Origin of the sequence: Streptomyces lusitanus (assembly GCF_042647945.1) — a bacterium.
GTDB classification, from domain to species: domain Bacteria; phylum Actinomycetota; class Actinomycetes; order Streptomycetales; family Streptomycetaceae; genus Streptomyces; species Streptomyces pseudogriseolus.
Genome location: NZ_JBHRWL010000006.1, coordinates 44,970 through 102,640, shown reverse-complemented (window position 1 = coordinate 102,640; position 57,671 = coordinate 44,970). Strand labels below are relative to the sequence as shown.

The window sequence follows — 57,671 nt, the reverse complement described above, 5'->3', positions numbered from 1 at the left end:
CGCTGCCGTTCACGATGTTCTTCCTCTACTCGTTCTTCCGGTCGCTGCCGCACGACGTGTACGAGGCCGCGCTGATCGACGGTGCCGGGGACTGGCGGGCGTTCTTCCAGGTGATGCTGCCGATGGCCCGTCCGGGCATGGCGGCGGTGGCGATCTTCAACTTCCTGGGCCTGTGGAACCAGTTCCTGCTGCCGGTGGCGCTCAACACCGACCAGGACATGTGGGTCCTCACCCAGGGCATGGCCGCCTACGCGTCCTCGCAGGTCTACGACATCGACTACGGCGCGCTGTTCGCGGCGATCGTGATCACGGTGGTGCCCGTACTGATCGTGTACTGCGTCTTCCAGCGGCGGATCGCCGGCTCGGTGTCACAGGGAACCTTCCGCTGACGCCGGCCGCCGCTCCACCCGGCGTGCACAGGGGTCCGGCCCCGGAGAGACAGCTCTCCGGGGCCGGACCCCTGTGGCGCACCCCGGGTAGCCGGCCGGGCACGGGCTGGAACCGATTTCTGTCAAGGTCTTGACGGCACTGGGCGATTCAGCGGAGCTTGGACTTCATAACTTGTACAAGGCCCCGTCGCCCCACGGTGACGCGGGCCAGGGATGAGGGTGAGAGTCAATGGAGACTCCGGGGTCGCAGTCGTCGCTGCACCGAGCCAACCTGGAGCGGGTCGTCCGAGCAGTACGCCTGGCGGGTTCCCTGACCCAGGCCGAGATCGCGAGGACGACCGGCCTGTCCGCGGCCACGGTCTCCAACATCGTCCGGGAACTGAAGGAGGGCGGCACGGTCGAGGTGACCCCCACCTCGGCCGGGGGACGCCGGGCCCGCAGCGTCTCGCTCAGCGGGGACGCCGGCATAGTCGTCGGGGTCGACTTCGGGCACACCCACCTGCGGGTCGCCGTCGGGAACCTCGCCCATCAGGTCCTGGCCGAGGAGTCCGAACCGCTGGACGTGGACGCTTCCTCCGCACAGGGCCTCGACCGGGCGGAACAGCTGGTCAACCGGCTGATCGAGGCCACCGGGGTGGACCGGTCCAAGGTCGCGGGCGTCGGCCTCGGCGTGCCCGGGCCGATCGACGTGGAGTCCGGCACCCTCGGGTCCACCGCGATCCTGCCCGGCTGGTCCGGGACCCGCCCCGCGGAGGAGCTGCGCGGGCGGCTCGGCGTGCCGGTCCACGTGGACAACGACGCCAACCTCGGCGCCCTCGGCGAGATGGTCTGGGGCAGCGGCCGGGGCGTGCGCGACCTGGCGTACATCAAGGTCGCCAGCGGTGTCGGCGCCGGCCTGGTGATCAGCGGGAAGATCTACCGCGGCCCGGGCGGCACGGCCGGCGAGATCGGCCACATCACCCTCGACGAGGCCGGCCCGGTCTGCCGCTGCGGCAACCGCGGCTGCCTGGAGACCTTCACGGCCGCGCGCTACGTCCTGCCGCTGCTCCAGCCCAGCCACGGCACCGACCTGACCATGGAAGGCGTCGTACGGCTGGCCAGGGACGGCGACCCGGGATGCCGCCGCGTCGTCGCCGACGTGGGCCGCCACATCGGCAGCGGTGTAGCCAATCTGTGCAACCTCCTGAACCCGAGCCGGGTCGTGCTCGGCGGTGATCTCGCCGAGGCCGGCGAGCTGGTCCTTGGCCCCATAAGAGAGTCCGTGGGACGCTACGCCATCCCGAGTGCCGCGCGCCAACTGTCCGTACTTCCAGGGGCACTTGGGGGCCGCGCCGAGGTGCTCGGCGCCCTCGCGCTGGCGCTGAGCGAGATGGGCGATTCGACCCTTCTGGACGGTACGGCGACGGGGTCCCTCGCGGCCTCCACCCCTGCCTTCACTTAGAGAACGGATGGCACCGTTGCCATCTCGTTAAGGATTTACTTCTTGACGTCGCACGTGCGGCCGAGTTGACTTCCAGCCACCTCGGCCGCAACGACGCGGCCTCGTCAGGGAGGTTTGTAGAAGTGAACACGCGTATGCGTCGTGCCGCCTTCGCCATCGCCGCGGGTGCGATGGCCGTCTCGCTCGCCGCCTGTGGCAGCGCCGCCGAGTCCGGCGACAAGAGCGACTCCGGCGACTCCGCCGCCAAGGGCGACAACATCAAGGTCGGTCTGCTCCTGCCGGAGAACCAGACCGCGCGGTACGAGAAGCTCGACAAGCCCTTGATCGAGAAGAAGGTCAAGGAGCTCACGAACAACAAGGGCGAGGTCGTCTACGCCAACGCCAAGCAGGACGCCAGCCTGCAGAACCAGCAGGTCGACACGATGGTCACCAACAAGGTGGACGTGCTCATCGTGGACGCGGTGGACTCCAAGGCCATCGCCGGCTCCGTGAAGAAGGCCAAGGACGCCGGTATCCCGGTCGTGGCCTACGACCGCCTCGCCGAGGGCCCGATCGACGCCTACACGTCGTTCGACAACGTGACCGTCGGCAAGACGCAGGGCGAGGCCCTGCTCCAGGCGCTGGGCGCGAAGGCCAAGAGCGGCCAGATCGTCATGATGAACGGCTCCTCCACGGACCCGAACGCCGCCATGTTCAAGGAGGGCGCGCACTCCGTCCTCGACGGCAAGGTCAAGATCGGGCGCGAGTACGACACCAAGGAGTGGAAGCCCGAGAACGCCAACGCCAACATGGAGGGCGCCATCTCCGCCCTCGGCAAGGACAAGATCGTCGGCGTCTACTCCGCCAACGACGGCATGGCGGGCGGCATCATCACCGCCCTCAAGGCCGCCGGCCTGAACAACGTCCCGGTCACCGGCCAGGACGCCGAGCTCGCGGGCGTGCAGCGCATCGTCACCGGTGAGCAGTACATGAGCGTCTACAAGCCGTACCCGCAGGAGGCGAACGTCGCCGCGGAGATGGCCGTCGCGCTGGCCCAGGGCAAGCCGCTGGACTCCATCGCCAAGGACAAGGTCGACAGCCCCACCACCAAGGGGGTCCCGTCGGTGATCGTCCCGGTCGTGTCGCTGACCAAGGACAACATCAACGACACCGTGATCAAGGACGGCATCTACACCGTCCAGGAGATCTGCACGGGCAAGTACAAGGCCGCCTGCGACAAGATCGGCCTCAAGTAAGCAGTCCCGCATCCCGTCACGAAGGGGAGTCCGCAGACCCGGACTCCCCGACGGGACGACTGCCACGCGCTTCCGCCGGCGCCCCGCACACACCAGCCCCGCAAGCTACGCGGGGCGCCGGACGGAACATCCCCCCCAATCCCTTGCACAACCTCCCGCCGGGTCAGGCGGCGAAGGAGATGGTTCACGTGTCCGCTACGCCCGTGCTGGCGTTGCGCGGGGTCTCCAAGCGGTTCGGTGCCGTCCAGGCGCTCACCGACGTCGAGCTTGAGGTCCACGCCGGTGAAGTGGTCGCCCTGGTGGGCGACAACGGCGCCGGAAAGTCCACGCTGGTCAAGACGATCGCCGGCGTGCATCCCATCGATGAGGGCGTCATCGAGTGGGACGGCAGGCCCGTGCAGATCAGCAAGCCGCACGACGCCCAGAACCTGGGCATCGCGACGGTGTACCAGGACCTCGCGCTGTGCGACAACATCGACGTCGTCGGCAACCTCTACCTGGGCCGGGAGCTGCGCAGGCGCGGCGTCCTGGACGAGGTCGAGATGGAGCGCCGCTCCCGCGAGCTCCTCGACACCCTGTCGATCCGCATCCCCAGCGTCCGCATCCCGATCGCCTCGCTGTCCGGTGGTCAGCGCCAGGTGGTCGCCATCGCCCGGTCCATGCTCGGCGAGCCCAAGCTGGTCATCCTGGACGAGCCCACCGCGGCCCTCGGCGTCGAGCAGACCGCGCAGGTCCTCGACCTGGTCGAGCGGCTCCGCGAGCGCGGCCACGCGGTCATTCTCATCAGCCACAACATGGCCGACGTGAAGGCCGTGGCGGACAAGGTCGCCGTCCTGCGCCTCGGGCGCAACAACGGCGTCTTCGAGGTCAAGTCGACCTCGCAGGAAGAAATCATCTCCGCCATCACGGGCGCCACGGACAACGCCGTGACCCGTCGTGCGGCGCGCACCAATGGGGAGATCAAGAAGTGAGCACCGAGAAGACCTCCACCCCCACCGCCGAGGAACACTCCGTGGCGAACCCCGACGCGGCCGCCAAGGCGGTCACCGCGGTCGACCCCCGGCTGCTGGTGCGCGAACAGGGCCTGATGGGCTACTGGAACGAGTTCAAGCGGAAGATGAAGGCGGGTGACCTCGGCTCCATCCCCGTGGTGGTCGGCCTGCTGGTCATCTGGGCCATCTTCACCAGCCTGAACGGCAACTTCCTCACCGCCGGCAACTTCTCCGACATGTCCGTCGCCATGGTCGGCACCGGCATGATCGCCGTCGGCATCGTCTTCGTCCTGCTGCTCGGCGAGATCGACCTGTCGGTCGGTTCCGTCAGCGGTGTCGCGGGCGCCACGTTCGCCGTGCTGAACATCACGCACGGCATGAACGAGATACTCGCCCTCGTCCTGGCGATCCTCACCGGCACGGTCGCCGGCGCGATCCACGGCTTCATCTTCGCCCGGATCGGCGTGCCCGCCTTCGCCGTCACCCTGGCCGGCCTGCTGTTCTGGCAGGGCTTCATGCTCCAGATCCTCGGCGACAACGGCACGATCAACCTGGACTCCGAGGGCCTGGTCGTCAAGCTGACCAGCTACTACTTCAGCGACGTGGCCGCGGCCTACGGCCTGGCGCTGCTCGCGACCGTGGCGTACTTCCTCGCCGCGTTCTTCGACAACCGCCGCCGCGACGCCGCCGGGGTGCCCTCCCGCCCGCTGAACGAGATCATCGTCCGGACGGTGCTGCTCGCGATCCTGGCCTTCGCCGTCGCGATCGTGTTCAACCAGTACAAGGGCCTGCCCCTGGCCGTGGTGATCTTCCTGGCCTTCCTGGTCCTCACCGACTTCGTGCTGCGCCGCACCTCCTACGGCCGCAAGGTGTTCGCGCTCGGCGGCAGCGTCGAGGCGTCCCGCCGTGCCGGTATCAACGTCGAGCTGATCCGCATCTCGGTCTTCGCGATCGCCGGCACCTTCGCCGCGATGGGCGGTCTGTTCGTCGCGTCGAAGATCGCCTCCGCGAACCAGGGCGCCGGTACCGGTGAGTTCCTGATGAACGTCATCGCCGCGGCGGTGATCGGTGGTACGTCGCTCTTCGGTGGCCGTGGCCGCACGTGGGACGCGCTGCTCGGTGTGATGGTCATCGTGTCCATCCAGTACGGGCTGGCGCTGGAGGGCATCGCCTCTCCGGTGCAGTACATGATCACCGGTGGTGTTCTTCTTGCCACGGTCGTCATCGACGCGATCACTCGGAAGACGCAGAAGACTGCGGGGCGGGCTTAGTCGCCTGACTGCGGGTGCGCTGTGGTTGTTCGCGCAGTTCCCCGCGCCCCCTGAGGCGTGACTCTGTGCCCGGTGCCTTTCAGGTGCCGGGCACAGTCGTGCCGTAGCGGGGTACCTCTGAACGGGTGATGTACGACGCACCGCCCCGGGAACGATCGGGTGAGCGGAAGATTAGACTCGACCCGCCCGGCAACAGCTCGATCAGCTCTACTGCAAGGAGGCACGGGTGCCGCTGCTGACCCGCATCAGGGGACCGCGCGATCTGGACCGGCTCACCCTCGAGGAGCTCGACCAGCTGGCCGGGGAGATCCGGACCTTCCTCGTCGACGCGGTCTCCAAGACCGGCGGCCACCTCGGCCCCAACCTCGGTGTGGTGGAGCTCACCATCGCCCTGCACCGGGTCTTCGAGTCCCCGAAGGACAAGGTCCTCTTCGACACCGGCCACCAGTCCTACGTGCACAAGCTGCTGACCGGACGGCAGGACTTCTCCAAGCTGAAGATGAAGGGCGGCCTGTCCGGCTACCCCTCGCAGGCCGAGTCCGAGCACGACGTCATCGAGAACAGCCACGCCTCCACGGTGCTGGGCTGGGCCGACGGCATCGCCAAGGCCAACCAGCTCATGAAGCGGGACGACAGCCACGTCGTCGCGGTCATCGGCGACGGCGCCCTGACCGGCGGCATGGCCTGGGAGGCGCTCAACAACATCGCCGACGCCAAGGACCGCCCGCTGGTCATCGTCGTCAACGACAACGAGCGCTCCTACTCGCCCACCATCGGCGGCCTCGCCAACCACCTGGCGACCCTGCGCACCACCGACGGCTACGAGCGCTTCCTGACCCGCACCAAGGACCTCCTGGAGCGCACCCCGGTCGTCGGCCAGGCCCTCTACGACACCCTGCACGGCGCGAAGAAGGGCCTGAAGGACTTCATCGCCCCGCAGGGCATGTTCGAGGACCTCGGCCTGAAGTACGTCGGCCCCATCGACGGCCACGACATCGAGGCCCTGGAGTCCGCGCTGGCCCGCGCCAAGCGGTTCAACGGCCCGGTCATCGTGCACTGCATCACCGAGAAGGGCCGCGGCTACCAGCCCGCCCTCCAGGACGAGGCCGACCGCTTCCACGCCGTCGGCAAGATCCACCCCGACACGGGCCTGCCGATCGCCACCTCCGGCGCCGACTGGACGAGTGTCTTCGGCGAGGAGATGGTCAAGCTCGGCGAGGAGCGCGAGGACGTCGTCGCCATCACCGCCGCCATGCTCCAGCCGGTCGGCCTGGACAAGTTCGCCAAGCGCTTCCCCGACCGCGTCTACGACGTCGGCATCGCCGAGCAGCACGGCGCCGTCTCCGCCGCGGGACTCGCCCACGCCGGCGTGCACCCCGTCTTCGCCGTGTACGCCACCTTCCTCAACCGCGCCTTCGACCAGGTGCTCATGGACGTGGCCCTGCACAAGTGCGGCGTGACGTTCGTGCTCGACCGGGCCGGCGTCACCGGCACCGACGGCGCCTCCCACAACGGCATGTGGGACATGTCGATCCTCCAGGTCGTGCCCGGCCTCCGGCTCGCCGCCCCGCGCGACGCCGACCAGGTCCGCGCCCAGCTCCGCGAGGCCGTCGCGGTCGAGGACGCCCCCACCGTGGTCCGCTTCTCCAAGGGCGCCGTCGGCCCCGCGGTGCCCGCCGTGGGCCGCGTCGGCGGCATGGACGTGCTGCGCGAGCCCGGCACCGACACGCCCGACGTGCTGCTGGTCTCCGTGGGCGCGCTCGCCCCGATGTGCCTGGAGATCGCCTCGCTGCTGGACCGGCAGGGCATCTCCGCCACCGTCGTCGACCCGCGCTGGGTCAAGCCCGTCGACGAGGCGATGGCCCCGCTCGCCGCGAAGCACCGCGTCGTCGTCACCGTCGAGGACAACTCGCGCGTCGGCGGCGTCGGCTCCGCGATCGCCCAGGCGCTGCGCGACGCCGGGGTGGACATGCCGCTGCGCGACTTCGGCATCCCGCCGCGCTTCCTCGACCACGCCTCGCGCGCCGAGGTCATGGCGGAGATCGGGCTGACCGCCCCGGACGTCGCCCGTCAGGTCACCGGCCTGGTCGCCAAGCTCGACGGGCGGTACGAGCGCTCCTCCGCCGACGCCGTCGACTCGGTGGAGCCCGCCCGGGACTGACCCGCCGTCCGCGCGCGACACGCCGTCACGGGGCCGTCGCGCCCACGTAGCCCGTATGGGCCGCCCGTGCCACTGTGAAGAGTGGCGCGGGCGGCCCGTTCGCGTGAAGGAGCTCGCGCCGGGGCATACGCATCACGCCCCCTCTCGATCATGTCGAGGACGACAAGCGTGGGAGGAACCCGTGACAAGCCCCCTCTTCCGGACGAAGAAGGTCGAGCAGTCCATCCGCGACACCGAGGAGCCCGAGCACGCCCTCAAGAAATCCCTGTCCGCGCTGGATCTGACCGTCTTCGGTGTCGGTGTCATCATCGGCACCGGCATCTTCGTCCTCACCGGCACGGTCGCCAAGGACAACGCCGGGCCGGCCACCGCCCTGGCCTTCGTGGTGGCCGGCGTCGTCTGCGCGCTCGCCGCGCTCTGCTACGCCGAGTTCGCCTCCACCGTCCCCGTGGCCGGCTCCGCGTACACGTTCTCGTACGCCTCCCTGGGCGAGCTGCCGGCCTGGATCATCGGCTGGGACCTGGTCCTGGAGTTCGCGCTCGGCACGGCGGTGGTGGCCGTCGGCTGGTCGGGCTACATCCAGTCGCTGATGGACAACGCCGGATGGGAGATGCCCGCCGCGCTCGGCAGCCGCGAGGGCTCCGACGTCTTCGGCTTCGACATCCTCGCCGCCGTCCTGGTGCTGGTGCTCACCGGCATCCTGGTCCTCGGCATGAAGCTGTCCGCCCGGGTCACCACGCTCGTCGTCGCCATCAAGGTGACCGTCGTCCTGGTCGTGATCATCGCCGGCGCCTTCTTCATCACCGCCGACAACTACGACCCGTTCATCCCCGACGAGAAGCCCGTGCCGGCCGGCCAGAGCCTCGACTCACCGCTCATCCAGCTCATCTTCGGCTGGGCCCCGGCCAACTTCGGCGTGATGGGCATCTTCACCGCCGCGTCCGTGGTGTTCTTCGCGTTCATCGGCTTCGACATCGTCGCCACGGCCGCCGAGGAGACCAAGAACCCGCAGCGCGACATGCCCCGCGGCATCCTCGGCTCGCTGTTCATCTGCACCCTGCTGTACGTCCTGGTGTCGCTCGTCGTCACCGGCATGCAGCACTACTCCGAACTGTCCGTGGACGCCCCGCTCGCGGACGCGTTCAAGGCCACCGGGCATCCCTGGTTCGCCGGCTTCATCAGCTTCGGCGCCGCCGTCGGCCTGACGACCGTCTGCATGATCCTGCTGCTCGGCCAGACCCGGGTCTTCTTCGCGATGAGCCGCGACGGGCTGCTGCCCCGGTTCTTCTCCCGGGTCCACCCGCGCTTCAGGACCCCGCACCGGCCGACCATCCTGCTCGGCGTCGTCATCGCCGTGCTGGCCGGCTTCACCCCGCTCAACGAACTGGCCGCGCTGGTGAACATCGGCACGCTGTTCGCGTTCGTCATCGTCGCGATCAGCGTGATCATCCTCCGCCGCACCCGCCCCGACCTGCACCGCGCGTTCCGCACCCCGTGGGTGCCGGTGCTGCCGATCGTGTCGGTGGCCGCCTCGCTGTGGCTGATGCTCAACCTGCCCGCCGAGACGTGGGTCCGTTTCGGCATCTGGATGGCGATCGGCTTCGTCGTGTACTTCCTCTACAGCCGGACGCACAGCCGGATGGCCCGGGAGGAGGACACGGCGCCGACGCCGCCGGCGTCCTGACCCGCCGTACCGCCCCGCGGCCCCGCGCTTCCGGTCCGTTCCCGGGGGCGCGGGGCCGCGGCGCGTATACGGGCCCGCCTACGGCGTGACCGGGCCTCAGTCCCGGCGCGGGGCGGGCCGCACCGTACGCGGCCCGGCGACGTCGGCGCCCAGCTCCGTCACCCGGCGGCGCAGCTCACGGTCGGCCGTGACCACCAGCACCGGACGGTCGCCCGCCCCGGCCACCAGGGCCACCATGTGGTCGTCCCCGCTGCCGGGAGCCGCCGCGACCCGGACGCCCGGCACCGGCTCCACACCCCGGGCCGCGCCCTCCACCACCAGGACGATTTCCACGGGCCCCGGGCGACCGGGCACGCCCCGCTCCGCGAGATGGTCCCGCAGCCGCTCGGCGGCCCCCCGGCGGTCCCGCCACCACCCGTCGGGCACCGACCCCACGACGTTCGCGGCGTCGACGATCACGAGCAGGGAACCGGCCTCTTCCATACGGTCAGGGTCCCACGCAAGCCCGGGCAATCCCCCCGCGGGGGCGGCCGTACGGCGGGATCCCGACGCCCGCGACGCGGACCGCAGTGCGTAAGGTGAACAGGTGAACGGCGACTGGCTTCTCCGCGGCCGCGACGGCCGCCTCACCGTCTATCTGAAATCGGACGACGCCGTCCTGTGCCGCGCGGAACTCGCCCCCGGCGGCCCCTGGGAACCCTTCCGCCGGATCGGCGGCGACCTGGGGCTCCAGCAGGGACCCGCGGCCGTGGGACAGGGCGGCGACGGATACGCCCACCTGGTCTCCTGGCGGCAGGCCGGGCCGGGGGAGTCCCGCCTGGTGCACTCCACCCACTTCCGCCCGCTGCTCGCCCCGCTCGACTGGTCCCCGGTCGGCCACCCCAACGGCAGGGGCGACCGCACGGGCACGCCGGCCGTGGCCGTGGACGACCGCAGGCGCGCGTACGTCTTCGTGCGCAACGCGGGCGGCGGGGTCAGCCTGCTGGTGCAGAAGGAGCGGGGCGGCTGGTACCCGTGGCGCGACCTCAAGGGATCGAGCATCCAGGATCAACTCGCCGCCGTCTCCCGGGAGTCCGGCCTGGTCGAGGTCTACGCGGCCACGCCCGACCGGATTCTGCACTGGCGTCAGGAGGAACCCGGCAGGACGCCCACGCGGGACGAGACCGCGGACGTCGCCGCGCGCCCCGGCACGCTGCGCGCGCTGCGCACGTCCGCCGAGCGGACCACCCTGTTCTTCACCGACCAGGGCGGGGAGTTGTGCGCCTGGCGCCCCGGCGGCAAGCCGGTGCCGCTGCTCCAGGCGGCGGGGCCGGGCCCCGTCGCGGCCGTGCGCTGCGAGATAGACGGCCACGACTGCACGGTGCTCGCCCAGCGCTCGGAGAGCGGCCGGGTGGCGTTCGCGGCGTACCCCACGGAGCGGGAGCAGGCGGGCGCCTGGTGGACCGAGTCCGGCCCGCCCCTCCCGTCCGCCGCGGAGATCGCCCTGGCGGTCGACGCCCAAGGCACTCTGGTCGCCGCCACCCTCGACCCCACGGACGCGACCCTCCGCGTCACGCGCCGGAAGGCGGAGGCGGGGCTGGCGCTGGAGGGGTGGCGGGAGGTCTGAGACCTCACCGGGAGACGCCGGCTCCGGCGTCTCCCGACTCGGGCCGCCGGGTCAGGAACCGCCCCCGGTCGCCGGGGACTTCTTCGCCGACTCCGGGATCTCCTGGTCGCTGCGGATGGCCTTCCACAGCGTGGACGCCTGCGGTTCGGCGGCCACCACGCGGTTGGGGTCCTGCGTGTCGTACGCCACCGGCAGCATGATCGTCTCCATGGAGCCGGGGTCGACACCGTTCATGCTGCGCCCGAAGTCCGCGAGCGCGGTGAGCGAGGCGAGCTCGGAGTCGGTGGTGAGTGCCGCGGTCAGGGTGTCCGCGATCTTGTAGGTCTTGGTGGGGCTGCCCAGCAGGTCCTGCTTCTTGATCTCGCCGAGCAGGGCGATCATGAACTCCTGCTGGAGACCGATGCGGCCGAGGTCGCTGCCGTCGCCGATGCCGTGCCGGGTGCGGACGAACTGGAGCGACTCGGTGCCGTCCAGACGGTGGGTGCCGGCGGTCAGGTCGAGGCCGCTGGACGTGTCGTGGATGTCCTGGTCGACGGTGACCTCGACGCCGCCGATGGCGTCCACGAGGTCCTTGAAGCCGGCGAAGTCGATCTCGACGTAGTGGTCCATGCGGACGCCGGACATCTTCTCCACCGTCTTCACCACGCAGGCCGGACCGACCTGCGAGTAGATGGAGTTGAACATCACGCGCTCCGCCGACGCCACGGTGGAGCCGTCCCCGTCCTTGCACTCGGGCCGGGTCACCAGGGTGTCGCGCGGGATGCTGACCGCGACGGCCTGGGTGCGGCCCTCGGGTATGTGCATCACGAGCGCGGTGTCGGAGCGGGCGCCGGCGATCTTGCCGGTGTTCAGCTCCGCGTTGTCGCCCGCGCGGGAGTCGGAGCCGAGGATCAGGATGTTCTGGCCGGAGGTGGGCAGCTTCTCCGGGCGGTCGTCACCGATCGCCTCGTTGATGTCGACGCCGTTGATGTTGCCGTCGAGCCCGCTGTAGAGCCAGTAGGCGGTGCCGCCCGCGGCGAGGACGAGCACGAGCAGGGAGAGAAGCACGATCCGGCCGGTACGGCGCTTCTTCTGTCTGCCCCGCCCGGGGGACGAAGCGTGGGAAGGCGGCACAGGGGTGCCCAGATCATGGCTCACGGCGGGTCCTCGCAACTCGTGCCCGGAGGCAACGGCAGCAGGCCGCTCCCGTGAGGGGCCGGGTCGGTGCTGCTCAACTGACGCTTATTGGGATTGAACTATAAACATTGTTCGAGAGCGCATTCGAGTGGTGCGACGGGCCGTCGGCTCTGGTGCGGAGGGCGGTCCGGGCCGGTCCGCGCGCTCCGGGGTCATGATCCGCCGAGCGTCGGAGGCGGTGGTGAGCTGGGACGTTTGTTCGGGTGTGCATATGATGTGGCGAATTCTTGAGTCATCTGTGGACTCCTGAGCACGGCGCGGGAAGGGGCGGTACGCATGCGCGGCAGGCGTGCGCAGCAGGCGGACCGGCGGCCCCAACCGGGAGCTGAAGCCGGGACGGGACCGCGGCAGTCGCGCGTGACGGCTGCGGCCTCGGGGTCGTGGCTGCTGCGCGGCAACGACGACCGCCTGGCCGTGTACGCGATCTCCGAGGCGGGCGTGCACCGCTGGACGGAGGTCTCTGCCGGCAGCGGGAACTGGGGCGGGCCCGACCTCTTCCCTGTTGAAGGGCTGACAGGGGTGACCGTCGGCCAGGGGGCCAATCGCTACGTCCACCTTCTGGGGCGCAGGGAGAGCCGCCAGGACGGCGGGGCGGCGAAGGTCGATCTGGTCTACGCCGTGCAGTACCAGTCGGGGCGGACGCTCGGGGACTGGCGTTCCCTGGGCAACCCGTTCCGGGACCCGAAGGACGGCGCGACGCTCGGCGAGCCGGCCGTAGGGGTGGACGGGCAGGGCACGGTCCATGTGTTCGTCTCGGGCGCTCCTGGCGGGATCATGCTGCGGCGGGAGTCCCGCAGCGGGGCGTGGGAGGCATGGAAGGACCTGCGCGGCGGAGCGGTCGCCGGTCCGCCGACGGCCGCCGCGACCTCCGCCGGCCTGGTGGAACTTCTCGCGCCGGGGAACCGCTCCGTGATGCGCTGGGTGCAGACGGAGCCGGGGGCGGACCTGCGTCGGGCGCAGGACCTCACGCCTGCACCGGCGCCCGGCTCGACCGCACTGCTCGAGACCGCCCCCGGCGTTTTCACCGCGTACTGGTCCGAGTGGAGCGGGACGGGTGTCTACGCGCAACGGCCCGGCGAATGGGCCTTCCCCGTGGGCGGGGCTCCGGCGGAGGGGCCGCTCGCCACGCTCCGCGCGACCCTGGACGGTTACGACTGCACGGTCCTCGCCCACCGCGGGCGCACAGGGACCGCCGTCATCGGCGTCTGCGGCACCGGCGGCGAGGCGGAGGGGCTGTGGTGGACAGACACCGGGGTCGCCTGTCTCGGTACCCCCGCCCTGGCGTTGGACGGGCGGGGGCGCGTCGTCGTGGCGGTCGTCACCGAGACCGGAGCCGTCCTGATCAACCGGCAGCGGCCGGAACCAGGTCTGACGTTGTCCGACTGGCATCCCCTGCCCGTCGGCTGAGCAGACCTCACCGCGTCCCTGGCTGAGTGGGGGCGACACCGCCACACGCTTGGGCGCTCTATACACCAGACCGTTCTAAAAAGCCAGAGTGGACAAAGGTTGTACGGCCCATCAGTGATGATCATCACAGCATCACAGGGTGTCAAACAAGTCTCCTCACCTGGACTTTTAAGAAACGATTATGTGAAAGTTTGATGGTTCGCCGCTGTGCGGTGAATGTGACGTTGGGGATGTTAGGCCCCGGAATCGGTAGTGCGAGCTTCCTCCACGCCGAGGCCACACCGAGAGGTGTGCGAGCCTCGAGGGCGGAGCCGCTGGGCATGGATGGTGGAAGCCTCGTGGGCGGCTCGGACAACCCTGAAGCCGGAGCGCTGATCTCGGCGTACCGGGCGACAGTGCCGACCGGGGCGAGACAGGTCGTCGCCCGCGGCGTGCCGACCCCGGTCCGCAAGGCCGTGAAGTCGTCGCTCAGCGCCGCCGACTCCGTGCGCTCCGCCGCCGTGGTCTGGGCGATGGGAGGCAGGAAGAACGCGCCCCGTCACAGCCCCGCGTACAGCAGGCGCGTCGTCAGGGTGGGCCGCCGCCACATGCGTGCGCTGCTGGTCGAAGGGGCGACGGAATGGGCGGCTCGCGCGCGCAACCTGAACATCGTGGTCTCCCTCCTGGAGTCGGCGGGCGTCGACTACTTCTGCGTCCGGGGTACGAGCTCCGGGCTGCCGGCCGTCGCGGTCCCCGCCGCCGCTCGTCCCGTGGTCGAGGAGTTGCTGCGGCTGGCATTCGAGCAGGCCCCTGGCTATGTGGGCCCGGCGGGGGGTAACGAAGCCCGCATGCATCCCGGTCACGACGAGCGGTCGTGGCGGCAGCTGCGCAAGCACAAGGTTCTGCGGGTCGCCTGGTACGTGTGCGATCCCACCCAGCAGCTGGTCTTCGGTGCGGCCAACGGATGTGACGTGGAGATGTGGACGGAGCGGGGCGGTCAGCTGTGTGCTCCGCGCCCCAACCGTGTCATCGACGCAGTCCCGGCCGGCTCGCCGCGCAAGCCGGCTCCGCAGAGTCTCTTCAGCCCGATACCTCCCCTTTACCGCACGGGGGAGGCCAGGACGCTGGCCGAGTTCGCCGTCCCGCTGCCGGAGGACCACCAGTTCCCCATCGACGTCGTCTACACATGGGTCGACGACTCCGATCCGGCCTGGCGGGCGTCGCGCGACCGTGCGCGCGACGGCGTCCACACGCAAGAGCTGCACGAGCAGGCGGCGAACGACTCCCGGTACACCAGCCGGGACGAGCTGCGCTATTCGCTGAGGTCGCTCCACCAGAACGCGCCCTGGGTGCGCAACATCTACCTGGTGACGGCGGGCCAGGCGCCGTCGTGGCTTCGGACGCAGCCGAACCTCCGCGTGGTGGATCACCGCGAGATCTTCTCCGACGCCTCCGCGCTGCCGACGTTCAACTCGCACGCCATCGAAAGCCAGCTGCACCACATACCGGGCCTTTCGGAGTGCTTCCTCTACCTGAACGACGACGTGTTCTTCGGCCGGCCGGTGACGCCGTCGCACTTCTTCCATTCGAACGGCATCACCAAGTTCTTCCCCTCGCCGGCGCTGATACCCGGTGGAGCGATCTCTTCGGAGGATCTCCCGGTCAACGCAGCCGGAAAGAACAGCCGCTGGATCATCGCTCAGAAGTTCGGCACCGCCATATCCCAGAAGGTGAAGCACACACCGCACGCGCTGCGCAGGAGCGTCCTGCAGGAGATAGAGGAAACCTTCGTGGAGCAGCATGCGGCCACAGCGCACTCACGCTTCCGGTCCCCCGGCGACGTGCCGATCGCCTCGTCGCTCCACCACTACTTCGCGTACCACTCCGCCCGGGCCACGGTCGGGGAGATCCAGTACCGGTATGTCGACCTCTCGTCCGACCTGGCCCAGCGCCGTCTGAATCTGCTCCTCGCCAGGCGGAACATGGACACCTTCTGTCTCAACGACACCGTGGCGTCGGCCGACCCGGAGGCCCAGCGGGACATGCTGAAACGTTTCCTTGACGCCTACTTCCCGGTGCCCAGCCCCTATGAGGCCGCGGAACAGGACCACGCCCTCGCAGCCGCCAGTGAGCTCCACGGCGCATGAGCACCTACGACGTCACCCTGGTCGTGCCGGTACACAACGTGGAGCAGTACCTCGGGGAATGCCTGGACTCCATCGAGGCGCAGACGGTGTTCGAGCGCTGCGAGGTCGTGCTGGTCGACAACGGCAGTACGGACGGCTCGTACCGCCTCTGTGCCCAGTTCGCCCGTCGGCATGCCAACGTCACCGTCCTGGTCCGCCATGGCGGTGGTGCGGGAGCGGCCCGCAACCTCGGCATGGACCGTGCCACGAGTCCGCGCATCACGTTCTGCGACTCCGACGACGTTCTCCCGCCCACCGCGGTCGAACGCATGCTGGACGCCTCCCGGGCGACCGGCGCCGACGTGGTGGTCGGGGCCATGGAGACCTTCCCCCGGCCGACCAAATGGGCCTGGAAGCATCACTTCGGCAAGGGCGACCGGACCTTCGGCGGCCTTGCCGAGGCGCCTGAGCTGGTGCACAGCGCGAGCGCCTGCAACAAGCTGTTCGACCTGACCTACCTCCGCTCCCGCGGCATCCGCTTCGCGGAGAGAGTCCACTTCGAGGACGCGTACGTCGGTGTCTCCGCGCTCCTGCTCGCCACGCGGATCGCCCTGGTCGACGCCTGCGTCTACCGGTACCGCAAGCGCGCCGCGGGGGACTCGACCATGGACGCGATCTGGACGCGGCGGCAGAACTACTGGGACCACCTTCAGCTCGTCGAGTATCTGCACCGGCTGGGTGCGGGCCTGCCCGCCGACTCCAAGGCGGTGCTCGATCTGTTCCTGGTGCGGAGCTACCAGGGATTCGCGCTTCGGGCCCCTGATCTTTTCGAGGGGGCGGAGCTCGAGGAGATCTTCTCGCGGTGCCGCGCGGTCTACCGGGACGTTCCGCCCGACCTGATCGTCCGGGCCACCGCGGACGCGCGTCATCGCGTGGCCTACCTCGCCTTCGTCACCGGGGACTTCGCCCTGTTCGCGGACCGGGCGGCCCGACTGCACAAGCTGTCCGTGCGCGACGGCGTCCCGTACCTCGTCGACGGACTTCCCCAGCAGTTGGGTGAGCTGGCGCAGGCATCCCCCTTCACGGCCCACCTGGAACACGTCCGCCTGCTGCCGGGCACGGGGATGCTGCGGCTCTCCGGACGGTTCGAGGCCAGCGGCATGCCCCTCGTCCGCCCACTGGCCGGGCACCTGGGCCTGCGAGTGAGGGGCAGCCGCCTCAGCGTCCCCGCCACGCAGGTCCGCCGGCGGGACCTGAAGCACGCCCGGACCGACACGGAGTGGGGCGGCTTCACCGCGGACCTGCCCCTCGACGCCCTGCGGGAAGGCGTCCACGACCTCGAATTCGTCGTCGACTCCGAGGGCGGTCAGGCGGCGACCCCGTGCCTGGTCGCCGCCGGCTATCTGCGCGGGGCGCGCGTCGTCCAGCACGGCCGGACCCGGGTCGTGCCCCATTGGAAAGGCAAGAACCGGGCCGTCCTGATGGTCCACGGAGCGGGACCCGGGCGCGGCGTCCTGCGCGGTCTTCTCGCCAAGGACGCCAAGCACGTGCTGCGGCGCAGGCCGTTCTGGAAGCAACGGCTGATCCGGCTGCTCACCAAGCCGCTGGCACCGCTGTTTCTCGGCCGGGAGATCTGGCTGTTCGGCGAGCGTGGCGACACGGCACAGGACAACAGCTGGCACCTGTTCCGGCACGTGCGCACGGTCGAGAAGCGGCGCGGGGCGTACTACCTCATCCGGGCGGGCAGCGCCGACCGGGCTCGTCTGTCAGGGCTGGGGCACGTCGTCACGCACAGTTCCTGGAAGCACAAGCTGTTGATGCTCCATGCATCCGCCCTGGTCAACTCCTACGACATCGACACCTACATGCTGCCCGACGGCTGGGACCGCACCCGTTACCTCAAGCATGTGAACTGGCGGGTGGGTGCTCGCAGGGTCTTCCTCCAGCACGGAGTGACGGACAAGGACGTCAGTAAAGGGCTGCACCGCAACCGCACGGGCGTCGACCTCATCCTCGCGGTGAGCAGCCAGGAGGCGCGCTTCCTGTCGGAGGAACTCGGCTACGAGGAGCAGGTGGAGGTGACCGGCTTCCCCCGTTTCGACGCACTGGTCCCGGACCGGGGCAGGCGCACCGTGCTGTTCATGCCGACGTGGCGCGCCTATCTGACCGTCGCCTCGTACAGCCGCGACGGCGGCGGAAGCGACGCGGACCGGGTCATGCGCGACCGTTTCCTCACCTCCGCGTACCGGGAATTCATGGACCGCTTCCTGAATCACCCGGAACTCCTGGCGGCCCTGGAACTGTACGACTACACGCTGGATTTCCTGCCGCACTACGAGATGCGGTCGATGCTCGGGGACATGCTCGCGGGGCGGGACCGGGTGCGGATCGTCGACCAGAACGACGTCGGTGTGCAGGAGGCCATGCGGCGGTGTGATCTCTTCGTGACGGACTGGTCGTCCACGGCCTTCGACGTCGCCTACCTCGGAACTCCCGTCGTGTATGCGCAGTTCGACGCCGAGGAGTACTGGGGCGGGCACTACCGGAAGGGCTACTTCGACGCCCGCCGGGACGGCTTCGGGCCGGTCGGGGAGACCGTCGACGAGGTCGTGGGCGAAGTGGTCCGCTACCTGAGGGGCGGTTGCCGGAGGGAGCCCCACTATCTGTGGCGGGTCGAGCAATTCTTCGCCCATCGGGATCGGCAGAACAACGTGAGGACGTCGGAAGCGATCCAGCGTCTCGTCCGGGGATCGAATCATTGATGTCGTGTGCCAGGAGGAATTGTGTCCCAAGTCGAGCGTGACGTAACTGTCGTCGTGCCGTTCCGCGACGTCCAGAACTTCTTCCCGGAGTTTCTGGACTCGGTGGCCGTGCAGACCGCTTTCGCGCGTGCGCAGGTGATTCTCGTCGACAACGGCAGCACGGACCGGTCGGTGGCCATCGCGGAGGAGTTCGCCGCCCGGCATCCCAACGTCGACGTGGTCTCGCAGCCCGAGGGCCGGGCCGGCGACGCCCGCAACATGGGCATGGACATGGCCGTGACGCCGTACATCGTCTTCTGGGACGCCGACGACACCGTGCCGGAGCGGTCCCTCGAGGTGCTGCGGAACACCATCGTCAAGACCAGAGCCACCGTCGTCGTGGGCCGTGAGAAGCATGTGCCGAGGCCGGTCAAGGCTCCGTGGCACAAGTACTTCGGCAAGAGCGTCAAGACCGTGGGCAGCGTCGTGGACATCCCGGACCTGATCCACTCGGCGTCCTGCTGGAACAAGATGTTCGACCTCGACCTGCTCCGCTCGCAGGGCATACGGTTCGGCACCGGCACCGCTTTCGAGGACGCCTACGTCTCTATCCCCGCCCTGCTGCTGTCGGAGCGCATCGCGCTGGTCGACGCTCCCGTGTACGAGTACCGCAGGCGCGGCGACGGCACCTCCGTGATGGACACCATCTGGGACCTCCCGCAGAACTACGCGGACCAGCTGCTGATGCTCGAGTACCTCGCCGGGATGCGCCAGGGACTCACGCCCTACCAGCAGGAAACCTTGGAGCGGTTCCTGATCCGGAGCATGCAGGGCTTCCTGGTGAGGGCCCCGCAGATCTTCGGTGAGGCCGACTGCCGGCAGCTCTTCGAGCGGTGCCGCGCGCTCTACTGGGGAATCACCTCCGAGCAGATCGCCCGCAGTACGAACGACACCAGGCACCGGATTCCCTATCTCGCCCTGCACTTCGCGGACTTCGACCTCTTCTACCGGCCGGCCTCCGTGCTGGGCCCGGTCCACGGCCGTGAGGGCGACCTCTACGTCGACTATCCGGGAACGTCCTGGGGACTGCCCCTCACCAAGGTCTCGTCCGTCCCGGCACAGATCGAGGGAATGACCGGGGGGCAGGACGGCACCGTGGTGCTCCACGGCCGCTTCTCGGTCAACGGGATCCCCGACCAGCTGCTCGCCGGACTGGAGCTCCAGGTCTGGTTCGAGCGCAGCGGCAGAACTCTTCCGGCGGTGAACCACGGGCAGGCCCAGGACGGACCTGCGCAGAGGGGAGCGGTGTTCACCGTGACCGTCGACCCCGGTCAGTTCCCGGCCGGTTCCTTCCCCGTACGCCTGGTGGTGTGCACGCGCGGCAGGGACGTCTCGCGCCCCTGTTCGGTCTCCCCGGCCCTGAACCACCAAGCGCCCGTGGGCGGGTCCCGCGGCTCGGCACGCATCACCGCCGACGGCGGGACCGCCCAGCTCGTGGTCGAATCCGCCCCGCACTGATCAGTGTCCGCTCCAGAGATGGGGTGTTGTCAGAAAACAGGAGTTACACGTGCTCGATCCCCTCTACGCCGTCGCCGTCGTGGTGCCCGTCTACAACACGGAGAGATACCTCCAGGAATGCCTGGACTCGCTGGCACGCCAGACGATCTTCGACCGCGTCCAGGTGATAGTGGTCGACAACGGCAGCAGTGATCGTTCGCCCGAGATCGCCGCGAGGTTCGCCGCGGCGCACCAGAACGTATGGGCGCTCGTACACCCGGAGGGGAAGGCCGGCGGGGCCAGGAACGCGGGAATGGACCTGGTCAACGCCCGCTACATCACGTTCTGCGACTCCGACGACGTCCTGCCTGAGAACGCCTTGGAATCGATGTGGCGGACCGCGGTCAAGGAGCGTGTGCCGCTCACCATCGGGCGGATGGAGACGTTCCCGGAGGAGACCAAGTGGCCGTGGCTGCGCTACTTTGGGAAGCAGGTCCAGGTGCACCCCGGCATCGAGAACATCCCGGAGATGATTCACGGCGGCAGCGCCTGCCACAAACTCTTCGACGTCGACTTCATCCGCGCGAACGACATCCGGTTCCGCGAGGGCGTGCACTTCGAGGACGCCTTCTTCTCGGTCCCCGCGATGCTGCTCGCCGACCGGATCGCGGTGGTACCCACCACCGTCTACCGGTACCGCAAGCGGGCTGCGGAGGACTCGACCATGGACAAGCTGTGGGAACGCCCGGAGAACTACTGGGACCACCTCCTTCTGGAGGAGTACCTGATGACCCTCCGGCACCGCCTCTCCGGCCACCGGCAGGAGGTTCTCAACCGGTTCCTGGTACGCAGCTACCAAGGTTTCGCCCTGCGTGCGCCTCAGATCCTGCCCGAGCCCGAACTGTTCGCACTGTTCGAGCGTGCCCGTGCCGTCTACACGCTGGTACCGCCCGACGCCGTCCTGGCCTCCACGCACGACACCCGCCATCGGGTGCCCTTCCTGGCCATGTACATGAACTCGTTCGAGCTCTTCGCCCACCCCGAGCGGTCCCTCAGGGGCGTGTACGGACGGGGCGGAGATCTCTATCTCGACATCGCGGTGCAGAGCGTGCTGCTTCCGCTGACGAAGATCTCCTCCACCAGCGTGCACGTGGAACGGATCCGGGCGAATCCCAGGTCCGGAGAAATGCTCGTGGCCGGCCGGTTCGTGCTCAACGGACTTCCCATGAGCAAGCCCATGCGCAACTCCCTCCAACTCTGGGTGGAGAAGAGCGGTCAGATGGTGCCCGCACAGCAGGTGTGGCGCAGTGACCTGGTGGCCACACGTGACGACCTGGCCTGGGGCGGGTTCGAGGCCGTCGTCCCGGCCCACGCCCTCGGGGACGGCGAGTTCCCGCTGAAGCTGGTGTTCTGCACGTCCGGCCGTGACGTCTCCCGCCAGTGCATGATCACCACCGCGATGCTGCGCGGCGCGCGGCCGATGAAGGTCGCGGACCGCTATGTGCTCCCCCTGTCGAAGGGGAAGGACAACGCCGTGCTGGTCGTCCGGGAAGCGCGGGGCCGCGCCGGGGACAAGGCATGGGAAGACTTCCTCGAGGGCCTCGACGAGGACCAGAAGAAGCGCAAGGCGCCCTTCTGGCGTGCCCGCGCCATCCGGCGGTCCACACTCCGGTTCTTCCGCCGCAAGGAGATCTGGCTGATCGCGGAGCGCAGGGACACGGCACAGGACAACAGCCTTCATCTGTTCCGGTACCTGCGGAAGCACGAACGCCGGCGCAAGGCCTACTACATCATCGAGAAGAACAGCCCCGACCGTGCCAAGCTGAAGGGCCTGGGCAACGTGGTGGCGCACAGCTCCTGGAAACACAAGCTGCTCATGCTGCACGCGTCGCTGCTCATCAACGCCTATGACATCGACTCGTACATGCTGCCCGACGGCTGGGACCGCACCGCCTATCTCAAGCACCTCAACTGGCGCGTCGGCGCCCGGCGGGTCTTCCTCCAGCACGGCGTCACGGACGAGGACGGCAGCAAGGCCCTGCACCGCAACCGGACCGGGGTGGACCTGGTGTTCGCCACCAGCGACCGGGAAGCCGAGTACTTCTCCGAGCACATGCACTACTGGGACCAGGCCAAGGCGCTGGGCTTCCCGCGGTTCGACGCGCTCCAGCCGGACCGCGGCCGGCGCCGTGTCCTGCTGATGCCCACCTGGCGCAAGTACCTGACGGTCCCCTCCTACCTCCAGCAGGACGGCGCCGACACGGAAGCGGTGAACGAGATCTTCCGGGAGTCGTCCTACCGGGACTTCCTGGTACGGCTGCTGAGCCACCCGAAGCTGATGGAGGCGCTGGAGCACTACGACTACGTGCTGGACTTCCTCCCGCACTACGAGATGCGGAACATGGTCGACGGCGTCGTTCCGGACCACCCGCGGGTACAGCGTCTGGACCAGACGAAGGTCAGCGTCCAGACGGCCCTGCGTCAGTGCGACCTGTTCATCACCGACTGGTCCTCGGTCCACTTCGACATGGCTTACCTCGGCACGCCGCTCGTCTACGCCCGTTTCGACCCGGACGAGTACTGGGCGAAGCACGCCCGCAAGGGCTACTTCGACGCGGTGTTCGACGGGTTCGGGCCGGTCTGCGGAGACGTCGAGGAAGTGGTGACCGAAGTGATCCGCTACCTCGGCAGCGGCTGTGTGCGCGAGGCGGAGTACGACCGCCGGGCCCGTGCCTTCTTCGCCTTCCAGGACCGCGACAACTGCGCCCGCGCCACGGCCGCGATCGCCCAGCTGGCGGCGTCGGACGTCTGAGACCCTGCCGCCGGACAGGCGTCACCGCCCGCCCGGCGGCAGGGCACGTGAGCCAACGGGAAGAGGCGCGGGGAGCCGCACATCTGCCGTAGCAGGTGTGCGGCTCCCCACGCCTCTCAGGACCGGGGAGCGCAGCGCTTACGCGGGAACGCTCGCCACCCCCGCCTCCAGGAACCGCTTCCCGTTCACCCGCTCCGACACACCCTCCCGGTCCAGGTACGGCGTGATGCCGCCCAGGTGGAAGGGCCAGCCGGCGCCCGTGATCAGGCACAGGTCGATGTCCTGGGCCTCGGCGACGACGCCCTCGTCGAGCATCAGGCCGATCTCCTGGGCCACCGCGTCCAGCACCCGGTCGCGGACCTGCTCCTCCGTGAGGACCGTGTCGCCCTGCTTCAGCAGCGCCGCGACCTCGGGGTCGAGCTCCGGCTTGCCGGAGTCGTAGACGTAGAAGCCGCGCTTGCCGGCCTTGACGACGGCGGCGAGGTTCGGGGAGACCGTGAAGCGGTCCGGGAAGGCCCGGTTGAGGGTCTCCGAGACGTGCAGGCCGATCGCGGGGCCGACCAGCTCCAGCAGGACCAGCGGGGACATCGGCAGGCCGAGCGGCTCCACCGCCTTCTCCGCGACCTCGACGGGCGTGCCCTCGTCGATGACGTTCTGGATCTCGCCCATGAAGCGGGTCAGGATGCGGTTGACGACGAACGCCGGGGCGTCCTTCACCAGCACCGCGGTCTTCTTCAGCTTCTTGGCGACGCCGAACGCCGTGGCCAGCGACGCGTCGTCGGTCTTCTCGCCGCGCACGATCTCCAGCAGCGGGAGCACCGCGACCGGGTTGAAGAAGTGGAAGCCGACGACCCGCTCGGGGTGCTTCAGCTTCGACGCCATCTCCGTCACGGAGAGGGAGGAGGTGTTCGTCGCGAGGATCGCGTGCGCCGGGGCGACCGCCTCGACCTCCGCGAACACCTGCTGCTTGACACCCATCTCCTCGAACACCGCTTCGATGATGAAGTCGGCGTCCGCGAAGCCCTCGGCCTTGTCCAGCACACCGGTGACCAGCGCCTTCAGGCGGTTGGCCTTGTCCTGGTTGATACGGCCCTTGCCGAGCAGCTTGTCGATCTCGGCGTGGACGTAGCCCACACCCTTGTCGACGCGCTCCTGGTCGATGTCCGTGAGGACGACCGGCACCTCCAGGCGGCGCAGGAAGAGCAGCGCGAGCTGGCTGGCCATCAGACCGGCGCCGACGACGCCCACCTTGGTGACCGGACGCGCCAGGTTCTTGTCCGGGGCGCCCGCGGGACGCTTGCCGCGCTTCTGCACCAGGTTGAACGCGTAGATGCCGGCGCGCAGTTCACCGCCCATGATCAGGTCGGCGAGCGCCTGGTCCTCGGCGTCGTAACCCTTCTGGAGGTCGCCGTCCTTGGCGGCGGCGATGATGTCCAGGGCGCGGTAGGCGGCCGGGGCCGCGCCGTGCACCTTGGAGTCCGCGACGAAGCGGCCCTTGGCGACGGCCTGGTCCCAGGCCTCGCCGCGGTCGATCGCCGGACGCTCGACCGTGATCTCGCCCTTGAGGACGGACGCGGTCCAGATCAGCGACTGCTCCAGGAAGTCCGCGCCCTCGAACAGCGCGTCCGCGATGCCGAGTTCGTAGACCTGCTTGCCCTTGAGCTGGCGGTTCTGGTTGAGGCTGTTCTCGATGATCACCGAGACGGCCTTCTCCGCGCCGATCAGGTTCGGCAGCAGGGTGCAGCCGCCCCAGCCGGGTACCAGGCCGAGGAAGACCTCGGGGAGCGAGAAGGCGGGCAGGGCCGCCGACACCGTGCGGTACGAGCAGTGCAGGCCGATCTCGACGCCGCCGCCCATGGAGGCGCCGTTGTAGTACGCGAAGGTCGGCACGGCCAGCTTCGACAGCCGCTTGAAGACGTCGTGGCCGCCCTTGCCGATGGCCAGCGCGTCCTCGTGGCGCTTCAGCAGCTCGACGCCCTTGAGGTCGGCGCCGACCGCGAAGATGAACGGCTTGCCGGTGACGCCGACGCCGACGATCTCGCCGTCCGCGGCCTCCTTCTCGACCTGGTCGATCGCGGCGTCGATGTTCGCCAGCGACTGCGGGCCGAGGGTGGTCGGCTTGGTGTGGTCGTGACCGTTGTCCAGCGTGATCAGCGCGAACCGGCCCGCGCCCAGGGGCAGGTCGAAGTGGCGTACGTGCGCCTGGGTGACGACCTCGCCCGGGAACAGCTCGGCCGCACCCTTCAGAAGCTCTGCGGTGGTGCTCACTTGTCCCCCTCGAAGTGCGGGTTCTCCCAGATGACCGTCGCGCCCATGCCGAAGCCGACGCACATGGTGGTCAGGCCGTAGCGGACGTGCGGCTGCTCCTCGAACTGGCGGGCCAGCTGCGTCATCAGGCGGACGCCGGAGGAGGCCAGCGGGTGGCCGAACGCGATGGCGCCGCCGTACTGGTTGACGCGCGCGTCGTCGTCGGCGATGCCGTAGTGCTCCAGGAACGCCAGCACCTGGACGGCGAAGGCCTCGTTGATCTCGAACAGGCCGATGTCGGAGATGGACAGGCCCGCCTGCGCGAGCGCCTTCTCCGTGGCCGGGATCGGGCCGTAGCCCATGACCTCCGGCTCCACACCCGCGAAGGAGTAGGAGACCAGGCGCATCTTGACCGGCAGCCCGTTCTCGCGGGCGAAGTCCTCGGAGGCGATGACCGAGGCCGTGGCGCCGTCGTTCAGGCCGGCCGCGTTGCCCGCGGTGACCCGGCCGTGCACGCGGAACGGCGTCTTCAGGCCCGCCAGGTTCTCCAGCGTGGTGCCCGGACGCATCGGCTCGTCGGCGGTGACCAGGCCCCAGCCCGTCTCGCCCGCCTCCTCGTTGGTGCGGCGCACCGAGATCGGCACCAGGTCGGCCTGGATCTTGCCGTTGGCGTACGCCTTGGCGGCCTTCTCCTGGGAGCGCACCGCGTACTCGTCGGCGCGCTGCTTGGTGATGCTCGGGTAGCGGTCGTGCAGGTTCTCCGCGGTCATGCCCATGAACAGGGCGGACTCGTCGACCAGCTTCTCGGAGACGAACCGCGGGTTCGGGTCCACGCCCTCACCCATCGGGTGGCGGCCCATGTGCTCGACACCGCCCGCGATGGCGACGTCGTACGCGCCGAAGGCGACGGAGCCGGCCACCGTGGTGACGGCGGTCAGCGCGCCGGCGCACATGCGGTCGATGGAGTAACCCGGCACGGACTGCGGCAGGCCCGCGAGGATGCCCGCCGTGCGGCCGATGGTCAGGCCCTGGTCGCCGATCTGCGTGGTCGCGGCGATGGCGACCTCGTCGATCTTCTTCGGGTCGAGACCCGGGTTGCGGCGCAGCAGCTCCCGGATCGCCTTGACGACGAGGTCGTCGGCACGGGTCTCGTGGTAGATGCCCTTCGGGCCCGCCTTGCCGAACGGGGTACGGACGCCGTCGACGAAGACGACGTCCCTGACGGTACGAGGCACGATGGCTCTCCTCCAGGTACGGGATGCTGAGCGCTTGCTTACGCCCCATGCTACTTGCGGGTAACGTCGCTGCACACCCCCGTCGGCCGGAGCGGCGAACATCACACGACCGGCCCCCGCGAACAGGGGTGGAACATCACCGGCCCGGCCGCCGCGAACAGGGGCCGAACATCCCCCGCCCGGCCCCCGGACACGGAGGCGGACATCACACGGCCGGCCCCCGCGAACGAGGGCCGGCCGTGTGTCGTGTCGCGGGCGGTGCTACGACCGCCAGAGCCGCCGCCGCAGGCCCCGGCGCAGCCGCGCCCGGGTGCTGACCCGCTCGTTGCGGCCGGAGATCCGGCGGGCCACCGAGGCGGCCCGGTTCTCCCGCACCTCCAGCTCACCGGCCGGATGCGCGAACAGCCCGCCGCCGGTGCTCATCGCGATCTCCGCCGTGTACGTCCCGGGCGGGACGTCGGAGAGGTCGACGCCCTCCTTGTCCGCCGAGGTGAAGTACCCGAAGGAGTACGAGCCGAAGTCGCCCGGAGCCATCAGCGGGCGCACCTTGTCCTCCCGCTTCACCGCCTTGAGCGCCACGGTGTGCGTGCCGGCCTCGCCGCGCAGCGTGAGGTAGTACGTCGAGTGGGTCGCGCGGTCCGCGTTGCGGCCGGGCAGGAAGAACACGCCGTACACCCGGAGCTTCGGGCCCTCCATCGCGAACCGCTTCAGCGCGAACACGGACCCGCCGGGGCCGGCCGCCGTGAGGTCGCGCTTGATCACCCGGACGCTCCTCGCGTCACCTCTGAGGACCACCTCGCGCCCCCCGGAGGCGGCACGCCGGTCGATCGCCCGGTAGGCGACCAGCGGCACCCTGCGGTCGATGGCCTCGCTCGCGCTGGTCACCCGCGCGAACACGTCGTACACGCCGTCGGGCAGCGAGTCGAACAGCTCCCGCGCCTCGCAGGTGAAGCCGCCGTCCTTGTAGGACGCGAAGTGCGTGTCGAAGTACTTCAGGTACAGCTGGTCCACCGGCACGGTCTTCGCGTCGGCCACCCATGCCTGCTCGTCCCGCACCAGCACGAGCTGCTTGGTCTCCCGCCCGCCGGCCTCCTCGCCCTCGTCGGCGGAGACGCCGGGCAGGAAGGCGTGCCCGGACAGGGTGGCCTGCTCGGGGGTGAGCTGCGCGGCGGTCAGCACGCCCGCCGCCGTGTCCCGCGCCCGCAGGTCCGCCAGATGCTCGGTGGCGGCGTCCTCGTCCACCTCGTTCGAGCCGATCTGCACCTCGCCGAACCGCGGCACCGTGCCCTCGGTCAGCGCGTAGATGACGCTGAGGATCACCGAGAGGCCCTGCCGCGTCACCTCCGCGTGCTTGACCAAAGCGGGCGATTCCACCATGAAGAAGTTGAAATTGGAGTACTTCCGCAGGGCCGGGAGGAAATGGACGACGTGTTCCTCGTACTGGTAGTCCTTCGTCGAGGAGAACAGGTAGATGTTCCGGTCCAGGTCCGTGGTCTCCGCCAGCAGCTCCGGCAGCACCGAGTCGAGCCGGTCCACGTTCTCCTGCGGCTGGCCCTCGCCGAGGACCCACTCGCCGAGCACGCCGTGCCCCTGGGAGTAGCTGCCGATGAAGTACTGCGGCGTGGAGGCGACGATGTGCCGGTAGCCGTACTTCAGCGCGTAGAAAATGGCGGCGCTGCCGCCCTTCGAGGAACCGGCGAGAACCACCGTCTCCCGGGCAAGACCCAGCTTTTCCCGGTAGTGGGTAATCAGTTCCTCGACGGCGTCCGGAACGGAGAAGTCCATCGCCCGCGCCACGTAGTACGACGGGCCTCCGTCGAACCGGTCGCGGATTCGCAGCACGTTGCACTGGACGCCCGAAAGAGCGGCGCCGAATCCGTACTTCGAGCCCACGGAGGAAAACACTACGAGCAGGTTGCCGTGATCACCCGCAGCGGGCGTGAACTCGTACTCGATCTCCCAGTTGCCGTATTTCTCCACACGTATCTCGGGCGTGCGGATCGTCGCTGTCCTGTAGTTTTCGGACGTGCGGGGGAGTGTGTCCGAATGCTGCGGGTTGGCCGGGCGAACCTGGGTGGGTTCCATGAAATGGTGCCCCTTGTTCCTGTCAGAGATTTTCCGTTCGGAGTTCAGGCCGCTCCGCAGGAAACTTCCTCCGACGTGGGGTACGGGCGTTTTCGCAGGAAGAGCAGCCGGGACGAGGCTAACGCATGCCCCCGCCGCGGAGCGAGAGGCGGACCTGTGCCTCGTTCCGCGTATTCCCGGTCACCCGCGACGCATGCCGCCGGCGCTTGCGAATGCGGGTCAAGTGACCTTCACCGTCGTCGAGCGGGCTCCACACAATACAGGGCGGTACGGGCGGCCTCGGGGTCCGGAGTCCGCCAGCCCCGCACCCCGATGGTCACCCGCTCCCCGGGCAGCAGCGTCACCGGCCCCCGGTCGGCGGCCGCCCCCGGGTCCAGCCGGTCGGCCTGGAGCAGCAGGTCCCGCACCAGGGTGCGGGCGGTGACCGTGACCCCCTCGGGCGCGAGCGCCACCCCGAACTCCGGGCGCGGGTACGGGATGTCGCGGTCCGCCGCCGGGAAGTGCAGCGCCCGCAGCGGCTCGCTGCCGGCAGGGTCCGGGGCGTCGGCGACGAGGAACTCCCCGGGACCGGCCGGGACCAGCTCCGCCGGGACCTCGACGAGCGCCACGGTCCGCGGGTCCGCCGCGCACTCCGGTTCCGCCTCCGCCAGCACCCGTCCGTCCACCGCCATCCGCCGCAGCCGCAGGACGGTCCGCCACTGATCGGCGGCCTGGTTGACGGCGGCCACGACCAGGCGCCGCCCGCCGCCGACGCCGTCACCGCCCGCGTCCCCGTCGCTGCCCCTGTCCGTCCGCACGGTCAGCAGCCGGTCCGCGTACAGCCGGCGCAGCTCGTGGTACAGCGGCTTCTCCCGTCCGTCGCCGTCGATCGCGGACCAGGAGGTCACCGGCCAGCAGTCGTTGAGCTGCCACACCACGGTGCCCGCGCACACCGGCCAGTGCGAGCGCCAGTGCTCGATCCCGGCCGCCACCGCACGCACCTGGTTCAGCTGCGTCAGATAGTGCCAGCGGTCGAAGTCCCCCTCGGGCACGGCGAAATGACGGGTCAGCCCGCGCTCCAGCTTGCCGTTGCCGTCCGCCGCCTTCTGGTGGTGCAGCACACCGGGGGAGTCCGCCGCGAGTTCCTCCCCGGGCAGCGCCCGCCGGAGCGTGGCGTACGCGGGCGGCGCCTGCCAGCCGAACTCGGCGACGAAACGCGGTACGTCCAGGTGGTAGTCGGCGTAGTCCCTGCGGTTCCACACCTCCCACGAGTGGTGCGTGCCGTGCGCCGGGTCGTTGGGGTGGCGCAGCCACGACCCGGACCACGGACTGCCCGCCGTGTACGGCCGGGTCGGGTCCGACTCGGCCACCACGCGCGGCAGCAGGCCCAGGTAGTAGCCCTCGCCCCAGGAGTCCCCGGCCAGCGCGGGCTCCCAGTCCCAGTCCTTGAAGCCCCACAGGTTCTCGTTGTTGCCGTTCCACAGCACCAGCGACGGATGCGGCATCAGCCGTACGACGTTCTCCCGGGCCTCCGCCTCCACCTCGCCGCGCAGCGGCTGCTCCTCGGGGTAGGCGGCGCAGGCGAACGGGAAGTCCTGCCACACCAGCAGGCCCAGCTCGTCGCAGGCGTCGTAGAAGTCCTCGCTCTCGTAGATCCCGCCGCCCCACACCCGCACCAGGTCCACGCCCGCCGCTGCCGCCTGCTCCAGCCGCCGGCGGTAACGGTCGCGGGTGATCCGGGACGGGAAGGCGTCGTCCGGGATCCAGTTGACCCCGCGCGCGAACAGCCGCTCCCCGTTGACCACCAGGGTGAACCCGGTGCCGTGCGCGTCGGCCGAGGTGTCCAGCTCCACCGTCCGGAAGCCGGTCCCGCGCCGCCAGGAGTCCACCGCTTCCTCGCCGGCGAGCAGCGTCAACTCCACGTCGTACAGCGGCTGTTCGCCGTAGCCGCGGGGCCACCACAGGCGGACGTCCGGCACCCGCAGGCGCACCGTGCCGGCCGTCCCCTCGATCCGGGCGCGGGCGCGCACCCCGCCGACGGACGCCTCGACGTCGAGCGGCGCCCCGCCTTCCGTACGCTCCACGTCCACGGCCAGCTCGACCACGCCGGCGCCGTCCTCCACGGTCACCAGCGGACGCACCCGGGCGATCCGGGCCGTCGACCAGTGCTCCAGCCGCACCGGACGCCAGATCCCGGCCGTGACCAGCGTCGGACCCCAGTCCCAGCCGAACGAGCAGGCCATCTTGCGCACGTACTGGTACGGCTCCGCGTACGCCCCGGGACGGTCGCCCACCGCGGCCCGCACCGCCTCCGCCTCGTCGTAGGCGGACGCGAACCGCACGGTCAGCCGCCCGCTCAGCCCCGTCACGTCGAAGCGGTACGAGCGGTGCATGTTCCGCACCCGGCCCAGCGGGCGGCCGTCGAGCTGGATCTCCGCGACCGTGTCGAGCCCGTCGAACACCAGGTCCGTGCGCTCGTGCGCCGGGCCGCCCGCGGGCAGGTCCCGTTCGTACGTCCACGCGCGGCGGCCCACCCACGCCACCTCGGTCTCGTTCCGCCCGAGGAACGGGTCGGGGATCAGGCCGGCCGCCAGCAGGTCGGTGTGCACACACCCCGGCACCGAGGCGGCGAGCGCCCGGCCCGTCCCGTCCGGGTGGTGCAGGATCCATCCGTCGGTGAGCGGGGTGACCTGGCGCATGCACACTCCCTGGAACCGGTCGAGCGCTGGGCGGGCGGCGGGGTGGTCGTGCGGGGTGAGCGACGAGGCAGCGGGGTCAGGCGCCCCGGGCGGTCCCGTCGGTCAGGGCGGTGACCAGGACCGGCGTGACCTGTTCGACCTGCCAGGCGCGGGCGCCGTGCGCGGTGAGGGCCGCGGCGACCGACTCGGCCGTGGGCGGGACAGGCGGCTCCCAGCAGACCCGGCGCACGGTGTCCGGCGTGATCAGGTTCTCCGCGGGCATGTTCAGCCGCTCGGCGAGCTCGCTCACGCCCGCCCGCGCGGCCGACAGCCGGGCCGCGGCCGCCGGGTCCTTGTCGGCCCAGGCGCGCGGCGGCGGGGGACCGGTCACCGGCTGGCCGGGCTGCGGCAGCCGGTCCTCGCTCAGCGACTTCGCCCGGTCGACGGCCGCCTGCCACTGCTCGAGCTGGCGGCGGCCCACCCGCTGCCCGAAGCCGTTCAGCGCGGCCAGGGCGTGCGGGTTCGCCGGCATGGCGAGGGCGGCCTCGACGATCGCCGCGTCGGGCAGCACCTTGCCGGGGGAGACGTCACGGCGCCGGGCGATCCGGTCCCGGGTCTGCCACAGCTCCCGTACGACGGCCATCTGACGGCGGCGGCGGACCTTGTGCATGCCGGAGGTGCGGCGCCAGGGGTCCTTGCGGGGCTCCGGCGGCGGCGCCGAGGCGATCGCGTCGAACTCCTGCCACGCCCAGTCCAGCTTGCCCTGCCGGTCCAGCTCCTTCTCCAGCGCGTCCCGCAGGTCGACCAGCAGCTCGACGTCGAGGGCCGCGTACCGCAGCCACGGCTCGGGCAGCGGGCGGGTGGACCAGTCGACGGCGGAGTGGCCCTTCTCCAGCAGGAAGCCGAGCACGTTCTCGACCATCGCGCCCAGGCCGACCCGGGGGAACCCGGCCAGCCGGCCCGCCAGCTCGGTGTCGAAGAGCCGCGTCGGCACCATGCCTATCTCGCGCAGGCAGGGCAGGTCCTGGGTGGCGGCGTGCAGCACCCACTCCACGCCGGACAGCGCCTCGCCGAGCGCGGACAGGTCGGGGCAGGCGACCGGGTCGATCAGCGCCGTGCCCGCGCCCTCGCGCCTGAGCTGGACGAGGTAGGCGCGCTGCCCGTAGCGGTAGCCCGAGGCGCGCTCGGCGTCCACGGCGACGGGTCCGCGGCCCGCGGCGAAGGCCGCGACCACCTCGGCGAGGGCGGCCTCGTCGGCCACCACGGGCGGGATGCCCTCGCGGGGCTCCAGCAGGGGGATCGGCGCCTGTGCAGCAGAGGATCCGCCGTCGTCCGGAGGAGCGCCTCCGGTGGTGCGCAGTGAACTGTCTGCTGCGGTGTCGTGGGCGTCGGTCACCTGTCAAGAGTATCCGTACGGGCCGGTACCCGGCCCTCCCCTCCGCCCGGTTGCCCCGCCTGCCAGCGAAAACAGGCCGCCCCGCGTCCGCCGCGGTCCCTCGCGCGGGCGCGCGGCGGCCGTGCGCGCGAGTGCGCCCGCCGATGCGGGGGGGGGCATCGGCGGGCGCGGTCAGGGGGTGGTCGGGACGGGGCGGTCGGGGAGCGGTGTCGGAAGGTGCGGGAGGTGGGTACGGGGCTCAGGCGGGCGGGGTCAGTGGATGATGCCGGTGCGCAGGGCCACCGCCACCATCCCGGCACGGTCGCCCGTGCCGAGCTTGCGGGCGATGCGGGCGAGGTGGCTCTTCACGGTCAGGGCGGACAGGCCCATCGAGACGCCGATCGCCTTGTTCGACTGGCCCTCCGCAACCAGCCGCAGCACCTCGACCTCACGGCCGGACAGCTCGCGGTAGCCACCCGGGTGGCTCGGGGCACCCGGGGGACGACGGTGCAGGCGGGCGGCCGCCGCGCCGATGGGGGCCGCACCGGGACGGGTGGGGAGCCCGAGGTTGGTGCGGGTGCCGGTGACGACGTAGCCCTTCACCCCGCCGGCCAGCGCGTTGCGCACGGCGCCGATGTCGTCGGCGGCCGAGAGGGCCAGGCCGTTGGGCCAGCCCGCGGCGCGGGTCTCGGAGAGAAGGGTGAGGCCGGAACCGTCCGGCAGATGGACTTCGGCGACGCAGATGTCGCGGGGGTTGCCGATGCGGGGACGAGCCTCCGCGACGGACGAGGCCTCGATCACATCGCGCACACCGAGCGCCCACAAATGGCGGGTGACGGTGGAACGGACGCGGGGGTCGGCCACGACCACCATGGCGGTCGGCTTGTTCGGGCGGTAGGCGACCAGGCTTGAGGGCTGCTCGAGGAGAACGGACACCAGGCCTCCTGGGGTGCGGGGACGGGGCCGGCTCGTGGGGGTGAAGCCGGGACGAACCGTGCTTTCAAGGTCACAGTCGTCTTCGGCAGCAAACCTGATGTCCTTTAGGAAATGATCACGATCTGGTGAGTAACAATCCGGGCAATTCGGACGCGCGATCGATCATTCGAAGATCGAACGGTTTCGGTCTGCGTCGGAACGCTTCCGAAAGTGGCCGTATCGACAAAGAGACGGCCGGCGGGGCAGCCGGGGGTGTTCCGTGAGTCGTTCCGTGAGGCACCCGATGACGACTGGCCGAAACCCGACCGCCCAGGACCGGCCCGGGACCGGCCCACGGCCGGCCCACGGCCGGCCCCACCCCGTCCGCGTCCGCTCAGCGCGACTGCGGCCCCCGCCGCTGCGGCAGCGTCACCACCGACGCGTCCCCGGGCGCGGCCGGCGGCAGCCCCGCCACCTGCGCGAGCAGATCGCACCAGGCGACCAGGTGCGCCGCCGTGTCCGGTACCCCGCCCAGCCCCTCCCGCGGCGTCCACGAGGCGCGGATCTCGATCTGCGAGGCGGACGGCCGCTCGGACAGCCCGCCGAAGTAGTGGGAGCTCGCCCGCGTCACCGTCCCGCTCGGCTCGCCGAACGCCAGCCCGCGCGCGGTGAGCGCACCCGTCAGCCAGGACCAGCACACGTCCGGCAGCAGCGGGTCCGCCGCCATCTCCGGCTCCAGCTCCGCGCGGACCAGGGTCACCAGCCGGAACGTGCCGCGCCAGGCGTCGTGCCCGGCCGGGTCGTACAGCAGCACCAGCCGGCCGTCGGCGAGGTCGTCCTCCCCGTCGACGACCGCCGCCTCCAGCGCGTGCGCGTACGGCGCGAGGCGTTTCGGCGCGGGGGTGGGCTCGACCTCGATCTGCGGGCGCAGCCGCGCGCCGCGCAGCGCGTCGACAGCGGCCCGGAAGGGCAGCGGGGGCGTCCCCCCGGGTCCGGTGGTGCCCCCTGCCTCCTTCGGTTCGTCCATTCCGCCAGCACCGTCCGACAGTCGTCCCTGAGCCGCAGCCATGCGGGGAAGATTAAGCGGAACGGGCCGTCGGCGCAGGGAGGGACACCCGCGCCGTCCGGGGGTGTCCGGATCACGCCCCACCTCGCGCCGCGCGCCCCCCGCTCCCCGGCCGCCCGGGATCCCCGGCGGCCGGGACCGCCCCGGTGACATGCGAGACTGGCCGGTGTGAGCGTCAACGTGAGCCCGACGGGCAGCCAGCCGACTTCGACGTACGAGAGCGCCTTCCTCAAGGCGTGCCGGCGTGAGCCGGTGCCGCACACCCCGGTGTGGTTCATGCGGCAGGCCGGGCGCTCCCTGCCGGAGTACCGCAAGGTGCGCGAGGGCATCGGCATGCTCGACTCCTGCATGCTCCCCGAGCTGGTCACCGAGATCACGCTCCAGCCGGTGCGCCGTCACCAGGTCGACGCGGCCATCTACTTCAGCGACATCGTCGTGCCCCTCAAGGCCATCGGCGTCGACCTCGACATCAAGCCGGGCGTCGGCCCGGTCGTCGAGCGGCCGGTGCGCACCCGCGCCGACCTCGACCGGCTGCGCGACCTGACCCCCGAGGACGTCCCCTACGTCACCGAGGCGATCGGGATGCTGACCCGCGAGCTCGGGTCCACCCCGCTGATCGGCTTCGCGGGCGCCCCCTTCACCCTCGCCAGCTACCTCGTCGAGGGCGGCCCGTCCCGCACGTACGAGAACGCCAAGGCGATGATGTACGGCGACCCGGAGCTGTGGGCAAACCTGCTGGACCGGCTCGCGGACATCACGGCCGCCTTCCTGAAGGTGCAGATCGAGGCGGGCGCCTCGGCCGTCCAGCTCTTCGACTCCTGGGCCGGCGCGCTCGCCCCCGCCGACTACCGCCGCTCGGTGCTGCCCGCGTCGGCGAAGGTGTTCGACGCGGTGGCCTCCTACGAAGTCCCCCGCATCCACTTCGGCGTCGGCACCGGGGAACTGCTCGGGCTCATGGGCGAGGCCGGCGCGGACGTCGTCGGCGTCGACTGGCGCGTCCCGCTGGACGAGGCCGCCCGCCGCGTCGGCCCCGGCAAGGCGCTCCAGGGCAACCTGGACCCGACCGTGCTGTTCGCCGGCCGCGAGGCCGTCGAGACCAAGGCCCAGGAGGTCCTGGACTCGGCCGCCGGTCTGGAGGGCCACGTCTTCAACCTCGGCCACGGCGTCATGCCGTCCACCGACCCGGACGCCCTGACGCGGCTGGTGGAGTACGTCCACACGGCGACCGCGCGCTGACCTTCCGGGGGCGGCCGGCGGACGTCAGCCGCCCTGCGTCGGGACGTACTCGAACCACTCGAACGCGACCGACCCCTCCGTGGCGTACATGCCGATGACGCGGCCGGTGAAGCCGCCGGCGACCTCGGTGGACAGGTAGCGCCCGTCCAGCTCGGCCAGCGGGTGGGCGCCCGGGGCGGCGGGGTCGCCCAGCCAGAAGGCGAGGGTGTCGGGGCCGGTGGTGTGGCCGCCGGTGAGCAGGGGCGACGCCGGCACCAGGTCCGAGGTGCGGACGGTCACGCCGAGGGTCAGCGGGCCGGGCGGGGCGTGCCGCCGGGCCACCGTCTGGCTCAGCGGTCCGATCCGGGCGACGACGCGCACCTCGCCGTCGCCGGCCTCCACCTCGTAGTGGTGGGCCTCGTCCAGCCGTACGCAGAGACCGCCGCGTCCCGTGCCCGGGTCGAGCAGGGTGGTGACGCGGCAGTCGTGGTGCTGCTGGCGGCGGCCGACGAACGTGTAGCCGGGGGTGTCCAGGGTGGGGCCGGCGGCGTGCAGCACCAGCGAGCCGGGGCGCTCGGTGAGCGACCAGGAATCCTCCGGGCGGGTGAACGGCGAGATCCAGTGCGGTGCGAGGGCGGTCCCGTCGAAGTCGTCGCGGGCGGGCGGGGCCGGTACGGGGTGCCAGGCGCCGCCCGGCGCCGGATGACGCTCGGGCACGGGGGCGACGACCGGCCAGCCGTCCTCGTCCCACTCCACGGGCGTCAGGAACGTCTCCCGGCCCAGGACGTGCACGTCGGGCGTGAACCCGCGCGGGCGGACGCCGAGCAGCACCATCCACCAGCCGCCGTCGGGCGCCTGGACCAGGTCGGCGTGGCCGGTGTTCTGGATCGCGCGGCCGGTGCCGCTGTGCGACAGCAGCGGGTTGCCGGGCGCGCCCTCCCAGGGGCCGCGCGGGGAGCGGGCACGCGCCACCGAGACGGCGTGGCCGCGCTCCGTGCCGCCCTCGGCGATCAGCAGGTACCACCAGTCGCCGACGCGGAGCAGGTGCGGCGCCTCCGGGTACTTCAGGCCGCTGCCCGACCAGGTGGGGAAGGGCCCCTCCAGCACCGTGCCCTCGACGGGGTCGATCCGCGCCAGGTTGATGCCGCCTGCCGGACCGGAGAAGGCGCACCAGCAGGTGCCGTCCTCCTCCCACGCCAGGTCGGGGTCGATCCCCTCGATGCCGATCCACACCGGGTCGCTCCACGGGCCCTCGGGCCGCTCGGCCCGCACCACGAAGTTGCCGCCGCCGTCGACGTTGGTGTTGACGACCCAGAAGAGGCCGTCGTGATGACGGATGGTGGGGGCGTAGAGGCCGCCGGACGCCTTCGAGCCGGGGAGCGGCAGCGGGAGCTGCTCGGGGCGGTCGAGCACGTTGCCGATCTGCTCCCAGTGCACGAGGTCCCGGGTGTGGAAGAGCGGCAGTCCGGGGAAGTACTCGAAGCTGGAACACACCAGGTAGTAGTCGTCACCGGCCCGGCACACGCTCGGATCGGGATGGAAACCGCTGATCACCGGATTGTTGTACGTGTGGTCGAACACGGTTCTCCCCTCCGGACGGCGGTTGCTGCGGGGAGTCTAGGCGCGCGGACGATCAAGCGGCAGGTCGACTGCGCACTGGCCCCCTACCGGCCGGGACGTGCCCGTCTGCCGAAGAGGATGCCGCGCGGCTCGGGCGGCGGGGGAGTGCCCGGCTTCAGCGGCCACGCCAGCAGCATGCCGACGACGAAGCCCACGACGTGCGCCGCGTACGCCACCGTGCCCGCGTCCGTGAGGCCCTGGCCGGCCGAGTACACCGCCTGGAGCACGAACCACAGGCCCAGCACGATCCACGCGGGCAGCCGCAGCGGCAGGAAGATCAGGAACGGCACCAGCACCCAGACCCGCGCCCGCGGATAGAGGACCAGATACGCGCCCAGGACGCCGGCGATCGCCCCGGACGCGCCGATCAGCGGCTCGCCCGAGCTGCCGTCCAGCACCGCGAAGCCGTACGCGGCCGCGTAGCCGCAGACCAGGTAGAACAGCAGGAAGCGGACGTGCCCCATGCGGTCCTCGATGTTGTTGCCGAAGATCCACAGGAACAGCATGTTGCCCAGCAGGTGCAGCCAGCCGCCGTGCAGGAACATCGCCGTCAGCACGCTCAGTTCGGGCGACTTGTCGTAGCGCGGCGGGCCGATCACGCACCCCGCGCCCTGCGGGCCCACGCCGGTGGCGCCGGTCGGCACCAGGCTCGGCATCTGGTGGTGGATCAGCTCCCTGGGCACCACCGCCCACCGCTCCAGGAACGCCTGGAGATGGCACAGCTCCGCCAGGCTGCCGCCGCCCCCGGTCAGGGAGCCGACGACACCGGGCGTGAGCGCCACGAACACGACGACGTTCGCGACGATCAGCGCGTACGTCACCCAGGGGGTGCGCCGCGCGGGGTTCACGTCATGGACGGGGATGACCACATCCCACATGTGCCCGGACGGCCGCCGGTGAATCAGCGGGCCCCTGAACGCCGCCCGTCCGCCGCGCGTATGTCTCCACAACCGCCCGCGGCGCGGGGAAGGCGCCGCGGGGCCGACGTGAGGACACAGGCGATGAACGACCGAGTGACCGTCCCCGTGCACGCGCTGCCCGACGGCGAGGCCGAGCTGACGCTCGTGGTCCGCCTCCCCTGGGAGGACGTCGCCCGGCTCGGCCAGGAGGCGGGGCGGCTCGCCTCGCAGATGCAGCGTCCTGTGACGCTGGACGAGGCGGTCGGCCACCGCCTGCGGTCCGTGCGGGCCGGTGCCGCGCACGCCCGGCCCGCCGGCGAACAGCCGCCCGCCGTCCCCCCGTCCACCGCCTCCACGCCGGCGTCCGGCTCGGTCTCCTCCCTGCCGTCCCGCCCGCCGGCGGAACAGGCCCGCCAGGCGATCGAACGGATCAACGGGACGGCGTGACGCCGTCCCGTCGAGGGGGTGTCGTGCGACGCCGCGGGGGCGCGGGAGATGCGGGGCGCGTTGTGTCCGGCACGCCTGCCTGGCCCGGGCCGCGCGCCGGGCTTGCTCCGGCCGGGTTGGGGCGCCGGTGCGGCCGGGCTGTAGCTGACGCCCACCGGGGTTGTGCCGGCGCCGGGGACGGCGTGACGCCGTCCCGTCGAGGGCTGACGTGCGGCGAGGCGCGGCTGCCGCCTACTGACGGCACGGTAGACGCGGGGCGCGCCGGGTCCGACTCGCCCGCCGGGCTCGGGTTTCCGTGCCGTCGGGTCGAGCTCAAGCTCACTGGGCCGTGCCGGCATCGGGGACGGTGTGACGCCGTCCCGTTGAGGGGCGCGTGCGTCGTGCGACGCCGCGGGGGCGCGGGAGATGCGGGGCGCGTTGTGTCCGGCACGCCTGCCTGGCCCGGGCCGCGCGCCGGGCTTGCTCCGGCCGGGTTGGGGCGCCGGTGCGGCCGGGCTGTAGCTGACGCCCACCGGGGTTGTGCCGGCGCCGGGGACGGCGTGACGCCGTCCCGTCGAGGGCGCGTGGTCGGAAGACGCTGCGGCTGTGCACGGGCACGGAAGACGCGGGGCGCGCTGCGTCCGGCACGTCTGGCGATCCGGTTCCCGCGCCGCCGGGGGTGAGTTCACGCCCAACGCGCCGGGTCGGCGTCGTCGGCGGGGCGGCAGCGGTCACCGCGATGCGCTGATCTTCGTCGCCGCCTTCCGCGCCGCCACCTGCACCGGGTCCCACACCGGGGAGAACGGCGGGGCGTAGCCCAGGTCGAGGGCCGCGACCTGGTGGACCGTCATCCCCGCCGTGAGGGCGACCGCCGCGATGTCCACGCGCTTGCCCGCGCCCTCACGGCCGACGATCTGGACGCCGAGGAGGCGGCCCGTGCCCAGCTCCGCCAGCATCTTCACCGTCATGGGAGCGGCGTTCGGGTAGTAGCCCGCGCGGCTGGTCGACTCGATCGTCACCGCCTCGAAGCGCAGGCCCACGCGGCGGGCGTCCTTCTCGCGCAGGCCGGTGCGCGCGATCTCCAGGTCGCACACCTTGCTGACCGCCGTGCCGACCACGCCGGGGAAGGTCGCGTAGCCGCCGCCGGCGTTCGTGCCGATGATCTGGCCGTGCTTGTTGGCGTGGGTACCGAGCGGGATGTGCCGCAGCTGCCCGGAGACCAGGTCGAGGACCTCCACGCAGTCGCCGCCCGCCCACACGTTCTCCCGGCCGCGCACCCGCAGCGACCGGTCGGTGAGCAGCCCGCCGTGGTCGCCCAGCGGCAGCCCGGCGTCCCGCGCGAGGGCGTTCTCGGGCCGCACGCCGATGCCCAGGACGACGACGTCGGCGGGGTACTCGGCGTCCGCGGTGGCGACCGCGCGCACCCGGCCGTCGGCGCCGGTCGGCAGCGCCGTCACCTCCGCGTCGTCGACCATCGTGATGCCCAGGCCGGTCATCGCCTCGCGCACCAGCCGGCCCATGTCGGGGTCGAGCGTCGCCATCGGCTCCCTGCCCCGGTTGACGACCGTCACCTCGTAGCCGCGATTGATCAGCGCCTCGGCCATCTCCACGCCGATGTAACCCGCCCCCACGACCACCGCGCGGCGCCCTCCCGTGCGGGCCAGCGTGTCCAGCAGCGCCTGCCCGTCGTCCAGGGTCTGCACCCCGTGCACGCCCGGCGCGTCGATCCCGGGCAGGTCCGGGCGGACCGGCCGCGCGCCGGTCGCGATCACCAGCTTGTCGTACGACGTCCACACCTCGGCGCCGGACTCCAGGTCGCGGGCGCGCACCCGCCCCCGGTCCACGTCGATCTCCGTGACCTCGGTGCGCAGCCGCACGTCGATGTCCCGCGCCCGGTGCTCCTCGGGGGTGCGCGCGATCAGCCGGTCCCGGTCGTCGACGTCGCCGCCCACCCAGTAGGGGATGCCGCAGGCGGAGTAGGAGGTGAAGTGGCCGCGTTCGAACGCCACGATCTCCAGCTCGTCCGGCCCCTTCATCCGCCGGGCCTGCGACGCCGCGGACATGCCCGCGGCGTCGCCGCCGATCACGACCAGCCGTTCCCTCGCCCCGTGCGCAGCGTTCGTGTTCATGCCGCCCACGCTACGGGGGAGGGGCGGAGGCGGGGGACGCGAGGTCCCTCAGGCGTCGTCGCTCCCGGCGTCCGTGGCGCGCTCCGGGGCGGACGGACCCCCCGCGACCGGCGCACTCCCCGCGACCGGCGCACGCCCCGGGACCGGCGGGACGACGGGCAGCGTGCCCGTGCCCGGACCGCCGCCCGTCGCGGGCTCCGGGCGCGGACGGCGCGGCAGCCGGGGGCCGATCAGCTTCCGCCACACCAGGACGACCAGCGCCGCCACCGCCGCGAACGGCAGGACCGCGCCGAGCGCCACCGTCAGCCAGCGCAGCAGCGTCACGAAGACGCCCCAGCCGCCCGCGAGCGCGTCCAGGAAGCCGGGGTCGTCGTCCTCCTTCTCCACCGCCTTCCGCACCGGCGTCTCGGACAGCGTGAGCGTGATGGTGGCGAGGCTCGTACGGTCCTTCAGGGACGCCTGCTGGGCGAGCAGCGACTCCAGGTCCGCCTGGCGGCTGCTCAGCTCGCCCTCCAGCGTCACCACGTCGCTGAGCCGGGTCGCCCGGTCCATCAGCTCACGGATCCGCGCCACGCTCGCCCGCTGCGACCTGATCCGGCTCTCCACGTCGACCACCTGGCCGGTGACGTCCTCCGCGTTCGCGCTGCGCTCGATCAGCGTGCCCGTGCCCTCCAGGTCCGCCAGCACCTCCTCGTACGCGTCGACGGGCACCCGCAGCACCACGCGGGTGCGCTCGTGACCCCGGCCGTCCCGGCGGGTGGTCTCGTCACCGACGTAGCCGCCCGCGTTCACGGCCGCGGTGCGGGCCTCGTCGAGCGCCGTCGGCACGTCCTTCACGCGCACCGTCAGGGAGGCGGTGCGGATGATGTGCTCCGCCGCCACCTGGGGCGCGGACGGCGCGGCGGACCGGGACCGGTCCGATGTGCCGCCGGGCGCGCCCTGGTCCGCGGACCCCGGCGCCGCCTCCGCGGGCGCCCTCTCGTCCGCCGCCACCCCCTGGCCTCCCGCGGCCTTGCTGTCGGCGCTGTCGCCGCCGGCGCTGCACCCGGTGACCGCGAGGGCCGCCGCCAGCAGGGCCCCGGCGAGGGCGTGGGCGGATCGTACGGATCGTCGTGTGCGCATGCGGGGCTCCCCCTCGTGTCCTGACGGCTGACGCTCCTCAGACGCCGGGAGGGGGCCGGGCGTTCGGGCCGGACGGTCGCGATGGGGTCACGGTAGGGACTCGACAGGGCCACACGGCCCTGGCAGGCCGGCGGGCGGCGTTTGAGAGGGTGGGGGCATGAGCGGATCACACACGGACGGCGGCCGGCACGCCGTCGTCGTCGGAGCGGGCATCGCCGGACTGGCCGCCGCGCACCGGCTGCTGGAGCACGGGGCGCGGGTCACCGTGCTGGAGGCCTCGGAACGGGTCGGCGGCAAGCTGCTGCCCGGCGAGATCGCGGGCGCCCGCGTCGACCTCGGCGCCGAGTCGCTGCTGGCCCGCAGGCCCGAGGCGGTCGGACTCGCCCGCGCGGTGGGCATGGCCGACCGGCTCCAGCCGCCCGCCACCGCCTCCGCCGCGCTGTGGACCCGCGGCGCGCTGCGCCCCATGCCGAAGGGGCACGTCATGGGCGTCCCCGGCACCGCCGCCGCCCTCGCCGGGGTGCTGTCCGACGAGGGGCTCGCCCGGATCGGACGGGACGCCGAACTGCCGCCCACCGAGATCGGCGACGACGTCGCGATCGGCGCGTACGTCGCCGAGCGGCTCGGCCGGGAGGTCGTCGACCGGCTCGTGGAACCCCTGCTCGGCGGGGTGTACGCGGGGGACGCGTACCGCATCTCGATGCGCTCGGCCGTCCCGCAGCTCTTCGAGGCCGCCCGCGCGCACGCCACCCTGACCGAGGCGGTCCGCGCCGTCCAGGAGAGGACGGCCGCCGCACAGCAGGCCGGTCCCGTCTTCACGGGCGTAGCGGGCGGCGTGGGCACCCTCCCGCTCGCGGTCGCCGACTCGCTGCGCTCCCACGGCGTCCGCGTCCTCACCGGCACGCCGGTCACCGAACTGCGCCGCGACCCCGACGACGGCTGGCGGCTCGTCGCCGGCGGCGAGGTGCTGCACGCCGACGCCGTCGTCGTCGCCGTGCCCGCCCCGGCCGCCGCCGGCCTGCTGCGCGCCGAGGCGCCGGGCGCCGCCGCCGAGCTGTCCGCCGTCGAGTACGCCTCGATGGCGCTGATCACCCTCGCCTACCGGCGCGACGAGGCGCGGCTGCCCGAGGGCAGCGGGTTCCTGGTGCCGCCCGTGGACGGCCGCACGATCAAGGCGGCCACGTTCACGTCCCGCAAGTGGGGCTGGATCGCCGAGGAGAACCCGGACCTGGCCGTCGTGCGCACCTCCGTCGGCCGCCACGGCGAGACGGAGATCCTGCACCGCGACGACGACGAGCTGGTGGAGCTGTCCCGGCACGACCTCAAGGCGGCCACCGGCCTGGACGCCCAGCCGGTCGCCGCGCGCGTGACCCGCTGGGACGACGGCCTGCCGCAGTACCCGGTCGGCCACCACGCGCGCGTGGCCCGCGTCCGCGAGCACCTCGCGGGCCTGTCCGGGCTGGCCGTCTGCGGCGCCGCCTACGACGGCGTCGGCGTCCCGGCGTGCATCGCGAGCGCGTACGCCGCCGCCGACCAGGTGCAGGGTGACCTGCGCGGTGTGCAGGAGCTCACCGCGCACCCGGTGCAAAGCCTTCACGGAGGAGCAGGAGAATAAGGGACATGAGTGACGACGCCACCACCCCCGACCGGATCCCCAACAAGGGCAAGCTGGCCAAGGACCTCAACGAGGTCATCCGCTACACCCTGTGGTCCGTGTTCAAGCTGAAGGACGTCCTGCCGGAGGACCGCGCCGGCTACGCCGAGGAGGTCCAGGAGCTGTTCGACCAGCTCGCCGCCAAGGACGTCACGATCCGCGGCACCTACGACGTGTCGGGCCTGCGCGCGGACGCCGACCTCATGATCTGGTGGCACGCCGAGACCGCCGACCAGCTCCAGGAGGCCTACAACCTCTTCCGCCGCACCCGCCTGGGCCGCGCGCTCGAACCGGTCTGGTCGAACATGGCGCTGCACCGCCCCGCCGAGTTCAACCGCGCGCACATCCCGGCGTTCCTCGCCGACGAGACGCCCCGCGACTACGTGAGCGTCTACCCGTTCGTGCGCTCCTACGACTGGTACCTGCTGCCGGACGAGGACCGCCGCCGGATGCTCGCGGACCACGGCAAGATGGCCCGCGGCTACCCGGACGTGCGCGCCAACACGGTCGCCTCGTTCTCCCTCGGCGACTACGAGTGGATCCTCGCCTTCGAGGCCGACGAGCTGTACCGCATCGTCGACCTGATGCGTCACCTGCGCGGCTCGGAGGCGCGGATGCACGTCCGTGAGGAGGTCCCGTTCTTCACGGGCCGCCGCAAGGACGTCGCCGAGCTGGTCGCCGGTCTGGCCTGACGCCGGCGCGGCCTGACGCCGGCGCGGCCTGACGCCGGCGCGGCCTGACGCCGCTCAGGCCGCGGGCGCCGAGGACCGGGGTGCCCTGGGCTCGGGCGCCGGGTGGGGTGCGCAGGACGCGCGCCGCCCCGGCACCCGGCCCTCCAGCAGATACGCCGTCAGATAGGCGTTCACGCACGCGTTGGCGCCGCCCGCGAGGCCGTGGCTGCCGGCGTCCCGCTCCGTCACCAGCGCCGACCCGGCCAGCCTCCGGTGCAGCTCCAGCGCCCCGTCGTACGGGGTGGCCGCGTCCCGTTCGGCCGCCAGGATCAGCGTGGGCGGCAGGGCGCCCGCCCCGGCGCGCACGTCCAGCGGCCGCTGCCTCGGCGCCGGCCAGGAGGCGCAGGGCAGGTTGGTCCACACGTTGTCCCACGTCTCGAACGGCGCCCGGCGCGCCAGCCGCGTGTTGTCCCGGTCCCACACCGCGAAGTCCGCCGGCCAGGGGGCGTCGTTGCACTCCACCGCCAGATACACCGCGCGCGTGTTCTCCGCCTCCGCCGCCGCCTCGGGGTGCTCCTCCGCCTGTTCCACCAGCGGCCCGGGATCGCCCTTCAGATACGCCGACAGGGCGTGCGCCCGCTGCGGCCAGTGGTCGTCGTAGTACGCCGCCTTCAGCATCGCCGCGTGCAGCTGCGCCGGGCCGACCTTCCCGCCCGCCGGCGTCCGCGCCAGCCGCTCCCGCACCAGGTCGTAGCTGTCCCGCACCTCGCCCGGGGTGTCGCCCAGCCCGTACACGCCGTGGTGGCGGGCGGCCCAGGCGCGGAAGTCCGCCCAGCGGTCCTCGAACGCGGCCGACTGGGCCAGGTTGTTGCGGTACCAGATCCGCTCCGGCGCCGGGTTCACCGCCGAGTCGAACACCATCCGCCGTACGTGCGAGGGGAACAGCGTCGCGTACAGCGCCCCGATGTACGTGCCGTACGACGACCCGAGATACGTCAGCCGGGTCTCGCCCAGCGCGGCGCGCAGCACGTCCAGGTCGCGGGCGTTGTTCAGCGAGGTGTAGTGCCGCAGCGCGTCGCCCGCCCGCTCGGCGCACCCTCGCGCGTACGCCGCGGCGCGGGCCGCGCGCTCCCGCTTGACCCGCGCCGAGGGGTGCTGGGGCGCCGGCGCGGGACCCTGGTGGAAGGTCTTGGGGTCGGTGCACGACAGCGGGGCGGACCGGCCCACCCCGCGCGGCGCGTAGCCGACCAGGTCGTAGGCGGCGGCGAGCCGCTTCCAGCCCGGCGCCATGCTCAGCATCGGGAAGTACATGCCGCTGACGCCCGGCCCGCCCGGGTTGTCGACCAGGGACCCCTGACGGGGGACCGCGCGCCCCGTCGCGGGGTCCTGCCCGGTGGCCCGGGAGCGGCTGACGGTGAGCGGGATCCGCTCGCCGTCCGGGCGGGCGTAGTCGAGCGGGACGCGCAGGGTGCCGCACTCCACCGTGGGCGGCAGCTCCTGCTCCTCGGTGCACGGGCCGAAGTCGATCCCCTCGGAGGCGGCGCGCGCGGCGGCCACCGCGGTGCCGCGCGCCTCAGCAGTGCCGCGAGCCGCGGACGCGGGTGCGGCCGCGGGGGCCGGGACGGCCGATGCCGGGGTGGTGAGGAGCAAGGACCCGGCGGCCACGAGGGCGGCGGCGGTTCTCATCGGTGAGGTGATCCCTTCGGTGCGCTGCGGCGACACAAGGGATGTTTTCGGCATGCGGGGTGCCGGGCAAGGACCGCCCGCCGGGTGTCGGCGGCCGGTTCACCGCCTCGGGGCGGCCCGGTCACCACTCCAGGCGTGGTTCCCGGTGCGCGAAGGCCGCGCGCAGCTGCGGCTCGTCCACCGCGTGCACCCCGCGCACCGCGACGCAGGTGAGATACGCGCGGTCGTCGTCGGTGTCGTCGTCCGCCGCCCGGCGTACGGAGGCCAGCAGCCGCTGTCCCGCCGGGGACGCCCAGCGCGAGGCGGGGCTCAGCTCGAAGCGCGCGATGGCCAGGCAGCCCAGTGTGAACGCCAGCGGCAGCGCGAACCACAGGGCGACCAGCAGGCGCGGCATCTGCGACGGCGCGGGCAGGAGCAGCGCGGCGGCGGCGAGACCGGCCACGGCCGGCACGGCGAGGCGCAGCCCGCGCAGCGCCTCCGCGACGGTCCGCCCGTCGCCCTCCGGCACCGCGAGCCCGGCGCGCACCAGCCGGTCCGCCAGCGCGCGCACCGCCTCCGCGGTCGCCGCCGCCTTGCGCACCGGCGCTATGGGGGACTGCCCGTCCGGCCCGATCGCCCCTATCACCGTGCGCTCCATGTCGTCCCGCCCGCGCGGATCGACGACGGTGGCCCAGCCGGTGTGGGCGAGCAGCAGCCGCCGCTGACGGGCCATCGCGACGAGCGTGAGGTCGGCGACCCGGGCGGGCCCGCCCGACAGGAAGGCCGCCTCGTACAGCGTCAGTCCCCGGCGTCCTCCCGCGTCGTCACCGCCGGCCGCCGCCTCACGCACCGCCGCACGACACAGCCGCAACCCGGCGACCCCGGCGATCGCCCAGGCCAGAAGCAGAAGAGGTACCCAGAACATGGACTGTTTGTAAGGGACGCGGTCGCAGAAACACCATGCCTTGTTCACGATCCGGACGCGATGTGCCGGTTCGTGGCGCGAATCCGACCTCGTCGCGCGGCGCGAGGCCGGCGTCGTGCGCGTACCGTCCGGTGACGCCTCAGCGGCGGAGCAGTGCCCGGCGGGTCGCGCGGGCCAGGCGGGTCGCCGGGCGGTGGGCGCGGGGGCGGGGGCCCGAGCGGTCGAGCCACCACGCGCGCAGCTCGCGTCGCGCCCGCGGGTCCTCCGGGCGTCGGGAACTCAGCAGTTGGTCGACGAAGGCCATCGCGTCCTGCCGGTAGCCGCCCGTCATCGGGCGGGTCCGCGCGTACGCGAGGAAGGCCGGCCGGTAGCCGTCGCCGAGGATCTCCGGCAGCTCCGGGGCCACCTTCGCGACGACGTCGGCCCGCTTGGCGGCGAGCGCCCGTGCCTGCACCCGCATCCGCGTCCGGTCGAACCCCTCCGGCACCGGCGTCCCCGCGACCAGCGAGGACAGCACCGCGGTCTGGGCCAGCGCCAGCCGCTCCCGGGCGGCCTCGGCGACGGGCCCGACGGCGGCCGGCTCCCGCACCCGCTCCGGCGTCGAAGTCCCGCGGACCCGCGCCCCCGCCTCCACCGCCCGGCGGATAGCGTCCAGTTCGCGCTCCAGCTCGGCCGGGGGCGGGAAGTGCTCGTCCCGCTCCAGCAGCACGCCCGGGGGCGACACGCGGGAGGCGAGGTCGGTGAGGATGTCCAGCACGGCCGGCGGCACCGGGTGGGCGTGGCTGTCGTGCCACACGCCGTCCCGTTCGACGCCGCCCGCGACATGGACGTACGCGAGGGCCTCCAGGGGGAGTTCGGCGAGCGCCTTGGCCGGGTCCTCGCCCCGGTTGACGTGGTTGGTGTGCAGGTTGGCGACGTCGATGAGCAGCCGTACGCCGGTGCGGTCGGCCAGCTCGTACAGGAACTGTCCCTCGGTCATCTCCTCGCCGGGCCAGGAGAACAGCGCGGCGATGTTCTCCACGGCGAGCGGCACCGGCAGCGCGTCCTGGGCGATGCGGACGTTCTCGCACAGCACGTCGAGGGCGTCACGGGTGCGCGGCACCGGCAGCAGATGCCCGGCCTCGATGCCGGGGGACGCGGTCAGCGGACCGCCCGCCCGCACGAACGCGATGTGCTCGGTGACCAGCGGCGACCCCAGGGCCGTGGCCCGCTCGGCGAGCGCGGTCAGCCGCCGCTCGTCGGGGCGTCCGGCGTCGCCGAGCCCCAGGGAGACGCCGTGCGGCACGACCGTCACGCCGCGCTCCCGCAGCCGCAGCAGCGAGTCGGGCAGATGGCCGGGGCAGACGTTCTCGGCCACCGCCTCGATCCAGTCGACGCCCGGCATGGCCTCCACCGCGTCCGCGATCTCCGGACGCCACCCGATCCCGGTCCCCAGCCGCACCGTCGTCATCCCCGTCCCCTCCTTCACCCCGGCGTTCCCGCCCGGCCCCCGATCCGTCCGCACGGGACGTGCCGGACGTGCCGGGGATATGGCCCCGGGGTCCGCGTCCGAACCGTCCTCCGGCCGCCTTCAGAGGAACATTTGAGGTTGGGATAGGGCCGCCGGGGCAGCGGCACCGCCTGACGCGTTGTCAGTGGCGTACGGCAGGATGAGCCGCATGAGCCGGATCATCAGCTGCAACACGGCCGGGAAGGCCAAAGTCCTGTCGTACCTCGGAGCGGGCGAGACGCTCACGCCCGAGCAGCACCGTGTCCTCGGCATGGTGCGGGAGCGTGCCGAGGCCGCCCAGGAGGACCTGGACGCACAGGGCGTCGACTGGGGACTGCGGATACCGGAGGCCCTCGACCACCTCCTGGAGGGCCGTGCGGACTCGACCGCGGGGTACGCGGCAGGCGCCTACACCAGGGCCCTGCAGTGCGTCATCGACCTCAACGGGTCCGACCCGTACGACCTCGGCGTCTACTCCAAGCCCGCCACCTTCCTCCTCGCCCTGGACGAGGAGCTGCGCCGCGTCGGGGTGAGCGAGGACCTGCTGCTGTACCCGCACGTGTTCTCGGGCCCGCCCGCGGAGATACCGTTCCTCTTCCCGCACGCGGTGGACGGCCCGCACATCGGGATGTTCCCGCTCGCCAGGGCCAAGCCCGCCGCGGACGCCTACCGCGCGGTGTCCGGCTCCGTGTCGCCGGAGTTCCGCGACGAGGTCGACCGGTTCGCGTCCCTGCTGGAGAGCGAGCACGGCGAGTGGGAGTACGCGACGAAGGCCCTCGACTGGTACGACCAGGACACGATCTTCTTCTCCATCACCGGCTGAGCCGCCGCCCGCGCGCGCCGGACCCGCCCGCCGGGCGCGCCCGGCGGGCTCAGCGGACCTGGAAGGCCGTCGAGACCCCCTCGATCGACGAGATCGTCCCGCCGAGGCTCTTCGCGTCGCCGTGGTAGACGACGCGGTAGGTGCCCGAAGGGGTGCCCTGGGGAATGTCCCAGGTGACGGTGACCTTGGACGCGGCGATGCCGTCGCGGGCCCAGTGGAAGCGGGTCGCCCAGTCGCCGTCGTCGGCGACGGTGCGCCAGGCGCCGCCGGAGTCCCGCCGCTCGATCCGCAAGTACGTGTCGCCGCGGTGCAGGTCGTTGCCCGGGTGGGCGCCCGCGAAGACGACCTCGACGCGTTCCCCGGTCCGGTAGTTCTCCCGCGGCGGCACCAGCACGTCGCCGAACTTCCGGAACAGGGGCGGCGCGTCCAGCACCACGCCGGGCTGGAGCGAGAGCACCGAGCCGGACAGGTCCGGCGGCTCGGGTCCGAGCGGCAGGTCCGTGCCGTCGCGCAGGGACACCGCCAGCTCGGCCGCGGTCTGCTGGAGCGCCGGGAGCTGCCAGCGCCCGAAGAGGGTGCTGCCGCCCTCGTACTGCTGGGCGTCGTACTCCTCCGGCGTGGTCACGTAGTGGAAGTAGGAGTTGCTGTACCCGGCGACCAGCACGTCGTCCAGGTCCGCGCCGACGATCCCGGCGACCGTGCGCCGCAGCCGCAGGCCCGCGCAGACGGTGACCTCGCCGGGGATGCCGATGAGGTACAGGCCGCCGATGCGCACCAGCATCACCGGCACCCGCTCCTGGACCCAGGGGTAGATCCGGTTCATCTCCCCGATCGGCACGAAGACGTCCTTCGGCGCCTGCGCCTGCTTCAGCTCGGGGGACACCGTGTAGACGATCGAGTTCGAGATCGCGTCCCAGAACGGGTTGTCGCCCTCCTCGAAGCCGGGGAAGGCGGGCCCGTCCTCCAGGCTGCCGGCCGCCATCGACGCTCCCACGCACGGCTTGGACGTGCGGTGCGTCCTCCCGTCGCCGGTGAACTCCGGGCGCACGGTGACGTCGGAGAGGTCGACGTACACCAGCCGCGAGTCGACCGGCCCGGACAGCCGCACGCCGGGCGTGGCCGCCTGGGCCGCGGCCGCCTCGTACTGCCGCAGCCCGCTGGTGCGGGTGGACTCGAAGTCGGCGGGCGTGGTGGGCGGCACCAGGTCCAGGTTGGGCGACATGTCGCCGCTGTTGGTCTGCGCGAACGCCGACACGAACTCCGGTGTGCCGTCGGCGAGATAGTCCACGCCGTGGACCTCGCGCTCCCAGTGGTAGGCCGCGTACCCCTTGTTGTCGGCGCTGATCAGGCGGTTGTCGCCGGACATGCTGGTGCCGTGCACCGGGAACCAGTTGACCGCCCCGACCGTGCGGCCCTCGCGCTCCACCCGCAGCAGGGTGGTCAGGGTGTCCACGCCGTCCGGGAAGTGGTCGCGGTCGGCCTTCGGGTTCCGGTCGAAGGCGGTCCGCGAGCGGTTGGCGCTGACACCGGTCAACGTGCCGTGACTGAGCAGCAGTTCGGACGGGGCGAGGTCCTCGTGCGCGTGGCGCGCCGCCTCGAACAGGCCGTCCGCCACCGCCTCGAAGGTCGCCCGGTGGAAGCCGAACGTCGTGGTGTTGTAGAGGAGATGGTGCGAGTAGCCGCCGGGGCCCGCGTGGGTGTGGGTGGCGGAGATCAGCACGTTCCGCGCCGTGTAGAGGTCGCCGTACGCCTGCCTGAGCCGGCCCAGCACCGCCCGGTGCACGCTGTCGAAGATCATGGGGGAGTCGGCGACGATCAGCAGCACACGGCGCCCGCTCGCCCGCTCCACCACCACGAACGCCCGCGCCCGCAGCCGGGTGTGCAGACCCGCCGCCTGCTGGTCGAACCGTCCGTACCCCATCATGCCGACCTCGGCGACCTCGCCGGTGGCGTCGGAGATCCCCCGGCCGACGAGATAGCCGCCGTCCTCCGCGGCGGACGCGGCGCCCGCGGAGACCAGCTGCGCGCCCGCGAGACCGAGGCCGGTGACGGCGCCCGCCTTCAGGACGGTCCGGCGGCTGCGCAGGGGAGGACGTTCCGCGGTCATACGCTGCTCCTCGGACTCGGTCGGCCGCCGACGGGCGAAACATGAACAACATTCAAGTTCGCGCGCTTCCTTGGTACACCGGCTGCCATGAACACGGCAAGAGTGCTGCGCGCACGACGAAGCCGGCCCGGCGGGTCCGCTCACCACGGACGCGCCGGGCCGGCTCCCGCCGCCGTGCCTCCGCGCCTACCCCTTGCCCTGGAGCGACTCCCGCTCGCACACGGTCCCCGCGGCCGGCACCGTGCCGTCCAGCAGATACGCGTTCACGGCCTCGCGCACACAGGTGTTGCCGGAGTCGTACGCGCCGTGTCCCTCGCCCTCGTAGGTGAGTTCCACGCCGACGCCCTTGCCGAGCCGCTCCGCCATCCGCGCGGCGCCCTCGTACGGCGTCGCCGGGTCGCCGGTGTTGCCGACGAGCAGGATCGGCGGCGCGCCCGGCGCGCTCACGTCCGGGTGCGCGGCCTTGCCCCGCACCGGCCAGTCGGTGCACTCCAGCGTGCCCCACAGCATGGTGTCGCCGAACAGCGGGGACGCCTCCTCGAACGCGGTGGCCCGCTCCAGCACGTCCTCCACGGTGTAGCGGTCGCTGCGGTCGGCGCAGGTGATGGCGGTCTGCGCGTCCTGCTGGTCGCTGAAGCCGCCGGCGTGGCGGCCGATCAGGGCGTCCGCGAGGCCGAGCAGGGTCTCGCCCTCGTCGGCGGCGAGCAGCTGGAGGCCCACCTCCAGGGCGGGCCACGCGGTCTCCAGGTACAGCGCCTGGACGACGGCGTCGATGAGCTGGGAGCCGGTGAACACCCTCTCCCCGTCGACGGTCAGCGGCTCGTCGTCCAGGGCCTCCTCCAGCCGCATGACCAGCTGCGTGATCTCCTCCGGGCTGTCACCGAGGGCACAGCCGGTGTCCACGCACCACTGGGCGAAGTGGTCGAAGGCCAGCTGGAACCCGCCCGCCTGCGCGAGCGCCCCCTGCATCTGGTCCAGCGTCGGGTCCACGACACCGTCCAGGACGGCACGGCCCACGTGCTGCGGGAACAAGTGGGCGTAGACGCCGCCCAGTTCGGTGCCGTAGGAGATCCCCAGGTAGTGCAGCTTGTCGTCGCCGAGCAGATGGCGCAGCAGGTCCATGTCGCGGGCGGCGTCCTCGGTGCCCACGTGCGGCAGCACGCGGCCCGACTCCTTCTCGCAGGCGTCGGCGTACCGCTGCCGCGCCTGGAGCAGGGCGGTCACCTCGTCGTCGCCGTCGTCGGGGGTGTCGTCCTGCTCGGTCATCGCCTGCGCCGCGTCGGCGTCCAGGCAGGCGACCCCGGAGCTGGCGCCCGCCCCGCGCGGGTCGAAGCTCACCAGGTCGTAGCGGGACCGGAGTTGCTCGTAGTCGGCGGCGAGGGCGGGCAGGGTCGCCACGCCGGACTCGCCGGGCCCGCCGAAGTTGAACAGCAGCGAGCCGATGCGGTCGGCGGCGTCCGCGCGGGACGCCGCCCGGATCAGGGCGAGGCCGACGGTCTCACCGCCGGGTCTGTCCCAGTCCAGCGGCGCCCGCATGGTGGCGCACTGCCAGCGGGTGCCGTCCGGCAACGGTTCGGGCGCCTCTCCTCCGCCTTGCAGGGGGGACGGAGCGGGGCAGTCCTTCCACTCGAGGGACTGCGCCCATATCCGTCCGCGGTCGTCCTCCTCGCCGCCTCCGCCTCCGGCCGCGCCCCCGCCGGCCGGGCCGCAGGCGGCCAGGGAGGCGGAGAGCAGGACGGCGCCGGACAGCAGGGCAGCGGCTGTCGTACGTGGTGTCGGCATGCGCCCAGCCTCCGGCGGCCCAACCGCCGCCGCACGGCCGCACATCCATCCGGGGGACGCGCCAGGGCCGGCGCAGCGTCGGCTCGGCGCGGTGCCGGTTCAGCGCAGTGTCGGTTCAGCGCAGCGCCGGGTGGTCCGCCACCACCGTGCACGAACCGGGGGCGATCTCCGTGAAGCCCGCGTCGCGCACCGTCGGCAGGCCGCCGCCGGTCAGCGCGGGCCAGTCGGCCGGGTCGGCGGTGCGCACGGCCAGCGGGAAGCCGGCCGCCCGCCAGGCCTCACGCGCCGCGCCCGGCAGCTCCCACCAGGCGAGCTGGGCGCCGTGCCCGGCCTGGGCCATCGCCTTGCCGGCCGACATCTCGAGCTCCGGGTTCATCCACAGCGTGGGCACGCCGGGGTCCGCCGGCGGCACCGGGTCCGGGTCGTCGAGGTCGGTGCCCGACACCTGAAGCCGGGCCAGGTCCTTGGGCCAGCCGTCCAGCGGCACCGGCGGGAAGACCCGCACCTCGGCCGACTTCCCGGTCACGGTGATCCCGGGAAGCGCCTCCGCGCGCCGCCACTCCGCGCCACGCGCCCGCCGCACCACCTTCCGGATACGGGCGTCCTGCCAGTCGCGCATCGCTCGCGCCCACTCACCCTCGCCCGCCGACCGCTCGTCGGTCAGCATCACCAGCACCGCGCGGGCGGCCGTCTCCAGGGCGTCCGTCCGCGCGGGCGGCGAGCCGCGCTCGATACGGACCACGAGCGGCAGCACGAACTGCGGCGCCGCGTCCCGGTCACCGGGCTCGGGTCGGAAGGGGCTGTCGGGGGCGGGTGTCGTCCGGTCGTCGTTCACCCGCCCAGTGTGCCAAGGCGCCGAGCGGGCACCAGGGTGGGGGAAGGGACTGATGCGCGATGACTCAGGCGGTGCCGCAGCGCGGCGGGGGCGGCTCCAGCGGTCTGTACGACGTGCTGGAGCTCATTCTGGACCGAGGGCTGGTGGTCGACGCGTTCGTGCGGGTGTCTCTGGTCGGGATCGAGATACTCAAGATCGACATACGCATCGTGGTGGCGAGCGTCGACACCTATCTGCGCTTCGCCGAGGCGTGCAACCGGCTCGACCTGGAGGCCGGGCCGCGCAAGCCCGCCGGGCTGACGGAACTGCCGGACAAGATGCGGGAGTCCGGCTCGCGGGGAGCGGCCAAGGGGCTGCTGTCCGGCGCCGCGGAGACCGTCTCGGAGGCCTTCCGGTCGGCGCGCGACGAGCCTAAGCGGGCGTAGCGACGACCGAAGCGGGCGTAAGGCGGACAGCGCGCCCCGGCCGGTCAGCCGGAGCAGGCCGTGCGCTCCGCCTCGCGCCACTCGCAGACCGGGCACAGCGTGATGCCCTTGTACGTCTCCGGGTACTCCGTGGGCTCCTGGCACTGGACGCACGCCGCGTAGGGCGGGCCGTCCGCCTTCGGCGGGCGCTCGCCGCCGGCGAGGCAGTAGTCGCGGTCGGTCACGTCGTCGCTCATGCCTCCAGCGTAGGACGGTCAGCCGCGTCCGTTCGCCGCGCCGATCAGCTCGGAGACCTTGACGAACCGGTAGCCCCGGCGGCGCAGCTCCGGCACGACCGTGCGTACCGCCTCCTCCGTCGTCGGAGCGGCGCTGCGGGTGCAGTGCAGGACGACCACCGAGCCGGGCCGCACCCCGTCCAGCACCTGCCGGGCCACCGCGTCCGCGTCGGTGGCGAAGGCGTCGCCGCCGACGACGTCCCACTGCACGGCCGTGACGCCGGCCGGGGTGAGCGCCCTGAGCGCCCGCCGGTCGTAACAGCCGCCGGGGAAGCGGAAGTACGGCATCGGGTTCGGCACGCCCACCGCACGGAACGCCCGGTACGCCCGCTCCACGTCGGCCCGCATCCGCTCCTCGGGCACCGTGGGCAGGCCGTAGCAGTCGCCGGTGAAGGCGTAGTGGCTGTACGAGTGGTTGGCGACCTCGAAGAGCGGGTCACGGCCGATGGCGCGGGCCTGGTCCGGGTACTCCTCGGCCCACCGGCCCGTCATGAACACCGTCGCCGGCACCTTCAGCGCCCGCAGCGTTCCGATCAGCCGCGGATGGTCGAAGTGCTCGCCCGCCGCGGCCCTCGGGCCCTGGTCGGCGGTCATGTCGGCGTCGAAGGTGAGGGCCACGGTCTTGCCGGCGTCCCGGGGCCCGTGGTCGAACACCGGGGTGAGACCCGCGGGGCCCGCGGCGAGCGTGGGCGGCGCCGACGGGACGGCGGGGGAGGGTGCGGGGGCGGGCGGACGCGCGGCGGGACCGGCGGGGGCGCCGCACGCGGTGAGGGCGGCGGCGAGGACGCAGGCGGCGATAACACGACGTGAAAGTGTGATCACCGTATGACAGTAGGGCGACGGTCGGCGGTGGCCGTCGCGGCTCGGGCGGAGGGGACGGCGCGCTCACCCGGTCGGAGGGCACGCCTCCTCCGACCGGCCCCGGCCCCGCCGATGGGAGCCTGGGCGGGCTCAGATGTCCCGCCGCTCCAGCGGCTTGGTGGCCGGTCCCTGCACGACCTTCCCGTCCGTGTCGAAGCGGGACCCGTGGCACGGGCACTCCCACGCGCGCTCGGCCGCGTTGAAGCCGACCAGGCAGCCCAGGTGGGTGCAGCGGGCGGACACCGCGTGCAGGGCGCCGTCGTCGTCCCGGTACACCGCCAGCCGGCCGCTCTCCGTGCGCACCACCGCCCCCTCGCCCGGCGGCAGCGCCTCCACCGGGGGCGACGGGCGCAGCCGGTCCCCGACGAAGTGCTGGGCCACCTGCGCCTGGTGCTTGAGGAAGGCCGGCGCCTCCCGCACGGCCGAGGCCAGCCGCCGCGGGTCGTACAGCCCGGCCCAGGCGCACTCCCCGCCGGTGATCCGCGCGGCGAGCAGCCGGCCCGCCATCATGCCGCCGCTCATGCCCCAGCCGCCGAAGCCGGTGGCGACGTACGTGTGCCGGGCGCCCTGGTGCAGCGGGCCGACCAGCGGCACCGTGTCGGTGGGGTCGTTGTCCTGCGTCGCCCAGAAGTGTGTCAGCTCCACCCCAGGGAAGTGCCGGCGGGCCCACCCCGCCAGCCGGTCGAAGCGGGCGCGGGTGTCGCCGGTGCCCGGAGTGAAGTGCTCGCCGGTGACCACCAGCAGCCGACGCGAGGCGTCGTCGCCGTAGGGCGCGGTGCGCACCGAGCGGGAGCCGTCGTACGGGGTGATGTACATGCCCTCCGGGTCCAGCTCCGCCGGCACCGGGCCCGCGACGACCAGTTCGCGGCGCGGGGAGAGGCGGGTGAACAGCAGCGCGCGGTCGAAGACCGGGTAGTGGGTGGCGACCACGACGTCCCGGGCCGTCACCGACGCCCCGGTCGACGTCGACAGCCGGCAGGGCTCGCCCTCCTCCAGGCCCAGCACCGTGGTGTCCTCGAACAGGCGGCCGCCGTGCGCCTCGATGTCGTCGGCCAGCGCCAGCAGGTACCGGCGCGGATGGAACTGCGCCTGGCCCGTCACCTCCACCGCCCCCGCCACCGGGAACGGCAGCCCCGTCTCCTCCACGAACGACGCGGGCAGCCCCGCCTCCCGCGCGGCCCGCGCCTCCGCGCGCACCTCGTCCACCCGGTCCGCGTCCGTGACGTACGTGTACGAGCTGCGCCGCTCCCACTCGCACGCGACGCCCAGCTCCTCCACCACCCCGGCCGTCCGCTCGATCGCCTCCGCCTGCGACCGGGCGTACAGCCGCGCGCCCTCGCTGCCGCGGGTGCGGCGCAGCTTGTCGTAGACCAGGGAGTGCAGCGCGGTGACCTTGGCGGTGGTGTGCCCGGTCACGCCCGCCGCGATCCGGCCGGCCTCCAGCACGGCGACGCTGCGACCCGCCCGGGCCAGCTCCCACGCCGTGCAGAGGCCCGCGATGCCGCCGCCGATCACCGCCACGTCGACGTCCAGGTTGTCGCCCAGCGCGGGGCGGCGCTCCCCGCCGGGCGCGGTGGTCAGCCAGTACGAGTCACCCGAGTGCTGCTTCTCCTCCGTCATGCGGGGGCGGGTACCCCGGCGCGGGGGCTTCACGGCGGCGGGCTGTACGGCGGGCTGGCTGTACGGCGGCCGGTCCGGGGCCGCGTGCGCTTGCGGGCGTGCGGGCGCGGGCGTAACGTACAACCAAATGGTTGTAGATGGGATGGACGAGGCCGACCGGGCCGTGGACCGGCTGTTCCACGCGCTGGCCGACGCGACGCGGCGCGACATGCTGCGCCGCTGTGTCCGCGGTGAGCTGTCCGTGTCACGGCTGGCCGCCGCGTACCCGATGAGCTTCGCCGCGGTGCAGAAACACGTCACCGTGCTGGAGCGGGCGGGACTGGTCACCAAGGAGCGGCGCGGACGGGAGCAGCTCGTACGCACCGACCCCGACGCGGTGGCCCGCGCGCGGCAGGCGCTCGACGCGCTGGAGTCGGCCTGGCGGGCCCGGGTGGACCGGATGTCCGGCCTGCTCTCGGAGGACGACGGCCCGGACGTCGGCGGGCCCGCGCACGCAAGCGACAGGAAAGGACCGGACGGATGACTCTCACCCGTGTCGACAAGGACGTCGACACCCTCACGCTCACCCTCGTCGCGGACTTCACCGCACCGGTGGAGCGCGTCTGGCAGCTGTGGGCCGACCCGCGGCTGCTGGAGCGCTGGTGGGGCCCGCCCGGGTTCCCGGCGACCGTCGAGGAGCACGACCTCACGGCGGGCGGCGGCGTGAAATACCACATGACCGGGCCGGAGGGCGAGAAGTACGGCGGCTGGTGGCGGGTCTCCTCGGTCACGCCGCCGACGTCGCTGGAGTTCACCGACGGCTTCGCCGACCAGGACGGGCGGCCGGACCCGGAGATGCCGGTCACCACGGTCCGGATGACGCTCACCGGGCGCGAGGGCGGGACGCGGATGGAACTGCGGTCCGTGTTCGACACCCGGGAGCAGATGGAGCAGCTGGCCGAGATGGGCATGGTCGAGGGCATGAGCCAGGCCGTGGGCCAGATGGACGCGCTGCTGGAGAGCTGAACGGCGGGAGGGGGGGGGGGGCGGCG

General features: G+C 72.2%; 43 protein-coding genes (1 of these 43 only partly in view). 21 read left to right on the top strand and 22 right to left on the bottom strand.

Annotated features, from left to right (window positions below):
- The 7 genes from ACFOSY_RS10090 to ACFOSY_RS10060 all read left to right on the top strand — a co-directional run.
- Nucleotides 1-389, top strand: the 3' portion of a protein-coding gene (locus ACFOSY_RS10090) for a carbohydrate ABC transporter permease (protein WP_394306406.1). The gene continues 520 nt to the left of window position 1, outside the view; the window shows 389 of its 909 coding nt (coding positions 521-909); the start codon falls outside the window, past its left edge; the stop codon is at nt 387-389.
- A gap of 229 nt (nt 390-618) precedes the next feature.
- The gene (locus ACFOSY_RS10085; protein WP_394306405.1) at nt 619-1,830 is read left to right on the top strand and encodes an ROK family transcriptional regulator; all 1,212 of its coding nucleotides are present in this window, start codon (nt 619-621) and stop codon (nt 1,828-1,830) included.
- Between the two features lie 134 nt (nt 1,831-1,964).
- Entirely contained in the window at nt 1,965-3,065 is a 1,101-nt protein-coding gene (locus ACFOSY_RS10080) for an ABC transporter substrate-binding protein (protein WP_394306697.1), read from the top strand.
- A 179-nt stretch (nt 3,066-3,244) separates the two neighbouring features.
- On the top strand, nt 3,245-4,036 hold the full coding sequence (locus ACFOSY_RS10075; RefSeq protein ID WP_394306404.1) for an ATP-binding cassette domain-containing protein: 792 nt from the start codon (nt 3,245-3,247) through the stop codon (nt 4,034-4,036).
- Nucleotides 4,033-5,328, top strand: coding sequence for a sugar ABC transporter permease (locus tag ACFOSY_RS10070; RefSeq protein WP_394306403.1), 1,296 nt, complete (start codon nt 4,033-4,035; stop codon nt 5,326-5,328). Before ACFOSY_RS10075 ends, ACFOSY_RS10070 begins: the two co-directional genes overlap by 4 nt.
- 226 nt (nt 5,329-5,554) lie before the next feature.
- On the top strand, nt 5,555-7,489 hold the full coding sequence (dxs, locus tag ACFOSY_RS10065; RefSeq protein WP_394306402.1) for a 1-deoxy-D-xylulose-5-phosphate synthase: 1,935 nt from the start codon (nt 5,555-5,557) through the stop codon (nt 7,487-7,489).
- A gap of 181 nt (nt 7,490-7,670) precedes the next feature.
- The gene (locus ACFOSY_RS10060; protein WP_394306401.1) at nt 7,671-9,173 is read left to right on the top strand and encodes an amino acid permease; all 1,503 of its coding nucleotides are present in this window, start codon (nt 7,671-7,673) and stop codon (nt 9,171-9,173) included.
- 96 nt (nt 9,174-9,269) lie between these two features.
- Here the strand turns inward: ACFOSY_RS10060 and ACFOSY_RS10055 are convergent, their stop codons facing one another.
- Entirely contained in the window at nt 9,270-9,656 is a 387-nt protein-coding gene (locus ACFOSY_RS10055; RefSeq protein WP_394306400.1) for an NTP pyrophosphohydrolase, read from the bottom strand.
- 103 nt (nt 9,657-9,759) lie between these two features.
- On the opposite strand from ACFOSY_RS10055, the gene ACFOSY_RS10050 reads away from it, so the two are divergent.
- The gene (locus ACFOSY_RS10050) at nt 9,760-10,779 is read left to right on the top strand and encodes a hypothetical protein (protein ID WP_394306399.1); all 1,020 of its coding nucleotides are present in this window, start codon (nt 9,760-9,762) and stop codon (nt 10,777-10,779) included.
- A gap of 51 nt (nt 10,780-10,830) precedes the next feature.
- Here the strand turns inward: ACFOSY_RS10050 and ACFOSY_RS10045 are convergent, their stop codons facing one another.
- Nucleotides 10,831-11,904, bottom strand: a complete 1,074-nt coding sequence (locus tag ACFOSY_RS10045; RefSeq protein WP_394306696.1) for an LCP family protein — start codon at nt 11,902-11,904, stop codon at nt 10,831-10,833.
- Nucleotides 11,905-12,312: 408 nt separating this feature from the next.
- On the opposite strand from ACFOSY_RS10045, the gene ACFOSY_RS10040 reads away from it, so the two are divergent.
- The 5 genes from ACFOSY_RS10040 to ACFOSY_RS10020 all read left to right on the top strand — a co-directional run bounded on the left by ACFOSY_RS10040 (nt 12,313) and on the right by ACFOSY_RS10020 (nt 22,517).
- Complete coding sequence (locus ACFOSY_RS10040; protein ID WP_394306398.1) at nt 12,313-13,362, top strand: hypothetical protein; 1,050 nt, start codon at nt 12,313-12,315, stop codon at nt 13,360-13,362.
- A 320-nt stretch (nt 13,363-13,682) separates the two neighbouring features.
- On the top strand, nt 13,683-15,488 hold the full coding sequence (locus ACFOSY_RS10035; RefSeq protein WP_394306397.1) for a stealth family protein: 1,806 nt from the start codon (nt 13,683-13,685) through the stop codon (nt 15,486-15,488).
- Nucleotides 15,485-18,229 (top strand): bifunctional glycosyltransferase/CDP-glycerol:glycerophosphate glycerophosphotransferase, encoded by a 2,745-nt coding sequence (locus tag ACFOSY_RS10030; RefSeq protein ID WP_394306396.1) that lies wholly within the window; start codon nt 15,485-15,487, stop codon nt 18,227-18,229. Before ACFOSY_RS10035 ends, ACFOSY_RS10030 begins: the two co-directional genes overlap by 4 nt.
- Nucleotides 18,230-18,250: 21 nt before the next feature.
- Entirely contained in the window at nt 18,251-19,726 is a 1,476-nt protein-coding gene (locus ACFOSY_RS10025) for a glycosyltransferase family 2 protein (RefSeq protein ID WP_394306395.1), read from the top strand.
- 49 nt (nt 19,727-19,775) lie between these two features.
- Nucleotides 19,776-22,517 carry a bifunctional glycosyltransferase/CDP-glycerol:glycerophosphate glycerophosphotransferase gene (locus ACFOSY_RS10020; RefSeq protein ID WP_394306394.1) on the top strand — a complete coding sequence of 914 codons (2,742 nt, stop codon included), beginning with the start codon at nt 19,776-19,778 and terminating at the stop codon, nt 22,515-22,517.
- 138 nt (nt 22,518-22,655) lie between these two features.
- Here the strand turns inward: ACFOSY_RS10020 and ACFOSY_RS10015 are convergent, their stop codons facing one another.
- The 7 genes from ACFOSY_RS10015 to ACFOSY_RS09985 form a co-directional block, all read right to left on the bottom strand.
- Complete coding sequence (locus tag ACFOSY_RS10015) at nt 22,656-24,785, bottom strand: 3-hydroxyacyl-CoA dehydrogenase NAD-binding domain-containing protein (RefSeq protein WP_394306393.1); 2,130 nt, start codon at nt 24,783-24,785, stop codon at nt 22,656-22,658.
- Nucleotides 24,782-25,999 (bottom strand): thiolase family protein, encoded by a 1,218-nt coding sequence (locus ACFOSY_RS10010; protein ID WP_394306392.1) that lies wholly within the window; start codon nt 25,997-25,999, stop codon nt 24,782-24,784. Before ACFOSY_RS10010 ends, ACFOSY_RS10015 begins: the two co-directional genes overlap by 4 nt.
- Nucleotides 26,000-26,260: 261 nt before the next feature.
- Complete coding sequence (locus tag ACFOSY_RS10005) at nt 26,261-28,084, bottom strand: hypothetical protein (protein WP_394306391.1); 1,824 nt, start codon at nt 28,082-28,084, stop codon at nt 26,261-26,263.
- A gap of 230 nt (nt 28,085-28,314) precedes the next feature.
- Nucleotides 28,315-30,762 carry a glycoside hydrolase family 2 protein gene (locus ACFOSY_RS10000; protein WP_394306390.1) on the bottom strand — a complete coding sequence of 816 codons (2,448 nt, stop codon included), beginning with the start codon at nt 30,760-30,762 and terminating at the stop codon, nt 28,315-28,317.
- Nucleotides 30,763-30,838: 76 nt separating this feature from the next.
- On the bottom strand, nt 30,839-32,137 hold the full coding sequence (locus ACFOSY_RS09995) for an HRDC domain-containing protein (protein ID WP_394306389.1): 1,299 nt from the start codon (nt 32,135-32,137) through the stop codon (nt 30,839-30,841).
- 252 nt (nt 32,138-32,389) lie between these two features.
- Nucleotides 32,390-33,052, bottom strand: a complete 663-nt coding sequence (locus ACFOSY_RS09990; protein WP_006130493.1) for a helix-turn-helix transcriptional regulator — start codon at nt 33,050-33,052, stop codon at nt 32,390-32,392.
- A 373-nt stretch (nt 33,053-33,425) separates the two neighbouring features.
- Nucleotides 33,426-34,058 (bottom strand): DUF3000 domain-containing protein, encoded by a 633-nt coding sequence (locus ACFOSY_RS09985; protein ID WP_394306388.1) that lies wholly within the window; start codon nt 34,056-34,058, stop codon nt 33,426-33,428.
- Between the two features lie 207 nt (nt 34,059-34,265).
- Here ACFOSY_RS09985 and hemE point away from each other — a divergent pair, with 207 nt between their 5' ends.
- Nucleotides 34,266-35,333, top strand: coding sequence for a uroporphyrinogen decarboxylase (gene hemE, locus ACFOSY_RS09980; RefSeq protein WP_394306387.1), 1,068 nt, complete (start codon nt 34,266-34,268; stop codon nt 35,331-35,333).
- Nucleotides 35,334-35,357: 24 nt separating this feature from the next.
- Here the strand turns inward: hemE and ACFOSY_RS09975 are convergent, their stop codons facing one another.
- Both ACFOSY_RS09975 and ACFOSY_RS09970 read right to left on the bottom strand, forming a co-directional pair.
- Entirely contained in the window at nt 35,358-36,893 is a 1,536-nt protein-coding gene (locus tag ACFOSY_RS09975) for a glycoside hydrolase family 43 protein (RefSeq protein WP_394306386.1), read from the bottom strand.
- Nucleotides 36,894-36,976: 83 nt separating this feature from the next.
- Nucleotides 36,977-37,801: a rhomboid family intramembrane serine protease gene (locus tag ACFOSY_RS09970; RefSeq protein ID WP_394306695.1), complete on the bottom strand. Its 825-nt coding sequence runs from the start codon at nt 37,799-37,801 to the stop codon at nt 36,977-36,979.
- A gap of 132 nt (nt 37,802-37,933) precedes the next feature.
- Here ACFOSY_RS09970 and ACFOSY_RS09965 point away from each other — a divergent pair, with 132 nt between their 5' ends.
- On the top strand, nt 37,934-38,278 hold the full coding sequence (locus tag ACFOSY_RS09965; protein ID WP_006130498.1) for a hypothetical protein: 345 nt from the start codon (nt 37,934-37,936) through the stop codon (nt 38,276-38,278).
- Between the two features lie 710 nt (nt 38,279-38,988).
- Here ACFOSY_RS09965 and ACFOSY_RS09960 read toward each other — a convergent pair.
- Both ACFOSY_RS09960 and ACFOSY_RS09955 read right to left on the bottom strand, forming a co-directional pair.
- On the bottom strand, nt 38,989-40,386 hold the full coding sequence (locus ACFOSY_RS09960) for an FAD-dependent oxidoreductase (protein ID WP_394306385.1): 1,398 nt from the start codon (nt 40,384-40,386) through the stop codon (nt 38,989-38,991).
- 48 nt (nt 40,387-40,434) lie between these two features.
- Nucleotides 40,435-41,508, bottom strand: coding sequence for a DUF4349 domain-containing protein (locus ACFOSY_RS09955; RefSeq protein ID WP_394306384.1), 1,074 nt, complete (start codon nt 41,506-41,508; stop codon nt 40,435-40,437).
- A 157-nt stretch (nt 41,509-41,665) separates the two neighbouring features.
- Between ACFOSY_RS09955 and hemG the strand changes: the two genes are divergently transcribed.
- Both hemG and hemQ read left to right on the top strand, forming a co-directional pair.
- Entirely contained in the window at nt 41,666-43,123 is a 1,458-nt protein-coding gene (gene hemG, locus ACFOSY_RS09950) for a protoporphyrinogen oxidase (RefSeq protein WP_394306383.1), read from the top strand.
- 5 nt (nt 43,124-43,128) lie between these two features.
- On the top strand, nt 43,129-43,854 hold the full coding sequence (gene hemQ, locus ACFOSY_RS09945) for a hydrogen peroxide-dependent heme synthase (protein ID WP_394306382.1): 726 nt from the start codon (nt 43,129-43,131) through the stop codon (nt 43,852-43,854).
- A gap of 54 nt (nt 43,855-43,908) precedes the next feature.
- Here the strand turns inward: hemQ and ACFOSY_RS09940 are convergent, their stop codons facing one another.
- The 3 genes from ACFOSY_RS09940 to ACFOSY_RS09930 form a co-directional block, all read right to left on the bottom strand.
- On the bottom strand, nt 43,909-45,519 hold the full coding sequence (locus tag ACFOSY_RS09940) for an alpha/beta hydrolase (protein WP_394306381.1): 1,611 nt from the start codon (nt 45,517-45,519) through the stop codon (nt 43,909-43,911).
- Between the two features lie 121 nt (nt 45,520-45,640).
- Nucleotides 45,641-46,423: a TIGR04222 domain-containing membrane protein gene (locus ACFOSY_RS09935; protein WP_394306380.1), complete on the bottom strand. Its 783-nt coding sequence runs from the start codon at nt 46,421-46,423 to the stop codon at nt 45,641-45,643.
- A gap of 139 nt (nt 46,424-46,562) precedes the next feature.
- Nucleotides 46,563-47,873, bottom strand: a complete 1,311-nt coding sequence (locus ACFOSY_RS09930) for a DUF692 domain-containing protein (protein ID WP_394306379.1) — start codon at nt 47,871-47,873, stop codon at nt 46,563-46,565.
- A 208-nt stretch (nt 47,874-48,081) separates the two neighbouring features.
- Here ACFOSY_RS09930 and ACFOSY_RS09925 point away from each other — a divergent pair, with 208 nt between their 5' ends.
- Nucleotides 48,082-48,735, top strand: a complete 654-nt coding sequence (locus ACFOSY_RS09925; RefSeq protein ID WP_394306378.1) for a DUF7691 family protein — start codon at nt 48,082-48,084, stop codon at nt 48,733-48,735.
- Between the two features lie 49 nt (nt 48,736-48,784).
- Here the strand turns inward: ACFOSY_RS09925 and ACFOSY_RS09920 are convergent, their stop codons facing one another.
- The 3 genes from ACFOSY_RS09920 to ACFOSY_RS09910 form a co-directional block, all read right to left on the bottom strand.
- Nucleotides 48,785-50,842 carry a neutral/alkaline ceramidase gene (locus ACFOSY_RS09920; protein WP_394306377.1) on the bottom strand — a complete coding sequence of 686 codons (2,058 nt, stop codon included), beginning with the start codon at nt 50,840-50,842 and terminating at the stop codon, nt 48,785-48,787.
- 186 nt (nt 50,843-51,028) lie between these two features.
- Nucleotides 51,029-52,624, bottom strand: coding sequence for an alpha/beta hydrolase (locus tag ACFOSY_RS09915; protein ID WP_394306376.1), 1,596 nt, complete (start codon nt 52,622-52,624; stop codon nt 51,029-51,031).
- A gap of 115 nt (nt 52,625-52,739) precedes the next feature.
- Entirely contained in the window at nt 52,740-53,459 is a 720-nt protein-coding gene (locus ACFOSY_RS09910) for a peptidyl-tRNA hydrolase (RefSeq protein ID WP_394306375.1), read from the bottom strand.
- Between the two features lie 59 nt (nt 53,460-53,518).
- On the opposite strand from ACFOSY_RS09910, the gene gvpJ reads away from it, so the two are divergent.
- The gene (gene gvpJ / locus ACFOSY_RS09905; protein WP_394306374.1) at nt 53,519-53,884 is read left to right on the top strand and encodes a gas vesicle protein GvpJ; all 366 of its coding nucleotides are present in this window, start codon (nt 53,519-53,521) and stop codon (nt 53,882-53,884) included.
- A 44-nt stretch (nt 53,885-53,928) separates the two neighbouring features.
- Here the strand turns inward: gvpJ and ACFOSY_RS09900 are convergent, their stop codons facing one another.
- The 3 genes from ACFOSY_RS09900 to ACFOSY_RS09890 form a co-directional block, all read right to left on the bottom strand.
- Nucleotides 53,929-54,120, bottom strand: a complete 192-nt coding sequence (locus ACFOSY_RS09900) for a hypothetical protein (protein WP_369159405.1) — start codon at nt 54,118-54,120, stop codon at nt 53,929-53,931.
- Nucleotides 54,121-54,138: 18 nt separating this feature from the next.
- A complete protein-coding gene (locus ACFOSY_RS09895; RefSeq protein WP_394306373.1) occupies nt 54,139-54,981 on the bottom strand; it encodes a polysaccharide deacetylase family protein in 843 nt (280 codons plus the stop codon).
- A gap of 129 nt (nt 54,982-55,110) precedes the next feature.
- Nucleotides 55,111-56,640, bottom strand: coding sequence for an FAD-dependent oxidoreductase (locus ACFOSY_RS09890; protein WP_394306372.1), 1,530 nt, complete (start codon nt 56,638-56,640; stop codon nt 55,111-55,113).
- A 127-nt stretch (nt 56,641-56,767) separates the two neighbouring features.
- Here ACFOSY_RS09890 and ACFOSY_RS09885 point away from each other — a divergent pair, with 127 nt between their 5' ends.
- Nucleotides 56,768-57,163, top strand: coding sequence for an ArsR/SmtB family transcription factor (locus ACFOSY_RS09885; RefSeq protein ID WP_394306371.1), 396 nt, complete (start codon nt 56,768-56,770; stop codon nt 57,161-57,163).
- Nucleotides 57,160-57,645 (top strand): SRPBCC family protein, encoded by a 486-nt coding sequence (locus tag ACFOSY_RS09880; RefSeq protein WP_394306370.1) that lies wholly within the window; start codon nt 57,160-57,162, stop codon nt 57,643-57,645. The genes ACFOSY_RS09885 and ACFOSY_RS09880 overlap by 4 nt, the downstream gene beginning before the upstream one ends.
- Nucleotides 57,646-57,671: the final 26 nt, after the last annotated feature.

Coding starts and splice junctions, on each gene's coding strand:
- ACFOSY_RS10085 (WP_394306405.1), top strand. CDS start 619: ATGGAGACTCCGGGGTCGCAGTCGTCGCTGCACCGAGCCAACCTGGAG.
- ACFOSY_RS10080 (WP_394306697.1), top strand. CDS start 1,965: ATGCGTCGTGCCGCCTTCGCCATCGCCGCGGGTGCGATGGCCGTCTCG.
- ACFOSY_RS10075 (WP_394306404.1), top strand. CDS start 3,245: ATGGTTCACGTGTCCGCTACGCCCGTGCTGGCGTTGCGCGGGGTCTCC.
- ACFOSY_RS10055 (WP_394306400.1), bottom strand. CDS start 9,656: ATGGAAGAGGCCGGTTCCCTGCTCGTGATCGTCGACGCCGCGAACGTC.
- ACFOSY_RS10035 (WP_394306397.1), top strand. CDS start 13,683: ATGGATGGTGGAAGCCTCGTGGGCGGCTCGGACAACCCTGAAGCCGGA.
- ACFOSY_RS10030 (WP_394306396.1), top strand. CDS start 15,485: ATGAGCACCTACGACGTCACCCTGGTCGTGCCGGTACACAACGTGGAG.
- ACFOSY_RS10005 (WP_394306391.1), bottom strand. CDS start 28,084: ATGGAACCCACCCAGGTTCGCCCGGCCAACCCGCAGCATTCGGACACA.
- ACFOSY_RS10000 (WP_394306390.1), bottom strand. CDS start 30,762: ATGCGCCAGGTCACCCCGCTCACCGACGGATGGATCCTGCACCACCCG.
- ACFOSY_RS09985 (WP_394306388.1), bottom strand. CDS start 34,058: ATGGACGAACCGAAGGAGGCAGGGGGCACCACCGGACCCGGGGGGACG.
- ACFOSY_RS09965 (WP_006130498.1), top strand. CDS start 37,934: ATGAACGACCGAGTGACCGTCCCCGTGCACGCGCTGCCCGACGGCGAG.
- ACFOSY_RS09960 (WP_394306385.1), bottom strand. CDS start 40,386: ATGAACACGAACGCTGCGCACGGGGCGAGGGAACGGCTGGTCGTGATC.
- ACFOSY_RS09955 (WP_394306384.1), bottom strand. CDS start 41,508: ATGCGCACACGACGATCCGTACGATCCGCCCACGCCCTCGCCGGGGCC.
- hemG (WP_394306383.1), top strand. CDS start 41,666: ATGAGCGGATCACACACGGACGGCGGCCGGCACGCCGTCGTCGTCGGA.
- hemQ (WP_394306382.1), top strand. CDS start 43,129: ATGAGTGACGACGCCACCACCCCCGACCGGATCCCCAACAAGGGCAAG.
- ACFOSY_RS09940 (WP_394306381.1), bottom strand. CDS start 45,519: ATGAGAACCGCCGCCGCCCTCGTGGCCGCCGGGTCCTTGCTCCTCACC.
- ACFOSY_RS09935 (WP_394306380.1), bottom strand. CDS start 46,423: ATGTTCTGGGTACCTCTTCTGCTTCTGGCCTGGGCGATCGCCGGGGTC.
- ACFOSY_RS09930 (WP_394306379.1), bottom strand. CDS start 47,873: ATGACGACGGTGCGGCTGGGGACCGGGATCGGGTGGCGTCCGGAGATC.
- ACFOSY_RS09925 (WP_394306378.1), top strand. CDS start 48,082: ATGAGCCGGATCATCAGCTGCAACACGGCCGGGAAGGCCAAAGTCCTG.
- ACFOSY_RS09920 (WP_394306377.1), bottom strand. CDS start 50,842: ATGACCGCGGAACGTCCTCCCCTGCGCAGCCGCCGGACCGTCCTGAAG.
- ACFOSY_RS09915 (WP_394306376.1), bottom strand. CDS start 52,624: ATGCCGACACCACGTACGACAGCCGCTGCCCTGCTGTCCGGCGCCGTC.
- gvpJ (WP_394306374.1), top strand. CDS start 53,519: ATGACTCAGGCGGTGCCGCAGCGCGGCGGGGGCGGCTCCAGCGGTCTG.
- ACFOSY_RS09900 (WP_369159405.1), bottom strand. CDS start 54,120: ATGAGCGACGACGTGACCGACCGCGACTACTGCCTCGCCGGCGGCGAG.
- ACFOSY_RS09890 (WP_394306372.1), bottom strand. CDS start 56,640: ATGACGGAGGAGAAGCAGCACTCGGGTGACTCGTACTGGCTGACCACC.
- ACFOSY_RS09885 (WP_394306371.1), top strand. CDS start 56,768: ATGGTTGTAGATGGGATGGACGAGGCCGACCGGGCCGTGGACCGGCTG.
- ACFOSY_RS09880 (WP_394306370.1), top strand. CDS start 57,160: ATGACTCTCACCCGTGTCGACAAGGACGTCGACACCCTCACGCTCACC.